This is a genomic window from Nonomuraea sp. NPDC049152, from assembly GCF_040648355.1.
GTDB lineage: Bacteria > Actinomycetota > Actinomycetes > Streptosporangiales > Streptosporangiaceae > Nonomuraea.
Genome location: NZ_JBEZDO010000018.1, coordinates 56660 through 112498, shown reverse-complemented (window position 1 = coordinate 112498; position 55839 = coordinate 56660). Strand labels below are relative to the sequence as shown.

50 protein-coding genes, 1 other RNA gene and 1 pseudogene (2 of these 52 only partly in view) are annotated in these 55839 nt (G+C 70.9%); 36 read left to right on the top strand and 16 right to left on the bottom strand.

Annotated elements, in window-relative coordinates; translation table 11 throughout:
- Window positions 1–1030: the 3' portion of a lipase gene (locus AB0B45_RS29685; RefSeq protein WP_358137072.1), read on the top strand. Its footprint begins 125 nt before the window's first position; 1030 of the gene's 1155 nt are visible here — the last part of the coding sequence; its start codon lies beyond the left edge, outside the window; its stop codon occupies window positions 1028–1030.
- 38 nt (window positions 1031–1068) lie between these two features.
- On the opposite strand, the gene AB0B45_RS29680 is transcribed toward AB0B45_RS29685, so the two are convergent.
- The 3 genes from AB0B45_RS29680 to AB0B45_RS29670 form a co-directional block, all read right to left on the bottom strand.
- On the bottom strand, window positions 1069–2250 hold the full coding sequence (locus AB0B45_RS29680; protein ID WP_358137070.1) for a hypothetical protein: 1182 nt from the start codon (window positions 2248–2250) through the stop codon (window positions 1069–1071).
- Complete coding sequence (locus AB0B45_RS29675; protein WP_358137067.1) at window positions 2243–2752, bottom strand: SigE family RNA polymerase sigma factor; 510 nt, start codon at window positions 2750–2752, stop codon at window positions 2243–2245. The genes AB0B45_RS29680 and AB0B45_RS29675 overlap by 8 nt, the downstream gene beginning before the upstream one ends.
- 94 nt (window positions 2753–2846) lie before the next feature.
- The gene (locus tag AB0B45_RS29670; RefSeq protein ID WP_358137065.1) at window positions 2847–4436 is read right to left on the bottom strand and encodes a penicillin-binding transpeptidase domain-containing protein; all 1590 of its coding nucleotides are present in this window, start codon (window positions 4434–4436) and stop codon (window positions 2847–2849) included.
- Window positions 4437–4522: 86 nt separating this feature from the next.
- Here AB0B45_RS29670 and AB0B45_RS29665 point away from each other — a divergent pair, with 86 nt between their 5' ends.
- Genes AB0B45_RS29665 through AB0B45_RS29655 form a run of 3 tightly spaced genes read left to right on the top strand, consistent with a single transcriptional unit; the run spans window position 4523 to window position 8292 of the window.
- Complete coding sequence (locus AB0B45_RS29665; RefSeq protein ID WP_358137062.1) at window positions 4523–5458, top strand: LysR substrate-binding domain-containing protein; 936 nt, start codon at window positions 4523–4525, stop codon at window positions 5456–5458.
- A complete protein-coding gene (locus AB0B45_RS29660) occupies window positions 5455–6297 on the top strand; it encodes a serine hydrolase (RefSeq protein WP_358137059.1) in 843 nt (280 codons plus the stop codon). Before AB0B45_RS29665 ends, AB0B45_RS29660 begins: the two co-directional genes overlap by 4 nt.
- 57 nt (window positions 6298–6354) lie before the next feature.
- Window positions 6355–8292 carry an acetoacetate--CoA ligase gene (locus AB0B45_RS29655; protein WP_358137057.1) on the top strand — a complete coding sequence of 646 codons (1938 nt, stop codon included), beginning with the start codon at window positions 6355–6357 and terminating at the stop codon, window positions 8290–8292.
- 16 nt (window positions 8293–8308) lie between these two features.
- On the opposite strand, the gene AB0B45_RS29650 is transcribed toward AB0B45_RS29655, so the two are convergent.
- A complete protein-coding gene (locus tag AB0B45_RS29650) occupies window positions 8309–8947 on the bottom strand; it encodes a GNAT family protein (protein WP_358137055.1) in 639 nt (212 codons plus the stop codon).
- Between the two features lie 200 nt (window positions 8948–9147).
- Window positions 9148–10545 (bottom strand): FAD-binding oxidoreductase, encoded by a 1398-nt coding sequence (locus AB0B45_RS29645; RefSeq protein ID WP_358137052.1) that lies wholly within the window; start codon window positions 10543–10545, stop codon window positions 9148–9150.
- Window positions 10546–10715: 170 nt separating this feature from the next.
- Here AB0B45_RS29645 and AB0B45_RS29640 point away from each other — a divergent pair.
- Both AB0B45_RS29640 and AB0B45_RS29635 read left to right on the top strand, forming a co-directional pair.
- Window positions 10716–10841: pseudogene (locus tag AB0B45_RS29640) on the top strand (helix-turn-helix domain-containing protein); the annotation flags it as partial.
- 89 nt (window positions 10842–10930) lie between these two features.
- The gene (locus AB0B45_RS29635) at window positions 10931–11056 is read left to right on the top strand and encodes a zinc ribbon domain-containing protein (RefSeq protein WP_358137297.1); all 126 of its coding nucleotides are present in this window, start codon (window positions 10931–10933) and stop codon (window positions 11054–11056) included.
- A 112-nt stretch (window positions 11057–11168) separates the two neighbouring features.
- Here the strand turns inward: AB0B45_RS29635 and AB0B45_RS29630 are convergent, their stop codons facing one another.
- From AB0B45_RS29630 to AB0B45_RS29615, 4 genes are all read right to left on the bottom strand, one after another.
- Entirely contained in the window at window positions 11169–12629 is a 1461-nt protein-coding gene (locus AB0B45_RS29630; RefSeq protein ID WP_358137049.1) for an NADH-ubiquinone oxidoreductase-F iron-sulfur binding region domain-containing protein, read from the bottom strand.
- Entirely contained in the window at window positions 12626–13312 is a 687-nt protein-coding gene (locus AB0B45_RS29625) for a hypothetical protein (protein ID WP_358137047.1), read from the bottom strand. Before AB0B45_RS29625 ends, AB0B45_RS29630 begins: the two co-directional genes overlap by 4 nt.
- A gap of 63 nt (window positions 13313–13375) precedes the next feature.
- The gene (locus AB0B45_RS29620; protein WP_358137044.1) at window positions 13376–14824 is read right to left on the bottom strand and encodes a DUF1996 domain-containing protein; all 1449 of its coding nucleotides are present in this window, start codon (window positions 14822–14824) and stop codon (window positions 13376–13378) included.
- Window positions 14821–15441, bottom strand: a complete 621-nt coding sequence (locus AB0B45_RS29615) for a DUF4142 domain-containing protein (protein ID WP_358137041.1) — start codon at window positions 15439–15441, stop codon at window positions 14821–14823. The genes AB0B45_RS29620 and AB0B45_RS29615 overlap by 4 nt, the downstream gene beginning before the upstream one ends.
- 139 nt (window positions 15442–15580) lie before the next feature.
- Here AB0B45_RS29615 and AB0B45_RS29610 point away from each other — a divergent pair, with 139 nt between their 5' ends.
- The 4 genes from AB0B45_RS29610 to AB0B45_RS29595 all read left to right on the top strand — a co-directional run bounded on the left by AB0B45_RS29610 (window position 15581) and on the right by AB0B45_RS29595 (window position 21779).
- The gene (locus tag AB0B45_RS29610; RefSeq protein ID WP_358137038.1) at window positions 15581–16102 is read left to right on the top strand and encodes a sigma-70 family RNA polymerase sigma factor; all 522 of its coding nucleotides are present in this window, start codon (window positions 15581–15583) and stop codon (window positions 16100–16102) included.
- Window positions 16102–16302 (top strand): zf-HC2 domain-containing protein, encoded by a 201-nt coding sequence (locus AB0B45_RS29605; RefSeq protein ID WP_358137035.1) that lies wholly within the window; start codon window positions 16102–16104, stop codon window positions 16300–16302. Before AB0B45_RS29610 ends, AB0B45_RS29605 begins: the two co-directional genes overlap by 1 nt.
- Window positions 16303–16392: 90 nt before the next feature.
- Entirely contained in the window at window positions 16393–16860 is a 468-nt protein-coding gene (locus AB0B45_RS29600) for a tryptophan 2,3-dioxygenase family protein (RefSeq protein ID WP_358137033.1), read from the top strand.
- Window positions 16861–16904: 44 nt separating this feature from the next.
- On the top strand, window positions 16905–21779 hold the full coding sequence (locus AB0B45_RS29595; RefSeq protein WP_358137031.1) for an NAD-glutamate dehydrogenase: 4875 nt from the start codon (window positions 16905–16907) through the stop codon (window positions 21777–21779).
- A gap of 105 nt (window positions 21780–21884) precedes the next feature.
- On the opposite strand, the gene AB0B45_RS29590 is transcribed toward AB0B45_RS29595, so the two are convergent.
- On the bottom strand, window positions 21885–22817 hold the full coding sequence (locus AB0B45_RS29590) for a YafY family protein (protein ID WP_358137028.1): 933 nt from the start codon (window positions 22815–22817) through the stop codon (window positions 21885–21887).
- Between the two features lie 80 nt (window positions 22818–22897).
- Between AB0B45_RS29590 and AB0B45_RS29585 the strand changes: the two genes are divergently transcribed.
- The 6 genes from AB0B45_RS29585 to AB0B45_RS29560 all read left to right on the top strand — a co-directional run bounded on the left by AB0B45_RS29585 (window position 22898) and on the right by AB0B45_RS29560 (window position 26542).
- Window positions 22898–23305, top strand: a complete 408-nt coding sequence (locus tag AB0B45_RS29585) for a VOC family protein (RefSeq protein WP_358137025.1) — start codon at window positions 22898–22900, stop codon at window positions 23303–23305.
- Window positions 23302–23844: a YdeI/OmpD-associated family protein gene (locus AB0B45_RS29580; RefSeq protein ID WP_358137022.1), complete on the top strand. Its 543-nt coding sequence runs from the start codon at window positions 23302–23304 to the stop codon at window positions 23842–23844. The genes AB0B45_RS29585 and AB0B45_RS29580 overlap by 4 nt, the downstream gene beginning before the upstream one ends.
- 114 nt (window positions 23845–23958) lie before the next feature.
- A complete protein-coding gene (locus tag AB0B45_RS29575; RefSeq protein ID WP_358137020.1) occupies window positions 23959–24609 on the top strand; it encodes a class I SAM-dependent methyltransferase in 651 nt (216 codons plus the stop codon).
- Between the two features lie 75 nt (window positions 24610–24684).
- Window positions 24685–25122, top strand: coding sequence for a ChbG/HpnK family deacetylase (locus tag AB0B45_RS29570; protein ID WP_358137017.1), 438 nt, complete (start codon window positions 24685–24687; stop codon window positions 25120–25122).
- A 74-nt stretch (window positions 25123–25196) separates the two neighbouring features.
- Entirely contained in the window at window positions 25197–25697 is a 501-nt protein-coding gene (locus tag AB0B45_RS29565; RefSeq protein ID WP_358137014.1) for a GNAT family N-acetyltransferase, read from the top strand.
- Between the two features lie 86 nt (window positions 25698–25783).
- Window positions 25784–26542, top strand: coding sequence for a methyltransferase domain-containing protein (locus tag AB0B45_RS29560; protein ID WP_358137011.1), 759 nt, complete (start codon window positions 25784–25786; stop codon window positions 26540–26542).
- A 96-nt stretch (window positions 26543–26638) separates the two neighbouring features.
- Here AB0B45_RS29560 and AB0B45_RS29555 read toward each other — a convergent pair whose 3' ends face one another.
- A complete protein-coding gene (locus AB0B45_RS29555; RefSeq protein ID WP_358137008.1) occupies window positions 26639–27631 on the bottom strand; it encodes a hypothetical protein in 993 nt (330 codons plus the stop codon).
- Between the two features lie 46 nt (window positions 27632–27677).
- On the opposite strand from AB0B45_RS29555, the gene prfB reads away from it, so the two are divergent.
- Window positions 27678–28790 carry a peptide chain release factor 2 gene (prfB, locus tag AB0B45_RS29550; protein WP_358137006.1) on the top strand — a complete coding sequence of 371 codons (1113 nt, stop codon included), beginning with the start codon at window positions 27678–27680 and terminating at the stop codon, window positions 28788–28790.
- Window positions 28791–28958: 168 nt separating this feature from the next.
- Here prfB and AB0B45_RS29545 read toward each other — a convergent pair whose 3' ends face one another.
- A complete protein-coding gene (locus AB0B45_RS29545; protein WP_358137005.1) occupies window positions 28959–29138 on the bottom strand; it encodes a hypothetical protein in 180 nt (59 codons plus the stop codon).
- A gap of 214 nt (window positions 29139–29352) precedes the next feature.
- On the opposite strand from AB0B45_RS29545, the gene ftsE reads away from it, so the two are divergent.
- The 8 genes from ftsE (at window position 29353) to AB0B45_RS29505 (ending at window position 35564) form a co-directional block, all read left to right on the top strand.
- Window positions 29353–30042, top strand: coding sequence for a cell division ATP-binding protein FtsE (gene ftsE, locus AB0B45_RS29540; RefSeq protein WP_358137003.1), 690 nt, complete (start codon window positions 29353–29355; stop codon window positions 30040–30042).
- A 19-nt stretch (window positions 30043–30061) separates the two neighbouring features.
- A complete protein-coding gene (ftsX, locus tag AB0B45_RS29535; protein ID WP_358137000.1) occupies window positions 30062–30973 on the top strand; it encodes a permease-like cell division protein FtsX in 912 nt (303 codons plus the stop codon).
- 22 nt (window positions 30974–30995) lie between these two features.
- Window positions 30996–31463, top strand: coding sequence for an SsrA-binding protein SmpB (gene smpB, locus AB0B45_RS29530; RefSeq protein WP_358136998.1), 468 nt, complete (start codon window positions 30996–30998; stop codon window positions 31461–31463).
- On the top strand, window positions 31460–33337 hold the full coding sequence (locus tag AB0B45_RS29525; RefSeq protein WP_358136995.1) for a penicillin-binding transpeptidase domain-containing protein: 1878 nt from the start codon (window positions 31460–31462) through the stop codon (window positions 33335–33337). The genes smpB and AB0B45_RS29525 overlap by 4 nt, the downstream gene beginning before the upstream one ends.
- Before the next feature lie 286 nt (window positions 33338–33623).
- Window positions 33624–34008, top strand: a transfer-messenger RNA (tmRNA) gene (gene ssrA, locus AB0B45_RS29520).
- Window positions 34009–34164: 156 nt separating this feature from the next.
- Window positions 34165–34746, top strand: a complete 582-nt coding sequence (locus tag AB0B45_RS29515) for an FtsX-like permease family protein (RefSeq protein ID WP_358137294.1) — start codon at window positions 34165–34167, stop codon at window positions 34744–34746.
- 9 nt (window positions 34747–34755) lie between these two features.
- Window positions 34756–34929: a hypothetical protein gene (locus tag AB0B45_RS29510; RefSeq protein WP_358136992.1), complete on the top strand. Its 174-nt coding sequence runs from the start codon at window positions 34756–34758 to the stop codon at window positions 34927–34929.
- Window positions 34930–35057: 128 nt separating this feature from the next.
- Window positions 35058–35564: a hypothetical protein gene (locus AB0B45_RS29505; RefSeq protein ID WP_358136990.1), complete on the top strand. Its 507-nt coding sequence runs from the start codon at window positions 35058–35060 to the stop codon at window positions 35562–35564.
- Here the strand turns inward: AB0B45_RS29505 and AB0B45_RS29500 are convergent.
- On the bottom strand, window positions 35483–36553 hold the full coding sequence (locus tag AB0B45_RS29500; RefSeq protein ID WP_358136989.1) for a hypothetical protein: 1071 nt from the start codon (window positions 36551–36553) through the stop codon (window positions 35483–35485). The two genes, AB0B45_RS29505 and AB0B45_RS29500, sit on opposite strands and share 82 nt — an antisense overlap.
- 111 nt (window positions 36554–36664) lie before the next feature.
- Here AB0B45_RS29500 and AB0B45_RS29495 point away from each other — a divergent pair, with 111 nt between their 5' ends.
- The 7 genes from AB0B45_RS29495 to AB0B45_RS29465 all read left to right on the top strand — a co-directional run bounded on the left by AB0B45_RS29495 (window position 36665) and on the right by AB0B45_RS29465 (window position 47191).
- A complete protein-coding gene (locus AB0B45_RS29495) occupies window positions 36665–37687 on the top strand; it encodes an ATP-binding protein (RefSeq protein ID WP_358136986.1) in 1023 nt (340 codons plus the stop codon).
- Between the two features lie 5 nt (window positions 37688–37692).
- Complete coding sequence (locus AB0B45_RS29490; protein WP_358136983.1) at window positions 37693–38328, top strand: response regulator transcription factor; 636 nt, start codon at window positions 37693–37695, stop codon at window positions 38326–38328.
- 139 nt (window positions 38329–38467) lie between these two features.
- Window positions 38468–41551: a BTAD domain-containing putative transcriptional regulator gene (locus AB0B45_RS29485; protein ID WP_358136981.1), complete on the top strand. Its 3084-nt coding sequence runs from the start codon at window positions 38468–38470 to the stop codon at window positions 41549–41551.
- A complete protein-coding gene (locus AB0B45_RS29480) occupies window positions 41548–43191 on the top strand; it encodes a serine/threonine-protein kinase (protein WP_358136978.1) in 1644 nt (547 codons plus the stop codon). The genes AB0B45_RS29485 and AB0B45_RS29480 overlap by 4 nt, the downstream gene beginning before the upstream one ends.
- On the top strand, window positions 43188–45983 hold the full coding sequence (locus tag AB0B45_RS29475) for a BTAD domain-containing putative transcriptional regulator (RefSeq protein ID WP_358136975.1): 2796 nt from the start codon (window positions 43188–43190) through the stop codon (window positions 45981–45983). Before AB0B45_RS29480 ends, AB0B45_RS29475 begins: the two co-directional genes overlap by 4 nt.
- A 79-nt stretch (window positions 45984–46062) precedes the next feature.
- Window positions 46063–46662 (top strand): hypothetical protein, encoded by a 600-nt coding sequence (locus AB0B45_RS29470; protein WP_358136972.1) that lies wholly within the window; start codon window positions 46063–46065, stop codon window positions 46660–46662.
- A complete protein-coding gene (locus AB0B45_RS29465; protein ID WP_358136970.1) occupies window positions 46646–47191 on the top strand; it encodes an OmpA family protein in 546 nt (181 codons plus the stop codon). The genes AB0B45_RS29470 and AB0B45_RS29465 overlap by 17 nt, the downstream gene beginning before the upstream one ends.
- Here the strand turns inward: AB0B45_RS29465 and AB0B45_RS29460 are convergent.
- Window positions 47181–48173, bottom strand: coding sequence for a trypsin-like peptidase domain-containing protein (locus AB0B45_RS29460; protein WP_358136967.1), 993 nt, complete (start codon window positions 48171–48173; stop codon window positions 47181–47183). The two genes, AB0B45_RS29465 and AB0B45_RS29460, sit on opposite strands and share 11 nt — an antisense overlap.
- A 101-nt stretch (window positions 48174–48274) precedes the next feature.
- Complete coding sequence (locus AB0B45_RS29455; protein ID WP_358136965.1) at window positions 48275–49690, bottom strand: AMP-binding protein; 1416 nt, start codon at window positions 49688–49690, stop codon at window positions 48275–48277.
- Between the two features lie 62 nt (window positions 49691–49752).
- On the opposite strand from AB0B45_RS29455, the gene AB0B45_RS29450 reads away from it, so the two are divergent.
- From AB0B45_RS29450 to AB0B45_RS29440, 3 genes are all read left to right on the top strand, one after another.
- Window positions 49753–50649, top strand: a complete 897-nt coding sequence (locus AB0B45_RS29450; protein WP_358136963.1) for a hypothetical protein — start codon at window positions 49753–49755, stop codon at window positions 50647–50649.
- Between the two features lie 44 nt (window positions 50650–50693).
- Window positions 50694–52856 (top strand): acyl-CoA dehydrogenase, encoded by a 2163-nt coding sequence (locus AB0B45_RS29445; protein WP_358136960.1) that lies wholly within the window; start codon window positions 50694–50696, stop codon window positions 52854–52856.
- A gap of 444 nt (window positions 52857–53300) precedes the next feature.
- A complete protein-coding gene (locus AB0B45_RS29440; RefSeq protein ID WP_358136958.1) occupies window positions 53301–54431 on the top strand; it encodes a nitronate monooxygenase family protein in 1131 nt (376 codons plus the stop codon).
- Between the two features lie 154 nt (window positions 54432–54585).
- Here the strand turns inward: AB0B45_RS29440 and AB0B45_RS29435 are convergent, their stop codons facing one another.
- On the bottom strand, window positions 54586–55395 hold the full coding sequence (locus AB0B45_RS29435; protein ID WP_358136956.1) for a crotonase/enoyl-CoA hydratase family protein: 810 nt from the start codon (window positions 55393–55395) through the stop codon (window positions 54586–54588).
- 369 nt (window positions 55396–55764) lie between these two features.
- Between AB0B45_RS29435 and AB0B45_RS29430 the strand changes: the two genes are divergently transcribed.
- Window positions 55765–55839 carry the beginning of an acyl-CoA synthetase gene (locus AB0B45_RS29430; RefSeq protein ID WP_358136953.1) on the top strand. The gene runs 1455 nt beyond the window's last position, so 75 of the gene's 1530 nt are visible here — the first part of the coding sequence; the start codon lies at window positions 55765–55767; its stop codon lies beyond the right edge, outside the window.

The window sequence follows — 55839 nt, the reverse complement described above, 5'->3', positions numbered from 1 at the left end:
CCTGGGCATGAGGGAGGTCCACCTGGTCGACCAGGCGCGGGACAGGGAGCTGATGGTGAGCGTGTGGTACCCGGCAGCGCCGGGTGACGAGCCGCTCGCGCCGTACATGACGCCCAACGCCGCCGGATACTTCGACCAGGGCGCGCCGGCCATGGGCCTGAAGCCGGGGCAGGTGGACTGGGCGGGGGTCAGCACGCACGCCCGCAAGGGCGCGCGGGCCAAGGGCCGGTGGCCGGTCGTGCTCTACTCGCCGGGCTGGGGCTCCCTGCGCACGCTGGGCACCTCGACCGTGGAGGACCTGGCCAGCAGGGGGTACGTGGTCGTGACGGTGGACCACACCCACGAGGCGCCCTTCGTGGAGTTCCCCGGCGGCAGGCTCGAGCCGGCCAAGCCCCGGCAGGGCGACGACTACCTGCGCACCGGGATGGAGACCAGGCTGGAGGACGTCAGGTTCGTCCTGGACCGCCTGCCCTCGCTGCAGGGGCTCGCCCAGGCGATGGACCTGTCCAGGGTGGGGATGTTCGGCCACTCCTTCGGCGGGGACACCGCGGCCGAGGCGATGAGGGCCGACGAACGCGTGGACGCGGGGGCCGACCTCGACGGGTGGCTCGCCTACGACGTCGACGGGCGCCGGCCGACCCCCGCGGGCGCGGAGGGAACCGGGCGGCCGTTCCTGCTGATGGGCTCGTCGGGCAGCACCCGCGACGGGCAGATCAGGAACCACCTGACCGCGCCGGCGTGGAAGTCGTTCTGGGAGCGGTCCTCGGGATGGAAGCGCGACCTGTCGATGCCGCGGGCCATGCACTACAGCTACACAGACGTGCAGACCTTCCTGCCGCAGCTCGACGAGCGGCTGGACGTCGTGGGTGAGGTGCGGGCCCAGCGCATCGGAACGGTGGACCCCGATCGCAGCATCGCGGCCCAGCGCGCCTACCTCGGTGCTTTCTTCGACCAGTCGCTCAAGCACCGGCCGCAGCGGCTGCTGCGCGGTGAGTCCCCCGCCCACCCCGACGTGGAGTTCGTCCGCTAGCGGCCGACCATGAAAGGGGGCGCCCGCGGCGCCCCCTTTCAGCGGACCTTGGCCAGACGGTACGCGTCGCCGTCCAGCCACACCAGCCAGTCGCCCGCCGCGTAGGTCTTGCCGGGGAGCTCGAACGACCGGCCGGTGCGCGGGTCGTGGACCACCGACCGCCAGCCAGGCGTCTCGCCGAGCGCCGTGTAGGCGACGAGCCGGTTGCCCGCGGTCAGAGACGCGTTCAGATGGGGGTAGGTGTTCTCGGCGCCGGGCTCGATCTTCTCCTTCATGGAGAAGTAGCGGCCGCCCCAGTCCATCTCCGCCGCGAAAGGAAGCGCGCGCCTGCCCTCGGTCACCTGCCAGGTGGCGCGGTCCGCCGTCCTGAGCACGCCGTTCACGACCCACGCGAAGGTGTCCCTGTTCACCGCGGCCAGCCACAGCTGCCACCGGTTCCCGCCGGTCCTGACGTTCACGCCCTCGGGCAGCGGGCGCCGGGCGACCGTCTTCCCCGAGTCCACGTCGACCTGGCGCAGGCCGTTCCCGTCGAAGGGGTCGACCACGAACAGGTCCGGATAGGAGAACGCGACCGCCTCGCCGCGGACCGGCAGCGTCGTTCCCTTGGTGCAGCCCTTGGCCTTCCACGGGCGCAACAACGGGTCGCTGCCGACGATCGTTCCTCCGCTGACCCACACGGGGGTGAAGTCCTTGATGCCCTTCGGGCTGATCGCCGTCGTGATCCCGCTCCGGTCCCTGCACATCAGCGGGCCAAAGAAGCCGCCACCCGCGAAGACGCGCACACCGGGCCCCGCGCCCAGCGCTCCTGAGGACGCCTGCTCCAGTGGGCGCAGCGGTCCGCCCTCAGGCCCGATCTCCCATGTGTCGCCCTTGCCGCCCACGCCGATCAGCGAGCCGTCCTCGCCCAACGCCAAGGGCAGGAACTCCTTTCCCTCCGGCGTCCGCGCGGGCACCGTGACCGAATGCGCCGGGTCGACCAGGTCCTCCAGCCCCACGACCGAGGCGGCGACCGTCTGGCCTTCGCCGCCGGCCTGCCGCACCGCCACCGGTACGGCGACGGCCAGCGCGACCGCGCACGCCCCCGCCGCGAGCGCGAGCACCCGCCGCCGCCTGCGCCTGACCGTGACGCCCCTGTGGACCCGATCGGCGAGGCCGGGAGGCGGAACCGTCTCGCCAGGGTCGCCCAGGACCTCCACGAGCCGCGATTCCATCTCATCCATGATCGACCTCCTGTGACTCGAGAGCGGCGCGCAGCCTGGCCAGCGCCCGCGACGCCTGGCTCTTGACGGTTCCCCTGCTGCAGCCGAGCAGCCTGGCGATCTCCTCCTCGCCGCGCTCCTCGACGTAGCGCAGGACGAGCACCGCGCGCATGCGCGGGGGTAGCTCGCTGATGTGCGATCTGAGGCTGGCTTCGGCGAGCAGGCGTTCCAGGCGGTGATCCTCCACGGCGGCCTCGGGCGGCGTGGCGACCACGACCTCCCGCTTGGGCCGCCGCCATCGGTTGGCCATGATGCGCACCATCGCCGTACGGACGTAGCCTTCGGGGTCGTCCTTGCGGACGACCTTGCGCCAGCGCACGCCTGTCCTGGTGAGCGCTTCCTGAACGAGGTCCTCGGCGTCGTGCCGGTCGCCGGTCAGGACCATGGCGTAGCGGTAGAGCGCGGGCAGCCGCATGGTCACGAATGACTCGAACGACGTCCAGCCGTTCTCCGTTTCCTCCACCCCTCCAAGGACACACGAGGCGGGGGGAAGGTTGCGTCCTTTCACGAGCACGGCTGCCGCACCGGTCGACGTCGCGCCGAACCGTCGGGGCGGATCAGCTGGATTCGTCGAGGTTGTCCAGGAATCGGGCGGCCACAGGCGCGGCGACGGCAGCTCCCGCCCCCGCGCCCTCGACGATCACCGCGAAGGCCAGGTCCCCGTGGTATCCCACGAACCACGAGTGCGAGGGCGGCTCCTTGCCCGAGCCGTACTCCGCCGTCCCCGTCTTGCCCGCCGACCCGGCGGGGAACCGTACCGCCTGGGCCGTACCCTCGCTGATCACCGCGGGCATCAGGTCACGCAGCGCGCTCACCACCTTGGGTTCCAGTTTGCGCGGCGCCGAGCCCCCGGCGGGGACCAGGTCCGCGGGGACGAGCCTGGGCGGGCGCCAGGTGCCGTTGGCGATGGCGGCGGCGACGGCGGCCATGCTGAGCGGGCTGGCCAGGACCCGTCCCTGGCCGATGGAGGCGGAGGCGAGGTCGGTGTCGTCCTTCGGGTCGGGGTACTCCGCCCGTACGGCGGGCACACCGGGCATGATCGGCGCGCCGAAACCGAAGCTCGCCGCCACCTCGCCGAGCCGCCCGCCGTTCAGCGACGACACCGCCATCGCGCCGAAGGTGGTGTTGCACGAGTGGGCGAAGGCGTCCCTGAACGACAGCGTGCCGTAGTCGTGGAAGCCCGCGTTGTGGAAGGGGAATCCGCCGATGCTCTGCTCGGGCGGGCACTTGACGGTCTTGTCGGGCGCGACGCCGCCGGCGACGAGGGCGGAGGCGGTGACGACCTTGAACGTGGACCCGGGCGGGTACTTGCCGAGCAGCGCCCTGTTGAATCCGCCCGGCTTGTTGACGGCGGCGAGGATCTCGCCCGTCGAGGGGCGCAGCGCCACGAGCGAGGCAGGCTTGGTGACGCCGTCGAGCGCGTCGGCGCCCGCGCGGTGGACGCGCAGGTCGATGGTGGTCCTCAGCGGCTTGCCCTCGGTGGCGCCCTTCTCCGCCACCGTGTCGACGAGCTTGCCGTCCTGGTAGAGGTTGAGCTTGGTGGACGAGCTGCCGGTGAGACGGTCCTTGTAGGTCTCCTTGAGCCCGTCGACCAGCTGCTGGATCGATCCGGGCGCGTCCGTGCCGTCGATGCGCGAGCCGTCGGCGGCGGTGATGGCGGCGGTCTCCGGCTTGGTGGTGACCAGCTTGAAGGCGGCCTGGTGGCCGAGCGACGGGTGGATGGCGGTGGTGGACCAGTCGAGCTTCCACCTGCCGTCCCATTCGCCGACGTGGAGCTTGCCCTTGTAGGTCCAGTCGACGGCGCCCTTGAGGGTGGCGGTGAACGGGACGACCCTGCCCTCCTCGTGCTCCCGTACGGGCTCGCCCGCCTCGAAGGCGGCGGAGGTGATCTTCAGGTCCTTGAAGAAGCGCTGGTAGGCGCCGGTGAAGTCGGCTGGGGGAGCGTTGACGAGCGCCCGCATGGCCGGGTAGTCCTGTCTGGACCAGGCGGAGAGGAAGGCCTCCGCCGTCTCCTCCGGAGAACCCGTGGCACGCGTCACCCAGATCACCCCTCCCCCGACGAGGAGCGGCGCCAGGATCCCCGCGGTGACCAGCGGCCACTTCCTCCTGCGCCTGCGCTCCACTCTGAGGTTCCCGAGTTCGTGCATGCTGGCGAGCAGACCAGACGCCTTATCGGCTGTCCAATACGGATATAGGACTTGCATTCATCTAGTTATGGATATATTTGCTGGTCGTGGACCTTGTGCGGCACCTCTACTACTTCACGGTCGTCGCCGAAGAATGTCACTTCGGCAACGCCGCGATCCGCCTCGGCATCGCCCAGCCCCCGCTCAGCCAGCGCATCAAACGGCTGGAGGAGGAGCTGGGCGCGCGGTTGTTCGACCGCTCGTCCCGCCAGGTGAGGCTCACCGAGGCGGGGCGGCTGCTGCTGCCCGAGGCGCGCGAGGTGATCGCCCGCGTCGACCGCCTCCGCGAGCTGGTACGGCACGGCGAGGCCCGTACGCTCAAGGCGGCCCTCCCTCCCGACCTGGGCGCGACGGCCATCGCCGCCCTCGTGGCGCGCTTCCGCGAGGAGAACCCTGGGCTCAGGCTGGCCCCGGCCGAGATGTGGACGGCCGACCAGGTGACCGCGCTAGCCGACGGCACGATCGACGTCGGCGTCGTCCGTCACCCCGTCACCGCTCCAGGGCTGAGCTTCGGCGAGGTGCTCGTGCAGGCGCCCGGCGTGCTGCTGGCCGAGGCCGACCCGCTCGCCGCCGCCTCCAGTGTCCATCTTCAGGACCTGGCCGACAGGGAGCTGCTGCTGTTCCCTCAGGACGGAGAGCCGGGGGCGCATGCCGAGACCCTGTCCGACTGCCGCAGGAACGGTTTCGTCCCCGTCGAGGTGCATCATGGGATCGGGCTCGGGCTGGTGCTCGCGGGCTCGGCCGTGGCGTTCGGCCCGAAGGAGGCCGAACAGCTGGCGCCGCAGGGTGTGGTCTGGCGGCCGCTGCTCGGCTCGCCGCTGACCTGGCGGGTCTCGACGGCGTGGCGGGCGCGGACGCCCGAGGTGGCGGCTTTCGCGGCGGCAGCCGTACGAACGCTGAAGGAGAGTGCCGGGATGACCGAGGAAGGCGTCGCGCCCGCGCGGCAGGTCAGGAGGCGTCCTGCGATGGGATTCCTGGCATGAACCTGGAGGGGGTCTTCAGGCGGGCGGGTGTGGCGGGGTGGCTGCACGCCGCCGACATCGACGGCGGCGCCGAGGTGTCCTACCGCGCGGACGAGCTGGTGCCGATCGCGTCGGTGTTCAAGGTGCCGGTGCTGGTGGAGCTGGCCCGGCAGGTGGACGCGGGCCTGCTCGACCCGCGCGAGCCCGTGACGGTCACCAGGCGCACGTTCGGCGACACGGGCGTGGGCGCCATGCTCGACGACGTCACGATGTCGCTGCGCGACCTGGCCTATCTGATGATCGCGGTGAGCGACAACACCTCGGCGGACGCGGTCACCGCCAGCATCGGGCTGGAGAGCGTCAACGCGATGCTCGACGGGTTCGGGCTCGGCGAGACGCGCGTCGTGGACGACTGCCAGGGGTTGCTCACGAAGATCAGAGAGGACTCAGGCGGCGATTGGCCGGTGGTCGACCCGGAGACGCTCGCCGGGCTGAGGGCGCTCGACCCGCTCTCCACCAACAGGAGCACGCCGCGGGAGATCACCCGTCTGCTCGGCATGATCTGGCGGGACGAGGCCGCCTCCGCCGAGCAGTGCGCGTGGATGCGGCGCCTGCTCGGGCTGCAGGTGTGGCCGCACCGGCTCTCCTCCGGCTTCCCGTACGACGACGTGGCGGTCAGCGGCAAGACGGGCACCCTGCCGACGCTGCGCGCCGAGGTCGGCGTGGTCGAGTACCCCGACGGCGGGCGCTACGCCGTCGCCGTCTTCACCCGATCCTTCAGCCCCGCGCTGAACCAGCCGCGCGCCGACGCGATCATCGGCACCGCCGCGCGTATGGCTGTGGACCACCTACGCGGGTAAGGGGATGTGTGGGCGGCGGTGATGACTTTCCGTTCACGCGGCGACAGGATGGGACACATGGTTGCTGAAGGTGCACTGCTGTGGGAGCCGACCCCGTCGGTGGTGGCGAACGCCAGGATCACTCGCTATCTCGAAGGCCTCGGGCGCGCCGACTACCAGGACGCATGGCAGTGGTCCGTCGAGAACCCCGAGGAGTTCTGGACGTCGATCTGGGGCTACTTCGGCGTGGTCGGTGAGCGTGGTGACGGGCCCGTCATGACTGGGACGATGCCGGGCGTCGAATGGTTCACCGGAAGTTCGCTGAATTATGCGGAGAACGCCCTCAGCCGCGAGACCGGCACCGCCGTGATCTTCCATTCGGAGGACGGCACCCGCCGCGTCATCACCATGGCGGAGCTGCGCGAGGAGGTGGCGAGGGTCAGGCAGGGCCTGGTCAAGCTGGGTGTCCGCAAGGGTGACAGGGTCGCGGGCTACCTGCCGAACATCCCCGAGGCGCTCATCGCCTTCCTGGCCACCGCCTCGCTCGGCGCGATCTGGTCAGCCGGATCTCCCGATTTCGGGGTGCCCAGCATCGTGGACCGTTTCACGCAGATCGAGCCCAAGGTGCTCATCGCCGTGGACGGCTACCGCTACGGCGGCAAGTCCTTCGACCGGTCGGCCGCCGTCGCCGACATCGCCGCCGCGCTGCCCTCGCTGCGCGCGACCGTGTGGATCCCCTACCTGGTGGCGGCCGAGGAGGGCCTGCCCCCTCAGCGGGCCGAGCCCACGCCCACGCACGCGGCCGCCCTCCCGCACGGCGAGGTCATCGGCTGGGAGGGGCTGCGCGCCGAGGAGGGGCCGCTGGAGTTCGAGCGCGTGCCGTTCGACCACCCGCTGTGGATCCTCTACTCCAGCGGCACGACGGGGCTGCCCAAGCCGATCGTCCACGGGCACGGCGGCGTGGTGCTCGAACACCTCAAGTCGCTCTCCTTCCACCAGGACCTGGGGGAGGGCGATGTGTTCTTCTGGTACACCACCACGGGCTGGATGATGTGGAACTACCTCATCGGCGGCCTGCTGGTGGGATCCACCGTGGTGCTGTACGACGGGGCGCCCACCGACCTGTGGGAGATCGCGGCGGCCGAGAACGTCACGTACTTCGGCACCGGCGCGCCGTACATCGTCTCGTGCATGAAGAACGACAAGCGGCCGGCGGACCTTCCGGCGCTGAAGGGCATCGGGTCGACGGGTTCGCCGCTGCCGCCCGAGGGGTTCGCGTGGCTCGCCGCGGTCCTGCCAGGCGTGCCGGTGGGCTCGTTCTCCGGCGGCACCGACGTGTGCACCGGGTTCGTCGGGGCCACGCCACTGCACCCGATCAGGGCGGGCGTCATTCCCTGCAGGTCGCTGGGCGCGCGGGTGGAGTCGTTCGACCCTTCGGGCAAGCCGGTCATCGGCGAGGTGGGCGAGCTGGTGCTGACACAGCCGATGCCGTCCATGCCGGTGATGTTCTGGAACGACCCGTCGGGGGAGCGGTACCGCGAGAGCTACTTCGACGTGTACCCGGGAGTGTGGCGGCACGGCGACTGGATCAAGATCGAGGAGGACGGCCGCTGCGTGATCTACGGGCGCTCCGACTCGACCCTGAACCGAGGCGGCGTGCGGATGGGGACGAGCGAGTTCTACCGGGTGGTCGAACGCTTCCCCGAGATCGCCGACAGCCTGGTGATCGACACGGGGCAGCTGGGGCAGGAGGGGCGGCTGCTGCTGTACGTGACGATGGCGTCGGGAGAGGTGACGCCCGAGCTGGAGTCCAGGCTGAAGGCGGCGCTGCGGGAGGAGCTGTCGCCGCGGCACGTCCCCAACGAGATCATCGCGGTGCCGGGGATCCCGCGGACGCTGTCGGGCAAGAAGCTGGAGGTGCCGGTGCGGAAGATCCTCCTGGGGACGCCGGTGGACCAGGCGGCCAACCGCGACGCGATGGCGAACCCGGAGGTCCTGGAGCACTTCAAGCCCTGACCGCCGGGTCCGGAGGTCAGGCGGGGGTGATGCCGAAGAGGGGGAGGCAGGGTTCGAGGCCGTGGATCGAGACGTCCGCGGCGGGCGTCCAGTCGTCACGGGACAGGCGGAACCTGCGCGTGACGGCCGGCTTCCCCTGACGGTTGTGGATCTCGATCCCGTCCTCCCGGTACCCGAGCTTGCGCGTCACCCCCAAAGACGCCGGGTTGTCCTCGAACGCCTCCGTCCTCGCGTACCGCGCCCCGAGCCCGTCGAAGGCGAAGTGCAGCGCCGCGCGCCGCATCTCGGTCCCGATGCCCTTCCCCTGGAAGCGCTGTCCGATCCACGACCCGGTCTGGACCTCACGGGTGATCGCGAAGTCCTTGCCCGTCACGCCCTGGATGCCGATCGCCTCGCCGTCGAGGAACACCGCGAACTCGCACGCCCACGACTCGGGCGTCCAGGCACTCCACGTGTGGAACTGGTACCGGATCGTGGCGCGGGCACGCTCGTCGGGCGACGCGTCCGTCCACGGGACGAAGAACGGCATGAAGCCCGCCTCGTGGACGCCCTCGGCCGCCCTGTCTCCGAGCGAGTCGAGCTCCGCGATGCTCGGCAGGCGCAGCTCCAGCCTGGGTGTACGGATGGACAGGTCGAAAAGCGGCACATGACGCATGCGCTCCATTATGGCCGTTCACCGGCGACGAAGATCTACATTTTTCGCGGGGCCGCCTCCCGCAGGGCCTGCTCGTACTGCCGCCGGGAGAAGACGAACGGCCCGAGCCGCTCGGACAACTCCCAGTCCCTGTGGTTGTTGCGGAAGCCCGACCACCGGACGAGCGTGTCGGTGAGCTCGACCCTCGCCCGCGGGAGGAGCTACACCCCCTGCGGGAACGCGAACAGCCGTCCTGGGTCGTAGGCCGCCTTCACCGCCGACAGCCTGGCCGCGTTCGCCCCGTAGTAGGACTGCCGCCACTGCGCGATGTCGGGGTCGATGTAGTTCGCGTACGCGTGCTCCCCGAGATGCGGCCCCATCGCCTGGCGGGTGCCGCGCAGCCACGCCCGGCCCGACCCGTCGGCGTAGTACTGCACGCTGAACAGCGCCTGCCGGTGCGGGAAGGCCGTCGCGTCGGGTCGTACCCTGCTGATCGCGCCGCCCATCGCGTCGATCAGCACCGAGTGCTCGCCGGGGCGCGCGACGCGGGCCACCAGCTCCTTGGCCGCCGCCGTGGACAGCTTCGCGTAGGCGAGGTGCGAGGAGGCGACGAAGGCCTCGCGCGGCATCTGGCGGCACTGCGCGACCGTCCTGCCCGAGCATCCGGCCATGATCATGGTCGCCGCCGTGTAGGAGCGTTCGACCACGTACCGGGACGACGGCGCCCCCGTGGCCCTGATCAGGCCGTCGAGCAGCGTCGCGCAGCCCGCTCTGCCGCCCAGGTAGAGCCCGCCCACCTGCACGTCGAGGCCGCTCGAGCTGCGGGTGAGGTGGAGGTTGGACCACATCGCGTCGGGGGCGGCCGGCGCCCACGACTGCCACGCCTTCACCACCGAGGCCGCCTTCGACCACGGCCAGTGCAGGAAGAACACCGTGACGTCCCTGGTCGGGTGGGTGCGGAAGGTGAAGGAGACGGCCACGCCGAAGTTGCCGCCCCCGCCGCCCCTGCACGCCCAGAACAGGTCGCTGTGGGTGTTCTCGTCGCAGGTCAGCACCCGGCCGTCGGCGGTCACGACGCGTACGGACTCCAGCGCGTCGCAGGTCAGGCCGTATTTCCTGGACACCACGCCGATCCCGCCGCCCAGCGTGAGCCCGGCGATGCCGACGGTCGGGCAGGTGCCGGCGGGGATGCTGACGCCCTTGGCGTGGAGCCGGTCGTAGACGTCGATCAGCTTGGCGCCCGCGCCGACGGTCGCCAGGCCCGAGCGGTAGGTGACGGTGTTCATCCGTGACACGTCGATGACCAGGCCCGGGCCCGTCGACCAGCCGGCGTAGGAGTGGCCGCCCGAGCGCGGGGTGAGGGGGACCCGCTCGCTGCGGGCGAAGCTCAGGCACTCGGCGACGTCCGACGGCGTGGCGCAGTAGGCGACAGCCCGCGGCCTGACCCTGTCGAAGGTGGGGTTGTAGAGGCGGCGGGCGGCGTCGTATCCGGCGTCGCCCGGCCGTACCAGCCGGCCGTCGAGGCCCCTGCCGAGCGCCGCCCAGTCGGGCGCGCCCACCGCCGGGGCGGTGCCCAGCGCCCCGAGGGCGGCGGTGAGGAGGAAGCTGCGACGATCCATCAGATCTTCCCGAGGGGACCGGCGGCTTCAGCCGTCGAGGGAAATGGGGGCGGGAGGGCCGCCAAGGCCCGAGCGTGCCCTGACCTGCCTGGTCCGCGCATCGCAGATTTCCTTCCGGGTTTTGTCGGTGCCTGGCGATAGCGAGGTGTTCTCGTTGCCGAGCGTGGGAGGTGGGTGTGCGCAGGTCGTTCAAGTTCCTGCTGCGTCCCACGAGCAAGCAGGCCGCCGCGCTCGCGCAATGCTTGGAGGACCACCGTGAGCTGTACAACGCCGCTCTTGAGCACCGCCGCACCGCCTACCGACGCGCAGGCGTCACGATCCGGTACGGCGACCAGTCCGGCGAGTTGAAGCACATCCGCGCCGACGACGCCGACGGGCAGGCCCGCTGGTCGTTCTCCTCCCCGAGTTCGCCTGTACGGCGTGCGGGCATACCGCACACGCCGACGTGAACGCGGCCGTCAACATCCTCAGGGCAGGGCTTGCCCTTCGCCGGGCTGCGGAAGCGGCTTAGCGAGAAGCCGCTCCCTTCGGGGAGCGGAGGAGTCACGTGATCTCCCTGAAGTCGTCCTGCTGAACCGAAGGGTGAGACGCACGAAAGGAGCGACTGGTTGGTTACATTCCGATCACTGGCCCGACGCCAGGCGGAGGGCGAGAGCGGGACACATCTCCACCGCCCTTCGGGCCTCCCTGCCCATCCAGCCGGGCACCTCGCGGAAGGACGGGTAGCCGTGGTCGTCCAGGTCCACGAACTCCGGCAGCAGGTGCGCGCACAGGCCATGACCCTGACAGCGGGTCCAGTCGACGTCGAGCCGGTAACGCGGCTCGTCCTCGTCCTCCTGCAGCGGCAGCGCGCCGCGGATGGGCCGCCCGCACGTACCGCGCTCCTCGTGCCGCTCCACGTCGAGAGCGAAGGCCTCCAGGGCCGACAGCACGAACCTCGCCGTCCCGTCGGGGTGGAAGCAGGCGCCTCTGCGTTCCACCGTGCGTACGGCCCGCCGCACGTCTTCGGCCGAGCCCGAGCCCTCGGTGAGCGCGCACAGCGTCCTGGCCACCTCGGGCAGCCCGAGACGGCAGGGACCGCACTGCCCCGACGACTGGGCGGACAGGTAGGCGGTGACCCTGGCCACCTCCCCCAGCGGGCAGGTCGTCGTGGGAACCGGCACCACGATCCCCGCGCCGAGCACGCCCCCGGCCAGCCGCATCCCCTCGCGGGAGACGACGGCGGCGGCTGCCGCCTCCGCGGTGAGCCACGCCCCGTGGTACCCGCCGACCAGCACCCCTTCACCCGGGTCGAGCCCGCACTCCTCCAGCACCGTGGCCAGCGGGACGCCCGTCATCACCTCGACGACCGCCTCGCCCCCCACGGTGAGCAGGACGGTGCCCGGTTCGCGCGGTGTGCCCACCTCGGCGTATCCGATCGGGCCCAGCTCGGCCAGGACGGCGAGCTGGGCGAACGTCTCCGCGTTGGACAGCAGCGTGGGCAGGCCGCCGACGCCCTCCTCCGTCGCCCTGCGTCTGCGCCCCGCGGGGACGGCGTCGAGCCCGTTCACCCCGCGGACGAGCGCGCCGCCCTCACCGCTGATGAACCGCTCGGGCAGGCCGACCACGCGCATCCGCCCGCCGTACCGCTCGGCGGCTCCTGACACGGTCGCCGCGCGGCGCTCCTCCAGGGCCGCGATCATGGACGCGTGCGCCACCTCCCCTTCCACGGTCGCGATGACCACCTCGCGCGCCCGCAGCGCCTCCGCGGCGAGGAGCGCGCCGTCCAGCACCAGGTGCGGGGCGCGGACCAGCAGCATCGAGTCCTTGGCGCTGGCGGGCTCGCCCTCGACCGCGTTGACCAGCACCACTCTCTCTCCAGGCGCCACCGCGCGGAGCTTGCGCGCGAAGGGGAACGCGGCCCCTCCGCGGCCACGCAGATCCACCTCCTCGGCCAGCGCGATCAGCGTGTCGAGCTCGCGCCGCGCGGGCTCGCCGTGCAGCGCCCTGTGCGCGGGCAGATCCAGCCGCCTGCAGTGGTCGAGACCGGCCGTGAGCCTGGCCGGCGCGAGCCTCAGCACGCGCGGCACCCTGTGCGGAATCATCCCGCCCTCCTTCTGCGCAGATCATCGAGACTGACCAGCTCGCCGACGACCACGGGCTCCTCCACGACCTCGGGTACGGCAGGCGGCCTGCGAAGCGTCGCGACCGCCCTGACCAGCAACGCGGACACGACCGCCGCGAGACAGACGACGTAGGACCAGGCCACCCACCCGGCGGGCGTACGGCCCGCGGTCAGCCCGTGCAGGATGGCGACGGGCCAGGCCAGGTAGGCGGCGCCGTGCAGTACCCGCCACAACCACGGGCGCGGCGTGTGCGCGAACCAGCCGCGCGTCACCCCCGTCGTCGTGGCCAGCGCGAACAGGGCCAGCGCGATCAGGCCGGTCAGCGAGGAGGCCTTCAGCGCGGCGTGGACGAGCAGGAAGGCCATCCCCGCCGCCGCCGCGACCCTGTGGGCGAGCTGGGCGCGGATCCTGTTGGGGGCCGAGAGGAAGACGCGCTCGGTGGTGATCAGGCCGAGCGCGATGGTGGCGGTCAGCGTGACAAGGGCGAACACGCCCACGTAGAACTCCAGGAAACCCAGGCCGCTGTCGAGCAACTGGACACCGCGCTCGGTGCGGGCCAGCGCGACGGCCGAAAGGATCAGCGCGGTCACCGACGCGGTGGCCCCCAGGCGCATCTGCCTGGTGTCCAGACCCGCGTGGCGCGGCTGCTTTCTGTGGAGCATCGATTCCCTCCCAGGGAGATGGGTGAGGTGTGCCGCCCGGGAAGTCGTCGACGAGTGAACCCGCTAGCAGCGCCTGCCGCGGTTGATGCAGTTCACGACGAAGGACATCAGCCGGTCGGGCATGACGTTGGCGAAGTCGGCATGGTCGGTGACCGGGTTGTGCAGCTGCTCGGGGAAGGCGTCAAGCGCGTAGGAAGGACCCTGGGGCACGCTGTAGGTGAGGATCATCCGCAGCTGCGGCACGGCCCTCGTGCCCTGCGGGCAGCCGCCGCCCTGACCAGGGAAGACCACGTGGGTCCTGTGGTTGGCGCTGTCGGTGTTCTGGCCGTCCCAGCAGCTGGGGAAGTCGAGCACTCTGACCACGAGGCTGCCGCGTGGGCACAGCGGGTACTTGGTGGTGACGCGGTTGGTGAACCCGGTGCACGTCCACGCGGCACGCGCGTTGGCGTCGCCGTTCGTGGCCGCCTTGGCGTCGCCGGTGATCAACCTGAGGAAGCGGGGCATGGCGCTGACCCTGCTCGCCGCGTTGCCGCGGAACTGCATGATCGCCTGGCGGGGGCGCAGCACCTGGCCGACGTTGCCGTCGGGGTCGCCGAGGTTGGCGTCGATCTTCCTGTCCCTGAGCACGGGCCAGAAGTAGGTCGATCTGTCGTCGAACCTGCAGGTGGTGCCCGCCGCCGCCAGCGACTGGTCGGTGGAGAAGCCGTCGGTGGACACATTGCCCACGTAGTCGTGCAGGTGGTGGGCGCCGTTGGAGACGCCGGGGGCGACGATGAAGTTGTCGGGGTTGTTGTGGCGGTTGCCGTTCGTGCCGCACTGGGAGACGAACGTGCCCCTCGAACCCGACCTGAGGTTGGACAGGAGGTTGCCGCCCGGCTGCACGTTGCGGATGTTGACGAAGTCGGCCGCGAACGGGCCGAGGTCGGCGCAGTCGTTCTCGCCCTGGGACTGCGTGGGGGAGGGGGTGGGGCGAGTCCGCCGGTCGTTCCGCGGCTGCTCGGACTCGGTGGGCTGAGCCTCGGGCTGGTCCGGATCCTGGGGGTCCTGCGGGTTCTGCTGGTTGCCCGGATTCCGGGGATCCTGCTGGTTCTGCCGGTCTCGCGGGTCCTGTTGGTTCTGTTGATCACGCGGATCCTGGGGATTCCGCTGGTCCTGCGGGTTCTGCCGGTCTTGCTGGTTGCCGGGGTCCTGTTGGTTCCGCTGGTTCTGTCCGGTACGGCGGTCGCCCTCCCCGGTACCGGTCGGCGACGGGGTGGGCTCGACCGGGCTGAGCGCGCCGCCCCCCTGCCCCTGGTCCTGACCCTGGCCCTGGTCCTGTCCTTGGCGCTGGTTCTGCCCCTGCTCGTTCTGGCCTTGCTGGTTCTGGCCCCGCTGGTTCTGTTCGGGGTGTCCGGCGGGGTCGCAGTGGTCGGCGAAGGCGGGGAGGGCGGGAATGACGGCCGCGGACACCATGCCACCGGCCACCAGGGCCAGCGACGACATGGCCGCGGCCAACCGTCTGGAAGCGATCACTGGTTCTCTCTCCTTGAATCGGCCGCCGCCATGGCGACGGGAGCGGGCGAAGGCGCGGGAGGCTCGGGCAGCGCGTCGTAGTCGACCAGCCCCGTGCTCTCCAGCAGCGTCATGTGCTTGAGCACGAACGCGTTGGCCGTCGTCGCGAACTTCCTGATCTCGTCGTTCCTGGTGCCGGCCCTGACCAGGGCGATCACGCTGAAGACCTTGCCGTGGGCGGCCCGCAGCAGGTTCGCGAAGTCCTTGTCGTAGGCGGCGCCGCTCTTGGTGGACAGCTGGGCCATCCAGCGCTGCTGGTCGGCCGACGCCTGGCTGGGCAGCACCACGCCGAGGCGTGCCGCGACCGCGATGACCTCCTTGTCGAGCTTCTGGTGGTCCTCGACCAGGTGCTTGCCGACGTCCTTGACCCGCTCGCTGAGCGCCCGTTGCTGGGCCTGCTGGCCGGTGGGGATCTCCCAGAGGCCCGCCTGCCGTACCTTGATCAGCAGATCCTGGTCGGAGGTGGTCGGCGCCAGCGGCGAGGTGAGGGCGACGGGTCCCGGCATGACCAGCACCACCGTGACCACGGCCGCCACGGCGAAGCCGCCCAGCAGGAGCAGCTCTCCAGCGGCGGGCATGCGGCGTAGAAGCCTGTGCATGGTCGGAGGTACGCGCTTCCGACGGGCAAGGTTCACGGCAAGTGTCGAGATAGTCAGAAATGACTGGAGTTATCGGAGTGACTACCGAGGCGATAACGAAGGTGTAAAGATGTGCCCCGTGCTAGGTCACCTCGACGACATGGAGCACCGAATACAGGCGCTCTATGAGCAGTTCGGCGGGCCTTTACTCCGCCACGTGCGCAAGACCACAGGAAACGATCTGCAGTGGGCCGAGGACGTCGTGCAGGAGACGATGGTCAGGGCCTGGCGGCATTCCGACCGACTGCAGTGGGAGCCTGGACTTGTCTGGGCGTGGCTGCTCACCGTGGCCCGCCGCATAGTGATCGACGGAAGACGCCGCAAGAGCGCCCGGCCGCACGAGGTCGAGCCGCCCGAGGCGGACACCGTCGCCGTTCCCGACGGCTGCGATCGGGCGCTGTCGGCGATCGTGGTCGCCGACGCGCTGCGAAGCCTGTCGCAAGAACACCGCGAAGTCATCGAGCAGACTTATCTAAGGGATCGTACGATTAGTGAAGCGGCGGAGATTCTGGGGATTCCGCCGGGCACGGTCAAGTCAAGGCTCTACTACGGGATCAGGGCTCTGCGGGGGCTGCTGCGGGACAAGGGGGTTGCCGGCTGATGCATCCTGAGGTGGCTGCCTACGTGCTGGGAGTCCTCGATGAGGCGGATCTGCAGGCGTTCGAGCGCCACCTCGACTCGTGTGAGCAGTGTCAGACCGAGCTGATGGAGCTGAGGGAAGTTCCCGATCTGCTCGACGATCTCAAGTTCCAGACCTCGGCGTCAGAGGATGATGACCCCCCCATACCGATGTCACGTTGACGTCTGTGGACTTTTCGGGTGATATCGGGTACGTCCGGTCAACGAGGACCGGGCTGTTGGGGGAGGTGCCCGGTGGTGGGGACAGGAGCCATGCCTCCTGACCGGAGTTTCGGCGAGGAGGGCGCACGCCTGTCCTGCGGCGGATGCCTCCGGCCATCCGTCCTGCTCGACCACCCCCGCCGTCTCCAGCGGACGCGCGACGCCGGCGAGAGCGAACTCGCCAGGCCGCGCAGCCGGCTGGACGAGCCCACGCTGTGGGATGCTTACCTCACCGCCCTCTCCCAGCGCGGCCGCGCCGTCTCCGACGAGGAGACCATGGCCTCGCTGCCGGTCGTGGCGAGGGACCGCACGTCGCATGACGACCTGTGGCAACTGGCCGAGGATCTGCCGACGCACGACGAGACGTGCGCGTTGTGGCGCATGCGTCACGTTCAGATGGCCGAACGGCAGATCGGCACCAAGTCGGGCACTGGCGGCTCGACTGGCGCGCCGTACCTCCGGGAACGCACGCGCTTGTACTACTTCCCCCTGTTGTGGGAACTAAGAGGCTGGTTGTGACCAGCATCCGATATGGCGACCCCTCACAAAGGAGTGAGAGCGAAATGCCGCTCGACGAGGCCAAGGATGAGCTGCTCCAGAACGCCGCGCAGATCTGCGCGGCAGGCGGCGACCACGGGAGCCCCGAGGAGGCTCTGGCCTACCTGCGCGTCTACTATCGGCACGTGGCGGCCGACGACCTGCTCGACCGCGATCCCGTCGATGTGTACGGCCCCGCGATGTCGCACCGGCAGCTTGCCGAGGTGCGGCCGCAGGGCAGGGCGGTGGTGAGGGCCTACACGCCCTCCGTCGAGGAGAACGGCTGGGACCCGGGCCACTCCGTCGTCGAGGTGGTGACCGACGACATGCCCTTCCTCGTCGACTCCGTCACCATGGAGCTGGACAGGCACGACATCGGCACCCACCTCGTCGTGCACCCGCAGTTGCGGGTCCGCAGGGACATGACGGGCCGCATCCTCACCCAGGGTCAGGAAGACGTCACGGGGATGATGCTGGTCGAGTCGTGGATGCACATCGAGATCGACAGGCAGGCCGACCCCGCGGTGCTCAGGTCGATCGAGGCCGACCTGCAGCGCGTGCTGTCCGACGTACGGCACGCGGTCGAGGACTTCCGCAAGATGCGGGCGCTGGCCGTACAGACGGCCGAGGACCTGTCGATGAACCCGCCGCCGCTGGAGCCCGCGGAGGTCGAGGACAGCCTTGACCTGCTGCGCTGGCTGGCCGACGGGCATTTCACCTTCCTCGGCTACAGGGAGTACCGCCTGGAGGAGTCCGAGGAGGGCGACGCGCTGCGCGCGGTGCCCGGAGCGGCCCTCGGCATCCTGCGCGCCGACAAGCCAGGCTCCGACAGCTTCTCCGCGCTGCCGCCCGAGGTGCGCGCCAAGGCCCGCGAGAAGCAGCTGCTGATCATCACGAAGGCCAACTCGCGCGCCACCGTGCACCGGCCCACCTACCTCGACTACGTCGGGGTCAAGATGTTCTCGCCCGAAGGCGAGGTGATCGGTGAGCGGCGCTTCCTCGGCCTGTTCACCCACGTGGCCTACAACGAGTCGATCTCCAGGATCCCCGTGCTGCGGCGCAAGCTCGCCGAGGTGCTCGAGCACGCGGGGCTCACCCCCGAGAGCCACGACGGCAAGGACCTGATCGAGATCCTCGAGACCTACCCGCGCGACGAGCTGTTCCAGACGCCGGTGGACGAGCTGGTGCCGATCGCGCTGGGCGTGCTGCGGCTGCGCGAGCGCAAGCAGGTCAAGCTGTTCCTGCGGCGCGACGACTACGGCCGCTACATCTCGTGCATGGTCTTCCTGCCGCGTGACCGCTACACCACCAAGGTCCGGCTGCGCATGCAGGAGATCCTTCTCAGGGCGCTGGGCGGCAAGTCGCTCGACTACAGCGCCATGATCGGCGAGTCGGCGCTGGCCAGGCTGCACGTCGTCGTCCGCGGCGAGCGTGGCAAGCCGTTGCCGCAGCTCGGGGTGGACCTCGAGGAGCTGGAGTCCAGGCTCGCCGCGATCACCAGGTCGTGGGAGGACGACCTGGCCGCGGCCATCGGCGAGATGACCACGGAGGAGGAGACGCCCCAGCTCGTCAGGCGATACCACTCGTCCTTCCCCGAGGGCTACAAGGCCGACTTCCCGCCCAAGATGGCCGTGGCGGATTTGCGCCGCCTGGAGGAACTGGTCGGCAAGCCGGACGAAGCGATCGGCATCAACCTCTACGAGCCGTACGACGCGGCCGAGGGCGAGCGGCGCCTGAAGATCTACAAGCTGGGCTCGCCGATCTCCCTGTCCCACGTTCTGCCGCTCATCCAGCGGCTCGGCGTGGAGGTGGTCGACGAGCGACCGTACGAGATCGACCGCGACAACACCCCGGCCACCAAGAACGCCTGGATCTACGACTTCGGGCTGCGCTACACCCCGTCGGCGGACGTCGACCGCAACGACTTCAAGCGGCTGTTCCAGGACGCGCTGCGCGCCCTGTGGACCGGCGTCGTGCAGGCGGACAACTTCAACGCCCTCGTCCTGGCAGGCGGTCTGACCTGGGAGCAGGTCGAGATCCTGCGGGCCTACGCCAAGTACCTGCGCCAGGCGGGCACCACCTTCAGCCAGCGCTACATGGAGCGCGTGCTGGTCGGCAACGTACGGCTGTCGCGGCTGCTGGTGCGGCTGTTCGAGGCCAGGCTCGACCCGAAGCGCTCCGACGACGTGCGCGCAGACCTCGCCGAGGCGCTGCACGAGGAGATCCTCGGCGCTCTCGACGAGGTCGCCTCGCTCGACGAGGACAGGATCCTGCGGGCCTACCTGGAGATGATCCAGGCGACGCTGCGGACCAACTACTACCAGGTGGGGCACGACGGGCAGCGCAAGCCGTACATCTCGCTGAAGGTCGACCCGCAGGCGATCAGCGTGCTGCCGCTGCCGCGCCCGCGCTACGAGATCTTCGTCTACTCGCCCAGAGTCGAGGGCGTCCACCTGCGCTTCGGCAAGGTCGCGCGCGGCGGCCTGCGCTGGTCCGACCGCATGGAGGACTTCCGGACCGAGATCCTCGGCCTGGTCAAGGCGCAGATGGTGAAGAACACCGTCATCGTGCCCACCGGGTCGAAGGGCGGCTTCGTCGTCAAGCGCCCGCCCACCTCGGGCAAGCGCGAAGAGATCATGGCCGAGGGCATCGCCTGCTACCGGATGTTCATCTCCGGCCTGCTCGACATCACCGACAACCTGGTCGACGGCAAGATCGTGCCACCGGCCGACGTCGTACGGCACGACGGCGACGACCCCTATCTCGTCGTCGCGGCCGACAAGGGCACGGCGACCTTCTCCGACATCGCCAACAGCGTCTCCGCCGAGTACGGCTTCTGGCTGGGCGACGCCTTCGCCTCCGGCGGCTCCATCGGCTACGACCACAAGGCCATGGGCATCACCGCCCGCGGCGCGTGGGAGTCGGTGAAGTACCACTTCCGCACCGCGGGCGTGGACATCCAGACCACCGACTTCACCGTGGCCGGCATCGGCGACATGTCGGGCGACGTGTTCGGCAACGGCATGCTGCTCTCCGAGCACATCCGCCTCGTCGCCGCCTTCGACCACCGCCACATCTTCATCGACCCCGACCCCGACGCCGCCACCTCCTTCGCCGAGCGGCAGCGCCTGTTCGACCTGCCGCGCAGCTCGTGGGCCGACTACTCCACCGAACTGATCTCGTCGGGCGGCGGCGTCTTCCCGCGCACCGCGAAGTCGATCCAGATCACGCCGCAGATGCGGGCGGCGCTCGACATCCCGTCCGACGTCTCCACCATGCCGCCGAACGACCTCATCAGCGCGATCCTGCGGGCCCGCGTCGACCTGCTGTGGAACGGCGGCATCGGCACCTACGTGAAGGCCTCTGCCGAGTCGAACGCCGACGTCGGCGACAAGGCCAACGACTCGCTGCGCGTCAACGCGGCCGAGCTGCGCTGCAAGGTGATCGGCGAGGGCGGCAACCTGGGCTTCACCCAGCTCGCCCGCATCGAGTTCGCCCTGAACGGCGGGCTGGTCAACACCGACTTCATCGACAACTCGGCAGGCGTCGACACCTCCGACCACGAGGTCAACATCAAGATCCTGCTCGACCAGGTCGTCCGCGACGGCGAGCTCACCGACAAGCAGCGCAACCAGGTCTTCACCTCGATGACCGAGGAGGTCGCGGGGCTGGTGCTGCGCGACAACTACGCGCAGAACGTCGTCCTGGCCGCGGCCCGCGCCCAGGCGCCCGAGATGCTCCACGTCCACGCCCGCTACCTGCGCCGCCTGGAGCGTGAGGGGCTGGTCAACAGGGAGCTGGAGTTCCTGCCGTCGGACAAGACCCTGGCCGAACGCCGCCAGGCGGGCCTCGGTCTGAGCGCGCCCGAGTTCTCCGTCCTGCTGGCCTACACCAAGCTGGTGGCCGACGCCGAGCTGCTCGGCACCGACCTGCCCGACGACCCCTACCTGGCCTCGTGGCTGGTGTCGTACTTCCCCTCCGCCCTGCGCGAGCGCTTCCGCACCTACATGGACGCCCACCCGCTGCGCCGCGAGATCATCACGACCTGTGTGGTGAACGAGCTGGTCAACTCGGCGGGCACGACGTTCATGTTCCGCTTCGGCGAGGAGACCGGCGCCTCCACCCAGGACATCGTCCGCGCCTACCTGGTCGCCAGGGAGGTCTTCGACCTGGCCAGCTTCCACCGCGGCGTCGAGGCGCTGGACAACAAGGTCGACTCCCGCACCCAGATCGCCATGCTCCTGGAGTCGCGCAAGCTCACCGAGCGGGGCACCCGCTGGCTGCTCGGCAACCGGCGCCCGCCGCTGGACCTGGAAGCCTCGGTGAACTTCTTCATCAAGGGCGTCAACGGCCTGCTCACCCACCTGCCCAAGCTCCTCACCGGGCCCGACCTGCTCGCCTACGAGGAGCGCCGCGACGGCTTCGTCGCCAGGGGCGTCCCGCTCGAGCTGGCCGAGAGGGCCGCGGCCATGGTGCCGGCCTACTCCACCTTCGACATGGTGGAGATCTCCTCGCTGACGGGACGGCCCGTCAACGAGGTCGCCGAGGTCTACTTCGACCTCGCCGACCGGCTCCAGTTCGCCCGCCTGCGCGAACGCGTCATCGCCCTGCCGCGGGACAACCGCTGGAACTCGATGGCCCGCTCGGCCCTGCGCGACGACCTGTACGTCGCGCACGCCTCCCTCACCCGCGACGTCCTGGCGCACAGCACGCCGGGGTCCTCGCCCGAGGAGCGGCTGGCCAGGTGGACGGAGGCGAACTCGGCGGCCGTCTCCCGGGCCAAGCAGACGTTGTCGGAGATCTGGGAGAGCGACAACTTCGACCTGGCCACGCTGTCGGTGGCGCTGCGGGCGATCCGCACCCTGGTGGCGACCAGCAGCCTCCCGCCGCACGAGTCCTGACGGCGTGAGCCTTCGGCGGGGGCCTTCCGGCCCCCGCATCGGCCGCCCTCCGGGCTCACCGGCGGGCGGCCGGCCGGTGGTGGCGCATGATCTCCAGGGGCGCGGTCACGCGTTGGCGTAACGGGTGGCCAGGGAGTGCAGGAGGTCGCGTAGTTCCGGCGGGTCCAGGACGGTGAAGGGCACGTCGAGGGTGCCCAGGAAAGCCGCCAGGTTGTGCAGGGATTCGCCGCCGGTCTCCAGCACCCCGTCGTCGTGCAGGACGCCCACGGTGGGCGGCAGGAGGTCGGTGAGCCGCGCCAAGGGGGCGTGCAGGCGGACGCGGGCCGGGTGTTTCCACGCCGTCGAGCCGACGCCGCGCATGACGTGGGTGGCGGCGTCGCTCGGGGGAGTGCGAGGGGTGAAGCGGGGGCCGTTCGGCGTGCGGGGGCGGATGCGGTCGGCGCGGAAGGTGCGCCAGTCGGCGCGGGCGGTGTCCCAGGCCAGCAGGTACCAGCGGCGGCCGGTGTAGACGAGGCGGTGGGGTTCCGCCGTGCGTGAGCCGGTCGTGCCGTCGTGCCCTTGGTAGTCGAAGCGCAGCTGCTCGTGGTCGCGGATGGCGGCGGCGATGAGCGTGAGCGTCTCGGCGTCGACCGTGGGGCCGCGGCCTGCGACCGACACGGTGGCGGCTCCCACGGCGTCGATGCGGCGCCGCAGCCGTGACGGGAGCATCTGCTGGAGCTTGGTGAGGGCGCGCAGCGAGGTCTCCTCGATGCCGGTCACCGTGCCTGCGGCCGCGGCGTGCAGGCTGACGGCCACGGCCACCGCCTCCTCGTCGTCCAGGATCAGCGGGGGCAGGGCCGCGCCCGCGCCGAGCCGGTAGCCGCCGGCCGTACCGGTGGTGGAGTGGATCTGGTAGCCGAGGATGCGCAGCCGCTCGATGTCGTTGCGCACGGTCCTGGTGGTCACCTCGAGCCGTTCGGCCAGCTCGCCGCCCGGCCAGTCGGGACGTGACTGCAGCAAGGACAACAGGCGCAGGAGCCGGACCGAAGTTTCCAACATTTCCTCAGTCTGCCAGCCGTTGAGGAAACGGAGCTTCCTCAACGGCTCCTATTGTTCGGAGAAGAGGAAAGGAGCAACACATGTTGCGAGGAATGGCCACTGTCAACTTCTGGGCCGACGACGTGGAGGCCGCCAAGAAGTGGTACGTCGAACTGCTGGGCGTCGAGCCGTACTTCGAGCGCCCGGGCGACGGCAAGCCGGCCGCCTACTACGAGTTCAGGATCGGCGACTACCAGGCAGAATTCGGTCTCATCGACCGGCGTTACGCCCCGCAGGACGCGCCCGTCGCCCCCGGGGGCGCGGTCATCCACTGGCACGTCGACGACGTGGAGGCCGTCCTGGACCGGCTGCTGTCCATGGGGGCCACGCCGTACATGCCGCTCACCAAGTACGGCGAAGGCTTCGTCACCGCTTCGGTGGTCGACCCGTTCGGCAACGTGCTGGGCATCATGTACAACCAGCACTACCTGGAGATCCTGGGCCGATGATGCACTTCGAGGACGCCGCCCAGTGGGAGTCGTGGCTGGCCGGGCACCACGAGACCGAGGGCGGCGTCTGGCTGAAGATCGCCAAGAAGGGGTCGGGGGCTCCCTTGCTCACGATCGGGCAGGCGCTGGAGGTCGCGCTGTGCTACGGCTGGATCGACAGCCAGCGCAAGTCCTGTGACGAGCACAGCTTCCTGCAACGGTACTCGCGCCGCCGCAAGGGCAGCCCGTGGTCGCGGGTCAACGTCGAGAGCGTGGAGGCCCTGACCGCCGCGGGGCGCATGCGGCCGCCCGGCCTGGCGCAGGTCGCCGCCGCCCAGGCGGACGGCCGCTGGGAGGCGGCCTACACCGCCCAGCGCAACGTCACCGTCCCACCCGACCTGGCCGAGGCGCTGGCCGCCCACCCCGAGGCCGCCGCCCGCTTCGAGGCGCTCGACAAGACCGGCCGCTACCTGGTGATCCTGTCGCTGCTGAAGGCCAGGACCCCCGCCGGGCGCGCGGCCCGCCTGCGGAAGGCCATCTCGGGCCCGCTGAGCCGGTGAAACCCGGTGACCGCCCTCATCCGAGGCGATCTCCGGCCCCGCCAAGCCGGTGAGACCTCACGGCCGCCCTCATCCGAGACGAGGCAGGACCCCGGGCTTCTACCATGGTCACCCATGACCGAGCCGGACTTCCTCGCCGCCACCCGCGCCGCCTACGACACCGCCGCCGTCCGTTACGCCGAGTTCGTCGGCGAGCGCTTCCATTCCAGCCCGCTCAACCACGCGATGATCTCCGTCTTCGCCGAGCTGGTACGGGCCGCGGGCGGCGGCCTGGTGGCGGACGTGGGGTGCGGCCCCGGCCACATCACCGCGCATCTGCGTTCCCTCGGCGTCACCGCCTTCGGCGTCGACCTGTCGCCGGAGATGATCGCGCTCGCCCGCGGCGCCCATCCGGGGCTCCGCTTCGAGGTGGGGCTGATGGGCGACCTCGAGGTGGAGGACGCCTCCCTGGCCGGAGTCCTCTCCAACTACTCGATCATCCACACCCCGCCGGAGCGGCTCCCTGAGATGCTCGCCGAGTTCCACCGCGTGCTCGCGCCCGGCGGCCATCTGCTGGTCTCCTTCCAGGGCTACGACCACCCCACCGGCCTGGCCGAGGCATTCGACCACAAGGTGTCGCTCGCCTACCGGTACTCGCCAGACCGCGTGGCCGAGCTGCTGCTCAAGGCCGGGCTCGACGAGGTGGCCAGGCTGATCTGCGCTCCCGGCGAGGACACCCAGCGGGGCTTCCCCCAGGCCTACCTCATCGCCCGCCGTACGGCCTAGCGCCACGAAGGCGAGCACGGGTGCTCAGGGAAAAACCCAGTGATCTTGTGGGGCCAGGCTGTTCATACTGCCGGAATGAAGGAACCAGTCCTGTCCAGTGAGCTGCTCGGGTTTCCCGCCGAGGCCAGGCTTCTCATCGTCAACAACGACGACTTCGGGATGTACCACGCGATCAACGCCGCGGTCGTCGACTCGATCGAGCGGGGGATCGCCCGTTCGTGCAGCCTGATGGTGCCGTGTCCGTGGGCGACGCACGCCATGCACCTGCTCCGCCTGCGTCCCTGGCTCTCCTTCGGCGTTCACCTCACGCTGGTCTGCGAGTCGCCCCTCTACCGGTGGGGACCGCTGACCGCGAAGGAGCAGGTGCCCTCGCTGCTCGACGAGGCGGGCGCGCTGTTCGCGCCCGCCCGGATTCCCGAGCTGCTCGCGCAGGCCCGGCTGGACGAGGTCGAGCTGGAGTTCAGGGCGCAGATCGACGCCGTGGTCGGCAGCGGGCTGAGGCCGACCCCGTGATCGGCGGCCCTCCGGAGGGAGCCGGCGGGAGCGCGCCTCGGGTGCGCGTCCTGCGCAGCGCTAGCCTGGCCGTCGTGAACCACATTCTGACGACCGGGCGACTGGTCCTGCGCCCCGCGACCCCGCAGGACCACGCAGGGCTGCTCGCCCACTGGACGGCGCAGGACGTGCGGAGGTTCCTGTTCGACGGGGCGATCCTGTCCCCCGAGGAGATCACCGAGGTCATCGAGGACAGCGCGCTGAGCTTCGCCACCGCCGGGCACGGCCTCTGGCTGATCAGGGAGAACGACAGTGCCGACCTGGTCGGCACGGCAGGGCTCAGGCCGCTGGAGGACCTCGGCCTCGAGATCTTCTACAGCCTGGCACCGGCCGCGTGGGGCAAGGGCTACGCCACCGAGGCCGCCCGCGCCGTGGTCGAGCACGCGCTCGGCCCGCTCGGACTGCCCGAGGTGCTGGCCGAGGTCGACGAGGGCAACGCCGCGTCGGTCGCGGTCGTCGAACGGCTCGGCATGACCGCGTTCGAGTCGGTGCCCGGCCTGCTCGGCCCGATGACGCGCTACCGCAGGAAGCGCTGAGCCCCACGGCGACTCAGGCCGGCGGGCAGAAATAATGGTTTGCGGGTGTTCGTAACGGTGTGCTGGGATGACGCGCTGTGACAGCCATGCGCGATCTCGTCCGCCCCGACGACTACCCCCGTTCGTCTCGCTACGACCCCGAGTGGCTCGTCGGCCTGGACATGGGCCCCAACCCGCTGTGGTTGCTGGAGGACTTGTCGCGCGACCTCGATCTCAAGCCCGGCATGCGGGTCCTGGACCTCGGATCCGGCATGGGTGCCACCTCGGTGTTCCTCGCTCGCGAGTTCGGCGTGGACGTCGTGGCCGCCGACCTGTGGATTGCGCCCGAGAAGGCCGAGGCCGTCTTCGCCGAGGCGGGCGTCGCGGACCAGGTGCGGGCGGTCAGCGCCGAAGCGCACACCCTCCCGTTCGAGCGCGAGTCCTTCGACGCGATCGTCAGCATCGACGCCTACGAGTACTTCGGCACCGCCGACAGCTATCTGGCCTACATCACGCGCTTCCTCAAGCCGGGCGGGCAGCTGGGGATCGCCACCCCGGGCATGACCCGCGAGGTCCGCGACCTCGGCGCCATCCCCCCGCACATCAAGGACCTGGTCGGGTGGGAGGCGATCGCCTGGCACACCGCCGAATGGTGGCGCTTCCAGTGGGACATCACCGAACTGGTCACCGTGACCTCGGCGCGGCTGCAGGCCGGTGGCTGGCACGACTGGCTGCTGTGGGCGCGCGCCTGCCTCGAGCACGGCGCCACCGACAGGGACGTCGTCGAGCGGACCATCGCCATACTCGAGGCCGACCAGGGCGAGTACCTGTCCTTCGCCCTGGTGACGGCGGTCGCGTCCCGCTGAGGCGGGTGACGGCGGGCCAAGTTCCGCTGAGGTGACGGCGGCTGGATCCCGCTGAGGGCCGGTGCCGCGTGGGGGAGTCTCAGGGAAGACCGTGGGTCAGGTGCCGCTGGCTTTCGTGATCGCGCCGTCGTAGCCGATCACAGTGGCCGCGGCGGCCGCCGGCAGCGCGGCGATGTACTGCTGCGTCTCGTAGATCTTCATGGTCTGGCTGTAGGCGTCGCGCGCCAGCGCCCACCGCCCCGTCGGCGGGATGGGCAGGAACGGGTTGACGAACACGACGTTGGTCATCGACGTCGTCCTCAGCAGGGAGTACTGGACGAGCGCGCCACCGTCCACGGTCCGCAGCGCGTAGACCGGATAGTCGGCCGGCGTGAAGATCGAGTCGTAGCGGAACCCGTCGGTCCTGGCCGCCGTCCTGTTGACGGCGATCGTCGCGGCCGTCTCGGTCGTGTAGGCGCCCGGGGCGACGAGGTTGGCCCCCATGGCCGCGGGCCCGCGCTCGGCGATGGTGGCGTGGAGCGGGGCGACGTAGCGTGGGCTGATCTGGACGCTCTTGTCGTCGAGGCCCACCGTCTCCGCGTAGCCCGCCGCGTCGCGCTTCACCTCAGGCAGCTTCTGCCCAGGAAGCAGAAGGGAGAGCGAGCTCAGCCGCCAGTCGGTGCCCTTGACGAAGGTGAGGACGGCGGTGCGGCCGTCGCGGGGGACGACCGCGGTGAACCACAGCAACTCCTCGGCACGCAGTCTCGGCACGAGGAAGGACGGGGTGCCCCAGGCGTAGCGGGCCGGGCGGTCGTGGGTGGAGGCGTACTCGGCGTTGGCCAGGTCGAGGCGGCCGTCGCGGGTGATGGCCCTGACCAGGCGCCTGGAACCGGCGGCGCGCAGCAGGTCGTCGGTGAGGATGTACTCGGAGAAGGCGTTGGCCGCCTCGCTCAGCGACACGCCGGGAGCGGTGGTTGGGGTGGGGGTGGGGGTGGCCGACATGGTGGCCGCACCAGTGGGTCGCGGCGCACCCGAAGCAGAGCAGGCCGTCACCGCGGCCAGCACGCCGGCGGCGAGAGCCGCCCATCCCCGCCGCCCGTATGCACGCACCTCGCTATGTTATGGGGTGCGCACAGGTCGCGTACCCTTGGTAGACGTGGCAGACATCGATCCGGCAGAAGAGATCAACGCGCTCGCGGGCACCCTGCGCAGCATTCAGGACGTTCTCGACCTCGACTCCATGCGCAAGCAGATCGAGGAGCTGGAGGCGCAGGTCGCCGCACCCGATCTGTGGAACGACCCTGAGCAGGCCCAGAAGGTCACCAGCAAGCTGTCCCACCTGCAGGGCGAGCTCAACCGTGTCGAGGCGCTCGGCCGCAGGATCGACGACCTGACCGTCCTGTTCGAGCTGGCCGCCGAGGAGGACGACGCCGACACCAAGGCGGAGGCCGACAAGGAACTGGCCGCGCTGCGCTCCGACGTCGGCGCGATGGAGGTCCGCACGCTGCTGTCGGGCGAGTACGACGCGCGTGAGGCGCTCGTGACCATCAACTCCCAGGCGGGCGGCGTCGACGCGGCGGACTGGGCGGAGATGCTGCTGCGCATGTACCTGCGCTGGGCCGAGCGCAAGGGCTACTCCACGGAGGTCTACGACACCTCCTACGCCGAAGAGGCGGGCATCAAGTCGGCGACGTTCACCATCAAGTCGCCCTACGCCTACGGCACGCTGCGCGGCGAGCACGGCACCCATCGGCTGGTGCGCATCAGCCCCTTCGACAACCAGGGCCGCCGCCAGACCTCGTTCGCCGGCGTCGACGTCGTGCCCGTCGTGGAGCAGACCGACCACATCGACATCAACGAGGACGACCTGCGCGTCGACGTCTACCGCTCCAGCGGTCCCGGCGGCCAGGGCGTCAACACCACCGACTCGGCGGTGCGCATCACCCACATCCCGACGGGGATCGTGGTCTCCTGCCAGAACGAGCGCTCCCAGCTGCAGAACCGCGCCTCGGCGATGAACGTCCTGCAGGCCAAGCTGCTGGAGCGCAAGCGGCAGGAGGAGGCGGAGAAGATGTCGGAGCTGCGCGGCGCTTCGACGACCTCGTGGGGCACCCAGATCCGCAACTACGTGCTGCACCCGTACCAGATCGTGAAGGACCTGCGCACGGGCCACGAGGCGGGCAACCCCACGGCGGTGCTCGACGGCGACCTCGACGACTTCATCGAGAGCGAGATCCGCTGGATGCGCCGCCAGGAGACCGCCGAGTAGTCCTCTCCCTGTACGGCACGCACGGGAAGGCGCCTGCGTGGTCACCGGCGGGCGTCCGTCCAAGGACGCTCCTCGGCGGCGCCGCCTCCCGCCGTCACGGCGCCCGTCATGCCCCGGGTTCTCCACGCATGCCGAAAGACGCGAAGGCCGGCCTGCCGCAGGGAAGGGTCAGCCGACCAGGTGCTGGAGCGCGAGCGCGAGGAACAGCAGCGTCAGCAGTGCGATGAGGATCAGCATCGGGGAGATCCCGTGCTGGTGCATCCGTTCACGGTTGGCGCGGCACAGGGCGCAGCGACCCTCGATGACCGGGTGAGCGCACTGGGCGCAGACGAGGTGTTCGCAACTCATGTCACCATCCACTCTAGACGGTTCTCAGGTAACAGAATCGTTTTGTTTCCGTTATGGACGTTCCATGCCAGTCTTCCCCCTAGACTGTCCTGCAGCCAAGCGGAACGTCGATCATCAGTAAAGATGGGCGTCCCCGCTGGCGGGCGGTGGGAAGTGGGCATGTGCCACCCTCATTTCCGTCCCGACCCCTAGACTGGCACGTCGTGATGCGCTCGTGATCCATTTCGATAATGTCACCAAGGTCTACGCGAACCAGAACAGGCCCGCTCTCGACCACGTGTCTGTAGACGTGGACAAGGGCGAGTTCGTGTTCCTCGTCGGTCCCTCGGGATCCGGGAAGTCCACCTTCCTGCGGCTGGTCCTCAAGGAGGAGAAGCCCAACTCCGGCGCGATCCATGTCGCCGGGAAGGATCTCGCGAGGCTGTCCAACTTCAAGGTGCCGCATCTGCGCCGCCGTATCGGCTGCGTCTTCCAGGACTTCCGGTTGCTCCCGAACAAGAACGTCTACGAGAACGTGGCGTTCGCGCTCGAGGTCATCGGTAAGCCGAGGCGATTCATCCGCAAGGTGGTGCCCGAGGTCATCGAGCTGGTCGGTCTTGAGGGCAAGGCGCACCGCATGCCCGACGAACTGTCCGGCGGCGAGCAGCAGCGAGTCGCGATGGCTCGCGCGTTCGTCAACAGGCCTATGATCCTGCTGGCCGACGAGCCGACGGGAAACATCGACCCCGCCACGAGCATCGGCATCATGAAGGTGCTCGACCGGATCAACAGGACCGGCACCACTGTCGTCATGGCCACGCACGACGCCGCCATCGTCGACTCCATGCGCAAGCGGGTCGTGGAGCTGGAGGACGGCAAGATCGTCCGCGACCAGTCGCGTGGCGTCTACGGCCAGGCGTACTGACAGGAGTTATAGGCAGAACATGCGGGCGAACTTCATCCTCTCCGAGGTCTGGATCGGCCTCCGTCGCAACCTGACCATGACGATCGCGGTGATCGTCACCGTGGCTGTCGCCATGGCCCTGCTGGGCGTCGGGTTGATGATCAACGCCCAGGTCGGCCTGATGAAGACCTTCTGGTACGACAAGGTCGAGATCTCGGTCTACCTGTGCAAGACCGACTCTCCCTTCCAGAATTGCAAGACGTCGCCGGGGGGCGTCAAGGAGGCCGAGCGCACGCGGCTGCACGCACAGCTGTCGGCGTTGCCCAATGTCGAGACCGTCACCTACGAGAACCAGCAGCAGGCCTACGAGCACTTCAAGAGCTCGCAGTCGGCCAGCTCGATCCTGGCCCAGGTCGTCGACGTCAAGGACATGCCTGAGTCGCTCCGAGTGAAGTTGAAGGACCCCAACGTCTACCAGCCCGTGATCGCCGCCGCCAAGGCGATGAAGGGCGTCTCCACGGTCATCGACCAACGGGACCAACTGGAGGGCTTCTTCGGGACGCTGGAGAAACTCCGCTTGGCCGCTCTGGCGGTGGCGGGGATCCTCGTGCTCGCGGCGATCCTGCTGATCGGCAACACCGTCAGGCTCTCGGCGTTCAACCGGCGCAGGGAGACGGGCATCATGCGGCTGGTCGGCGCGTCCAACATCTACATCCAGCTGCCGTTCGTGATGGAAGGCATGATCTCGGGCCTGGTCGGCGGTGTGGTGGCGGCCGTCATGCTGATCGTGGCGAAGGTCTTCCTGTTCGAGGGGACGACCGTGGCGTTCGCCGCCAACAGCCAGCTCGGATGGAACGACGTGGCTTGGGTCATCACGATCACGATGATCATCGGCGTGGTGATCTGTGTCATGGCGTCCTTTGTGACGCTTCGCCGTTACCTGAGGGTCTGACGAACCCGGGTAAGGTCGAAGCATGCCACGTGAGACCGGGCGGAAGCTCGTCGCCCAGAACAAGCGGGCCCGCCACGACTACAACGTCGAGGACACTTTCGAGGCGGGTCTGGTGCTGCAGGGCACCGAGGTCAAGTCGCTGCGCGCGGGGAAGGCCTCGCTCATCGACGGCTACGCCTCCATCGACGACGGCGAGGCGTGGCTGCTCAACGTCCACATCCCCGAGTACTCCCAGGGGACGTGGACCAACCACGCCGCCCGCCGCAAGCGCAAGCTGCTGCTCAACCGCAAGGAGATCGACAAGCTCGCCGCCAAGGTCAAGGAGGGCGGGCTGACGATCGTGCCGCTGTCGCTCTACTTCAAGGACGGCAGGGCCAAGATCGAGATCGGGCTCGCGCGCGGGAAGAAGGACTGGGACAAGCGCCAGTCCTTGAAGGAACAGCAGGACAAGCGGGAGATGGCCCGGGCTGTCCGCCAGCGCAACCGATGAGACCTCACGTTCGCAGAGTCCTGGCGGCGGCCGTCACGATGACGGTCGCCTGCACGACGCTGACCGGGTGCTTCGAGGAGCCCTCCGCGCACGAGGCCGTGCGGGACTTCCTCGTGGGCTGGCAGTCGGGCGACTACGCCTTGGCGGCGGGCCGTACCGACGGTGATCCCCAAGCGGTCGCCAAGGCGCTGGAGGACGCCCGCGTCCACCTGGACGCGGCCTCCTTCCGATTCAAGATCAAGAGCCTGGTGGAGAACGGCGGCGAGTCGACGGCCGACTTCACGGCCGAGGTCGATCTCGGCGAGAACAACTCGCTGTGGGAGTACACGAGCAGGCTGCCGCTGCACCTGGTCGGCGGCGTGTGGAAGGTGCGCTGGTCGCCCAGCGTCATCCACCCGCAGTTGCACGAGGGGCAGCGCTTCGCGGTGGAGGCCAAGCCGGAGCCGCGCCGTTCGGTGCTCGACCGCACCGGCGAGCCGCTGCAGAAGGACGCCACGCTCTACGTGGCAGGGGTGACCCCCGTGACGCTCGGCGACAACGCCGAGAAGGCGGTCGAGCAGCTCGCCAAGCTCACCGGCTTCGCCCAGGACCGGCTGCTGAGCCGCGTCAGGTCGGCGCCGCCCAGCACGTTCGTGCCGCTGGTCACCTTCGGCCGGCTGAAGTTCGGCCAGCTCAAGTCCAAGCTGGAGGCCATCCCCGGCGTCACCATCCAGGAGCAGAAGCAGCCCGTCGCGCCCGCGGCGCCTGAGCAGATCGTGGGCACCGTGAGCGCGCTGACCGCCGAGACCGAGCAGAAGCTGGGCGGTCCGCAGCGCGCCGGCGACTCCGTGGGCCTGACCGGGCTGCAGAAGGCCTACCAGGACTCCCTGACGGGTTCCACGCAGACCTCGGTGGTCACGCTCGACCTCAAGACCGGTGAGCAGGTCGCCGAGCTGAAGAAGTGGCCGGGGCGGGCGAACGTGCCCGTGGAGACCACGATCGACAGCACGATCCAGGAGGCCGCCGAGGCGGCGCTCGCGGGCACCAGGTCGGCGACCATGGTGGCGGTCAAGGCATCCACGGGGGAGGTGCTCGCGGTGAGCGCCTCCCACGACCTCAACGAGGAGAAGAACGCGCTGGCGGGCAAGTACCCGGCGGGCACCGCCTTCTCGATCATCGCGGCCGAGGCGTTGCTACGGAAGGGCGTCAAGCCGAGCCAGCGGCTGTCCTGCCCGGCCGAGCGGTCGGTCGGCGGGGCCAGGTTCGAGCAGGCGGGGCTGACGGCCACCACCACGCAGAGCTTCCAGTCGAGCTTCGCCAAGAGCTGTGTCACCGCGCTCGCCTCGCTCGCTCGCAGGGTGACGGCTGAGGACCTGACCAAGGCCGCGGCCGACTTCGGCCTCGGCAAGCCGTGGAAGCTGCCGCTGAGGTCGTTCAGCGGGAAGATCGCCAAGCTCGACTCCGACGCGGACAAGGCGAAGGCCATCGCGGGGCAGAACGTCGAGGTGAGCCCGCTGGCGATGGCGCTGGTGGCCGGGGCCGTCGCCAAGGGAACCTGGCGGCCGCCGCTGCTGGTCGTCAAGCCGGCCACACCCGACCCCACCGCCGCGGTGCTGCCCGCCACGCCGCCCCCCGCCGTGACGATCGACCCCAAGGCGCTGCCGGTCCTGCAGGCGATGATGCGCGCGGGCGTCACGTCGGGTACCGCGGCCGCGGCGGCGGCCACGGGAGGCGAGCAGGTCTCGGGCATCACCGCGCCGGTGACCGGCAAGGACGAGAAGCAGGCGTGGTTCGTGGGATGGCAGGGCGACGTGGCCGTGGCCGTCTTCGCCGAGGACGCAGATCCCGCCGGCTACGCGGGCCGGTTCTTCTCCGCCCTTCGCAACCCTGCGTGAAAATATCATCACGCTGAGCAACCATTGGCGGGCGCGGCTGCGTCTTCCAGAGTGACCAGACCCGATCGGGGGGTTGCGGATCTGGTCATCACGATGAGACAGGACTTCATCTCGGGGGAAGTCCTGCCGTCCGGACCGGCGAGACCCTGCCGGTCGCCCCCGGGGGCGTTCCGCATCGGTGCGCGCCTCCGGGGGTCGGCACCCGGGAATTGGGTTGGCGTTCCCGGTGTTGTCACCTGTATCGTCGTGTTGCTCGGCCGTTCGCGGTCGTGTTGACAACTGCACAGGGGGTGATCGGTTTCGACTTTGACCTTGCAAGTCAGGTGAAGCGGGCCGAGGACTGCGGACATAACCTCGTTAATCCTGTGACCGCAAACAACAAGTGCCAACTCTAAGCGCACTGAGGTCGGCCAGGGTTCCCTGGCTCTCGCTGCCTAAGTAGCGAAACCTCTGTCAGCCCGAGCATGCCTTCGGCCCGGGATCTGGCATCGTTAGAAGGCTCAACCGCTCAACCCGGCCACGGGGGAGAGCGGGAAATCAAACAGTGGCTGAGCCTGTCGGCGACGCGCCTGCGTGAGCGCCGGGGCTGAGAAAACGTTAAGCAGGCTGCGCCCGGAGAAGCCCTGTCTTGGGGTTAAAGGACGCGGGTTCGATTCCCGCCACCTCCACGAGACCAGACCGCCTCTTACCTGCGGACACACCGCCGGTAAGGGGCGGTTTTCGTGTTTTCGGGGCGTCATCGGGGCGCTCACCCGACCGCCGGATCCTAGTCACTTGTCCGGTACCGGAGGCCACCTGGCGTCCCTAGCGTTCTGCCTGTGAAACTCATGGAAGCCCTGGACTCCGCGGTCGAGCTGACGGCGGTCACGAAGCATTACGCGCACGGCGTCACCGCGCTCGACAACGTGACCATCGGGTTCGGCCGGGGCACGTTCACCGCCGTGATGGGGCCGTCCGGATCGGGCAAGTCCACGTTGCTGCAGTGCGCGGCCGGCGCCGGCACGATCGTCGGCATCGCCGCCGGATTCGCCCTGTTCATCGCCGTCTTCGTGGTGTCGTCGACGTTCGCGTTCGCGGTGGCGCAGCGGCGGCGCGAGTTCGCGCTGTTGCGGACCGTCGGCGCGACCCGCCGCCAGGTGCGGCGGATGGTGTACGGAGAGGCCGGGTTCGTCGCCGTGGTCGCCTCCGCGCTGGGCGCGTCGGCCGGGCCGTCCGCCGCGGGGCCGACTCTGGACTGGCTCGCCGGCCTGGGGATGGCGCCTTCCTGGCTGGTGCCGAGCACGCAGACCTGGCCGGTCGTCACGGCCTTCGCCACGGGCGTGGTGGTGGCTCTGGCAGGTGTGGCCGTCGCGGCCAGGCGGGCAGGCCGGGTGCACCCGGCGGAGGCGATGCGCGAGGCCGCGATCTAGTCAGGGGCGATGACCTGGGGCCGCCTGCTCATCGGCGTGGGGCTGTTCGGCGCCGCGCTGGTCAGCATGGTGGTGACCGCCGCGAGCGATCCGCAGGGCGCCGCCAACAACAAGTCGTTCATGCCGATCGTGATGCTGCTCGTGGCGGCCGTCGGGCTGCTCGCCCCGGCCATCGGGAGGTGACACCACATCACCCGAAAAGAGTACGGGCCGGTGAAAGCCTGTGCGGCGATGCCCTCGGAGGAGGGATGGGGCGTTGCCTTCGTGGAGCAGATTGGATAGTGTGACTATCCAACAGCTAGGAGATGGCCATGATCGTCCTCATCGCTCTCGTCGTGAGCACCCTCGTCTTCCGCCTCCTGGGCGCGCTGGGCGTGCGCCGCTTCGACACCTGGGCGGTGGCCGCCGCGCACGGCATGGCCGTCATGCTCGTGCTGGCCGCCAGCGCCCACTTCGTCCCTGAAAGCGTCACTGTCATGCCCAACCACGGCGACATGGTGGCCATCGTGCCGCCGTTCGTGCCGTTCCCCAGCCTGATGGTCTACCTGACCGGCGTGTTCGAGCTGCTCGGCGCGCTGGGGCTGGTGATCTGCCCGACCAGGTGGGCCGCGGGGCTCGCTCTCGCGCTGCTCTTCGTGCTGCTGCTGCCGGCCAACATCTACGCCGCCCTCGCCGACGTCCCCTTCGGCGGCGAGGCCGCGACGCCGCTCTGGCAGCGGATCCCCGAGCAGGTCGTCTACATCGCCATCGTGCTCTGGGCCGCGGCCACGGCGCCCCGCCCGCAGTGGGCGCAGCGGCCCCTCCTGCGCAGGCCGTAGGCGAGAGCGGCGGCGGCGAGGGCCACGCCCCAGACCGGCCAGAAGCACTCGGGCAGCCACGCGCCCCACTCCGACAGCTCGAAGGCACCCGTGACCGCGCGCCTGATGTAGGTCAGGCCGGCCTCGGTGATGATGGCCGCGACCAGGGTGGCGGGGATGATGGCCAGGAGCGGCGGCACGCGCCTGCCGCGCAGGCCGAGCATCCAGCGGGGGAAGACCTCACCCCAGCGCTGCACCAGCCCGAGGGTGAGCACTCCGCCGAGGGCACCGAAGGTCGCCAGGTAGGCGCCGGCCAGCCAGATACCGGGCGCGTCCCTGTTCCCCTCCTCCAAGAACCCCTCGCTGACGCCGAACGGGATGCCGAGCGCCCACGCCCACCTGGTCGCGCAGTAGAACAGCGGGGTGGCGACCGCGATGGCGACGGCCGTGCGACCCCACCGGGCGGCCGCGGCGGGGGTCGTCCAGCCCACACCGGCTTCGGTCCGCCCGCACGCCGCGCACCCGTCGCGGCGGCGACGCTGGGCGGACACGGCCGCCGCGGCGAGCAGGGCGCCGCCGAGGGCGCAGAGCAGCTGGTTGAGCACCGGCCACTGCCAGACGTCGCCGAGACCGACCTCGCCCCATGGGCCGTCGAGGAAGGCCGTCACGCTCAGCAGCGGCGTGTAGGCGACACCCATCATGAGGCGGGAGTCGGGCAGCACCAGCACGAGGAACCCGGCCAGCGGCCACGCCACCAGCAGCGGGAGTCTGCCACGGCTACGCAGCAGCGCCATCGAGGTGGCCGCGCAGACGAGGGCGAAGGCGGCGATCCACCAGCCGCCGGGGTCAGGGGAGAGCCAGGCCAGGAGGGAGCCCTGACCGTCGGGGTCGGGGTCGCTCGCTCCCCAGGGGAAACCGGGCGCGCCCAGCGCCCATGACGCGCCGAGCGCCACGTAGCCGACGAACAAGGCGGTCGCCGCGTGCCCCGCCTTCGAGATGATCGCTGTCATGCCTCCAGCCTCGAGCCCGCACCCGAGCGCGGGCCATGTGCCGTTCGGCAGGTTGTGAGCGCTTCGAGGGGTATGCCGGGTGCCGTTTGGCATGTCCGTATCGTGGCTGCCGTGGAGTTCTCGGTGGTGCCGCTGGTCGCGGCGGTGGCGGCGCTGGCGTGGGTGGTCCTCGGCGGCGCCCGCAGGCGGGCCCGCCTGCCTGTCGTCACCGGCGTCGCCGCGGGACTCTCCCTGGCGGTCACCTGCTCGTACCTGATCAGCGGCCCGCGCAGGGGCGAGGACCTGCTGGGGCTGGCAGAGAGCCTCGCGCTGATCGCGCTGGTCGGCCTGACCGCCCGATGGTCCCCGGTACGGCAGGCCGTGCCGTCCGGCGTGGTGGCGGGGATCGCCGCCTCGGCGTGGCTGCTGCGCTACATGGTCCCCGCCTCCCCGCTGGAGGCGCTGGGCATGTGTGCGTTCTGGGGCCTCGGCGTGTGCGGCGTCGCGGGCGTGGGGCTCTACCTTCGCTCGCTCGACACCCTGCGGGTGCGGGCGGTCGAGGACGAGCGGGCCAGGCAGCGGCTGCGCCTGGCCAGGGACCTGCACGACTTCGTCGCCCACGACGTCAGCGAGATGGTGGCGCAGGCACAGGCGGGGCAGGTGGTCGGCGTCGTCGAGCCGGCCCAGGCGCTGGCGGCGCTCCAGCGGGTCGAGCAGGCGGGGCTGCGGGCGATGGCGACGCTGGACCGCACCGTGCTGGAGCTGCACGACAGCCCTGGCCTCGCCGGGCTCGCCGACCTGGCCGCCAGGTTCACCTCGGCGGGGCCCGCCCGCGTGGAGGTGACCGTCGAGGACGTCGAGGTGCCGGAGGAGGTGGCAGGGCTGGGCTACCGGATCGTCGTCGAGGCCCTGACCAACGTGCGCCGCCACGCTCCCGAGGCCACCACGGTGGACGTCGCCGTCCGCGCCGAGGACGGGACGCTCGTGGTGAGCGTGGCCAACGACGGAGCCGGTGGCGCGGAACGGGGCGAGGGGCGCGGCGGGTTCGGGCTGCCCGCGCTGAGGGAGCAGGCGGAGGCGATGGGCGGGACATTGCGGGCCGCCGCCGTACCGGGAGGGTGGTCGCTGGTGGCGCGGCTCCCTCTGCGACGATGAACGGCGTGACCACCCGGATCCTCATCGCCGACGACCAGGAGGGCATCCGCGGCGCGTTCCGGCTCATCCTCGACGCCCAGCCCGACATGACCGTGGTCGCCGAGGCGGCCGACGGCGTCACGGCCGTCGAGACCGCGCTCGCGATCCGCCCCGACGTGGTGCTCGCCGACATCAGGATGCCCCGCGCCGACGGCATCGAGGTCACGCGTGCGCTGGCAGAGACCGGCATCCACGTCGTGGTCGTGACGACGTTCGGCGAGGAGGATTACGTCCGGGCGGCGCTGCGCCACGGAGCCTCGGGGTTCGTGCTCAAGCGCTCGGGGCCCACGCTGCTCGTCGAGGCCGTACGGGCGGCGATGAGCGGGGACGTGCTCATCAGCCCCCAGCTCACGGTCGGCCTGCTGCGCGGTTCGGGCGAGCCAGGCGTCCCGGCGGGGGACCCCGGGCTCACCGACAGGGAGGACGACGTCGCCCGCCTGGTCGCCCAGGCCAAGACCAACGCCGAGATCGCCGAGGAGCTCTTCCTGTCGGCCGGCACGGTCAAGAACCACATCGCCAGCATCCAGCGCAAGCTCGGCGTGAGGAACAGGGTCGGCATCGCGGCATGGGCCTGGAGCACCGGCCGGGCACAGACGCCGTGATTCGATAGCATCGACGGGCTATGGCCGCGATCGTGACCAATTGGGCGGGAAACCTCGCCTTCCACGCCTCTGACGTGCACCGCCCGGCCTCGATCGAGGCGCTGCGGGCCCTGGTGGCGCGTTTGCGTAGGGTCATGTGATGCGGTTCGGCATCCTGGGCCCCGTCGAGGCGCGGCGAGCCGACGGCGGCGCGATCACCGTCGGCGGCACCCGCCTGCGCGCCCTCCTGGCGCTGCTCGTCGTCGACGCCGGCCGGATCGTCCCCACCGAGCGGCTCATCGAGGGCCTGTACGGGGAGCAGGCCGTGACCGGCGAGACCAACGCGCTGCAGTCGCAGATCTCCCGCCTGCGCAGGAACCTGGACACCCCGATCGAGTTCCACCCCGCCGGATACCGCCTGGCCGTCGACGTCGAGGAGGTCGACGCCCACCGCTTCGAGCGCCTGCTCCGCGAAGGACGTGCCACCGAGCCGGCCGCCCAGCGGTCCGCGCTGCTCGCGGAGGCGTTGCGGCTGTGGAGGGGGCCCGCGCTCTCCGACGTGCGCGACGCGCCGTTCGCTCCGGCGCAGGCGGCGCGGCTGGAGGAGCTGAGGGTCGACGTCACGGAGGACCGTGTCGAGGCCGACCTCGAGCTGGGCAGGCACAGGGAGCTGGTGGCCGAGCTGCAGGAGCTGGTGGAGGCGCACCCGGTTAGGGAGCGCCTGCGCGGCCAGCTCATCAGGGCCATGTACGCCAGCGGCCGGCAGGCCGAGGCGCTGGCCGCCTTCGAGGACGCCCGCAGGACGCTGGCGGACGAGCTGGGCGTCGATCCCTCGCCCGAGCTGCGGGAGATCCACCTGGCGGCGCTGCGCGGCGAGCTCTACGCCCCTGCGGCGGGCCGGCCGTCGCCCACCGCGGTCCCCGACGAGCGGGACGCGCGATCCGCCCTGCCCGCCGCCCTGCCCGCGCAGCTCACCAGCTTCGTCGGCAGGGAGGACGACCTGGCAGGGGTCGGCGTCCTGCTGGAGCGGGCCAGGCTCGTCACGCTGACGGGACCGGGCGGCGCGGGCAAGACCAGGCTCGCCATCGAGGCCGCGGCCACGGTGTGTGGCGAGGTGGGCTTCATCGAGCTCGGCGCGCTGGCCGAGGGCGGCGACGTGGCGCAGGCCGTGCTCACCAGGCTGGGCCTGCGCGTCGGCCAGGACCAGCCCGACCCCGCCGACCGCCTGGTCAGCGCGCTGGCGGGGCGGCCGATGCTGCTCGTCCTCGACAACTGCGAGCACGTCGTCGAGGCGGCGGCCGGGCTCGCCTACCGCCTGCTCAGCGCCTGCCCCGACCTGCGCGTCCTGGCCACCAGCAGGGAGGCGCTCGGCATCACAGGCGAGCGCATCTGGCAGGTGCCACCGCTGCCGGGCACGCTCGCCGTCCACCTGTTCGAGGACAGGGCCGCCGCCGTACGCCCCTGGTTCGCGGTGGACGAGGGCAACCTCGCCGACGTCCAGCGGATCTGCGCGGCGCTCGACGGCCTGCCACTGGCGATCGAGCTGGCCGCCGCCCGCCTGCGCTCGCTGTCGGTGGCCGAGGTCGCGGCCAGGCTGGACGGCGGGCTCGGGCTGCTATCGCGCGGCAGCCGTACGGCCGAGCCACGGCACCGCACGCTGCGCGCGGTGGTCGAGTGGAGCTGGGGCCTGCTGGACGAGGAGGAGCAGGAGGTCGCCAGGCGGCTGACGGTGTTCGCGGACGGCGCCAGGCTGGAGGCGGCCGAGCGGGTCTGCGGCACGCGCGACGCGGTCGAGCTGCTCACCGGGCTGGCCGACAAGTCGCTGGTCGAGGTGGTCGGCGACCGCTACAGGATGCTGCAGACCATCCGCGCGTTCTGCGCCGAGCGGCTGGACGAGTCGGGCGAGGTGGCCGCCTACCGCAGGGCCCACGCCGAGTACTTCCTCGGCGTGCTGCGCGAGGCGGCCCCGCACCTGCTGCGCGCCGACCAACTGGAGTGGGCGGCCATGCTCGACCCCGAGCACGACAACCTGCTGGCGGCGCTGGGCTGGGCCACCCGGCACGACCCTGCCATGGCGTTGCGGATCTTCGCGGACCTGTCGACGTACTGGTGGCTGCGGGGGCGGCGAGGCGTCGGCGTGCGGCCCGCCCGCGCGCTGCTGGCCGCAGTCGGCCCCCGGCCGCCCGAGGGGCTCGAGCCCGAGTACGTGATCTGCGTGGCCAGCGCGGCCTCGGGCGGCGAGCACCTGGAGGTGGCGCAGAAACTGATGCGCGCGATGGATCTGGTCGCCGAACGCCCCCAGCTGTCGTTCTTCTGGGGCAGCTTCGCCGGCCCCTCCGCCGAGGACGGGTTCCTCGAGGTGATGATGGATCGCGTCCAGGCCAGCGGCGACGCGTGGGTCAGGGGCCTGCACCACGTCGGCAAGGGGTTCCTCTGCCACCTGATGGAAAGCGACGTGGAGGGCACCGAGCGGGAGTTCTCGCTCGCGCTCGACTACTTCCGTTCGCTCGGCGAGCGGCTCGGCAGCGCGATGGCGCTGTCGGAGCTGGTCAAGGTGGCCGCGTGGCGCGGCGAGCGGGAACGGTTCACCGAGCTGATCGAGGAGGCGCTGCGCCTGGTCGGCGAGCTCGGCGCGCAGGAGGACATCGCCGACCTGCTGTGCCAGCGTGGCGAGGGAGAGCTGCTGCTCGGCGACCTCGACGGCGCCGAGGCGGACTACCTGCGCGCGGTGGACCTGGCCCGCAGGGTCGGCGCGCTGGAGGGCACCACCAGGGCGAGCTGCGGCCTCGCCGAGGTGGCCAGGCTGCGCGGCGACCTGGACGGGGCGCGCCGCCGCTACGAGGAGGTACGGGCCAGGGAGACGAGCGGGTCCTTCGGCGAGTCGTTGACGGACGTGCACATCGGCGTGGCGCTCGGCCGGATCGCGGCGGCCTCTGGTGACGTCGACCTCGCCGCGGCCAGGCACGAGGAGGCCTTCGTCGCGGCGCTGCGGGTGCAGAGCATGCCGGTGCTGGCGCTCGCGGTCGAGGGGCTCGCGGGCGTCGCGGGCCTGCGCGGCGACCACGAGAGGGCCGCGACGCTGCTCGGCGTGGGGTCGGGGCTGCGCGGGATGTCGCTGGCGGGCGACCCCGACGTCGCGCACGTGCGCGACCGGGCTCGCGCCGCGCTGGGCGAGCAGGCCTTCGCCGAGGCGTACGCCAGGGGCGCGGCGCTGTCGCGTGAGGACGTGGCGGGGCTGCTGTGACAGCTCGGGTGATCGGCGGATACACGCTGCTGCGGGAGCTCGGCCGCGGCGGGATGGGCGAGGTGCATCTGGCGTCCACGCCCACGGGAGGGCTGGCGGCGGTCAAGGTCATCCATCCGGCTCTGGCGCGTGACTCCGCCTTCAGGCGGCGCTTCTCCCGCGAGGTGTCGGCCGCCAGGAGCGTGGCCAGGTTCTGCACCGCGCCCGTGCTCGACGCCGGCCTGGACGGGGAGGTGGCCTATCTGGTCACCGAGTACGTCAAGGGGCCCGACCTGTCGCATGCCGTACGGGAGCAGGGGCCGTTGACCGGCGGGAACCTGGAGGCGCTGGCGGTGGGGATCGCCACCGCGCTGTCGGCCATCCACGGCGCAGGGGTGATCCACCGCGACCTCAAGCCGTCGAACGTCCTGCTGTCGCCGCTCGGGCCACGCGTGATCGACTTCGGCATCGCACAGCTCGTGGGCGCGGACAGCCTGGCCAGCCAGGCGATCGTGGGAACGCCGGCGTTCATGGCTCCCGAGCAGGTGAGAGGCGAGCAGGCCGGGCCGTCGGCCGACGTGTTCGCGTGGGGCGGGGTGATCGCGTTCGCGGGCACCGGGCGGTTGCCCTTCGGCGGTGGGGCGCCCGCCGAGGTGCTGTACAGGATCGTCAACGAGGGTCCCCACCTGCAGGGGTTGGACGAGCGGATGCGCGGGGTCGTCGAGTGGGCGATGGCCAAGGACCCGGCCAAGCGGCCGACGGCCGGGCAACTGCTGGCCGAGCTCGTGGGCGGCCAGCCGAGCCCGGCGACGGCCACTATGGTCGTCGAACGCACCTGGACGGGCCCCGTCGCCGCCGCACCGGCCGCCCCTCACCGCACCCCCGAGACGGTCGCGCCAACATGGGCCGCGCCTCAGCGGGCCACCGGGACGGCCGCGCCGACGTGGGCGGCGTCCCAGCGGGACCCTGATGCGGCACGGGCCGGGGAGCCTGTCCCCGGGGCCACGACGGCGGACGGGCGGGGGCGGCGGCGGTGGCCGTGGGTGGCGGGGGCGGCGGCCCTCGTGGTCGCGGCCACGGTGGCGGGCCTGATGACGCTGAGGCCGGGGACGCAGGCCTGGCCGTACCAGGCCGACTTCGCCGACGGCTGGGAGACGGGCCGCACCGACGGCGGCACCGTCGAGCGGTCGGGCGACGGCTACCTGCTCACCGCCAACCCCGGCTGGCGGCTGTGGCGCGCGGCGCCGCCGCCCACGGAGCCCGACACCGGCGCGGTGATCAGCGCGAAGGGCAGGCGGATCACGGGTAGCGGCGAGTTCGGCGTGTGGTGCCGAGGGGCCGACGCCGCCCAGCGGTACGAGTTCGCCGTGACCAGCGCGGGCCAGGCCACGATCACCAAGCGCCAGGCGGGCAAGGGCACGCTGCTCGACGGCGGCGCGGCGCCCAAGAAGTCCGGAGACCGCCGCATCGTCGCCGAATGCAGGAGCGAAGGGCCGAAGGCGGTCCTGCGGATGTGGCTCGACGAGGAACTCGTCGGCGAGGCCTCCGACACGAACCACCCCCTCGGCCCAGGACCGAGCGGGGTCTTCGCCGCCCCCGACGGCGACCAGCGGGTCAGCGTCAGGTTCGGCTCGTTCGACGTGCGGGCCTCACGGGGATGAGCGCGCGGTTCCGCCTGCTCGGGCCGCTGGTCGTGCGCGACGGGGAACGGGAGGTGACCCCGGGCCCCGCCAAGCACCGGGTGCTGCTGGCCGCGCTGCTGCTGCACGCGGGACACACCGTCACCGTCGACCGGCTGGTCGCCGCGGTGTGGGGCGACGAGCCGCCGGCTTCGGCGGAGGCGGTGCTCAGGGTGTACGTGAGCGCGCTGCGCAAGGTCGTCGACGGCATCAGGACCGTTCCCGGCGGCTACCTGCTGGCGGCGGAGCCCGACGAGGTCGACGCGCTCCGCTTCGAGCGCATGGTGGCGGCCGCGCGCAGGGTCAGGGACGCGGGGGGCGCCCAGGAGGCGGCCGAGCTGTTGCGGGAGGCGCTGGGGCTGTGGCGGGGGCCCGCGCTCGACGGGATCGAGGGCGAGCTGCGGCGGGCGCGTGCCGTACCGCTGGAAGAGCTGAGGCTGGCGGCGCTGGAGGAGCGGGTCGCGCTCGACCTGGCGCTCGGCAGGGGCGGCGAGGTGATCGGTGAGCTGCGCGCGCTGGTGGCGGCCCACCCGCTGAGGGAGCGGGCGTGGGCGCAGCTGATGCTCGCCCTCCATCAGGCAGGCCGCAGGTCGGAGGCGCTGGAGGCCTACCAGGCCGCGCGCGGCACGCTCGTGGACGAGCTCGGCCTCGAACCGGGCCCCGAGCTGCGCGAGGCGCACGACAGGGTGCTCGCGGAGGACGAGAGGGTGAGTGTCCCCAACGAGACGCCGCCGGACATCGCCGATTTCACCGGCAGGACCGCGGTGCTCGACTGGATCGCCGCGGCGGTCCCCGCGCAGGGGGCGGCGCCCGTCCACCTCGTCCTGTACGGCCCGGCGGGCTCGGGCAAGACCGCGCTCGCCGTCCACGCGGCCGGCGGGCTCGGCCTGCCCGACGGCACGCTGTACGCCTCCCTGCGCTACAGGACGCCTGGCGCCGTCCTCGAAGATCTCGTGCGCTCGCTCGGCTGTCCCGACGGCGCGGTCCCCGCGACGCTCGACGAGCGGGTGCGCCTCTACCGCAGCCTGGTGGCGGGCAGGCGGGTGCTCGTCGTGCTCGACGACGCCACCAGCGAGGCGCAGGTCAGGGCGCTGCTGCCGACGGGAGCGGGGTGTATGACGCTGGTGACCAGCAGGTCGCCGCTGTTCGGCCTGGAGGCGGCCCGCGCCTACCCGCTCGACGTGCTGGAGCCCGGCGAGGCGGTGGCGATGCTGGAGGGAATCGTCGGGGCCGACCGCGTCGCCGCCGAGCCCGAGCAGGCGCGGCGCATCGCGCGGCTGTGCGGGGGGCTGCCGCTGGCGCTGCGGATCGCGGGGTCGAGGCTGGCTCGGCGCAGGGGATGGACGCTGGAGTACCTCGCCGACCTGCTGGGCGACGAGCGGGGCAGGCTCGACGAGCTGAGCGCGGGCGATCTCGCCGTCCGGTCGAGCCTGGCGCTCGGCTACCGGGCGCTGGCCGACGACGAGCGCGCCCTGCTGCGCCGCCTCGGCGCTCTGACCTCCCCCGACTTCGCCCCGTGGATCGCCACCGCGCTGCTCTCCCACGGCGGCGGGACGCGGGAGGGAAGGCGGGTTCTGGAGGCGCTGACGGAGGCGGGGCTGCTGCAGGAGCGCGGACTCGACCGGTACGGCTGGCACGACCTGACCCGCCTGTACGCCGCCGAGCGCCTGGCCGAGGAGGAGGGCGCGGCCTCGGCCGTTCTGGCAGGGGTCGCGGGAGAGATCCTCGATCGCGCCCGCAGAGCAAGGGAGCTGATGCTGCCCGCCGAGCCGGGGTCGGGCCTGACCGTGGCACGCACCGCCGAGAGGGACCTGGCGACCACCCGGCTGGCCGAGTCGGCCCGCTGGCTGGCGGCCGAGCGCACGTTCATGGTCGCGGCGGTCACCGACCTGCACAGGGCCCGCATGGACGAGGCGGCGTGGCGTCTCGCCTTCTACCTGACCCCGCTGTTCGAGCTGGGCGCCTACCACGACGACTGGCGGGCGACCGCGCTGCTCGGCCTGGAGTCGGCGCGCAGGGCAGGGCATCGGCACGGTCAGGCGTTGCTGCTGCGCTCGCTCGCCGACCTCGACAGGGCCGAAGGCAGGCTGGAGGAGGCAGCGGACGCGCTGCGCGCCGCGCTGCCCCTCACCGAGCAGGGTGAGGTGGCGCGCACGACGCTCAGGCTCGGCCTGGTGTATCGCGCCCAGGGCCGCCTCGACGAGGCGGAGCGCTGCTTCGCCGAGTGCCTGGCCGCCTTCGGCGCCGACCCGCGCGGCATGGCCGACGCGCTGCGGGCGCTGGGCGAGCTGCGGGGGAGCGAGGAGCTGCTGCGCCGCGGGCTGGAGGGCTACAGGGAGCTGGGCGATCCGCGCGGCGAGGCCGCCGTCCTCCTCGACCTGGCGGCGCTCGACCTCGGCCTGCGCAGGACGAAGGAGGCGAGGGAGGCGGCCGAGCGGGCGCTCGGCCTGAGCAGGAGGCTCGGCGACCGGCTGCCCGAAGCCGCGGCGGTGCTGGCGCTGGCGAACGTGGCCAGGGCCGAGGGCCGCCCTGACGTGGCCGGTACGGCGGCGCGGGACGCGCTGGCCGTGTTCGAGACGCACGGCGACAGGCGTGGAAGGGCCAGGGCGCTGCTGACGATCGCCGCTACCAGTCTCGACCTCGATGAGGTGGATGGGGCAGTTGATGCGATTGCATCCGCTATGGGAGAGTTTGACGCTCTCGGTGACAGGCGTGGCCTCGCCGAGGCACAGGAGCTCGCGATGGAAGCGCGTCGCCGCCGTGGCCTGCGATAACAGCCGGCTATACGGATCCTGAACGTCGCTTTCCTAGTGTCAGGCTCATCGATCCCCCGACCGCAAGAGGTAGAGCAGGATGCTAAGGAAACTGGCGCCGGCCGCGATGCTGGCGATGACGTTGACCGGCTGCGGGATGCTGCCCAACCAGCTCGCCTCGGGCGGCGGCGAGGAGAAGCAGCCCGTGGCCACGAAGGCCACCCAGGAACCGGCCGCCGAGCAGTCGGCGACCGAGCCCCCCGCCGCCGCGCAGACCGAGGAACTCAAGGCGATCGCCAGCCGCAAGGTCAAGCACGACGAGAGCGAGCTGCGCATCGACATCACCAGCCTCAAGCGGCAGGGCAAGATCGCCACACTGACCTGGACCGTCTCCAATCTCGCCCCCTCCGACGCCGCAGGCGACGACTGGTACGTGGGCGCCAACCTCGGCAACGACACCCTGGACTGGACCGTGGCGGGCGTCACGCTGATCGACCCCGTCAACGGCAAGCGCTACAGGGTGGCGCGCAAGGGGACGGGCGAGAACGCCGACTGCGTGTGCAGCAGGGTGAACCAGCGCATCAAGGGCGGCGGATCACTGGAGATGTACGCCGTCTACGGCGCGCCTCCCGCCGACGTCACCAAGCTCACCGTCGAATTCCCCGACCTGGGAGTCTTCACCGATGTTCCGGTTTCCTGAACTGGCCGTCGCCGCAGTGCTCTCGGGGTCGGTGCTGGCCGATCCCGCCGTCCCGCCCGGCGCCACCTTCCAGGTGGAGGACCTCGTCTTCCCCGTCGAGGACCTCGTCCCCGAGATCGAGTCGATGGACGGCTCGGAGAGCGAGTCCAGGCTCGGCGGGGAGGTGACGGTGGCGCTCACCAGCGACGTGCTGTTCGCGCTGGACAAGTGGGTGCTGACGCCGAAGGCCAGGCAGCGGCTGGCGGGGGTGGCGGGCAAGATCAAGGCGGAGTCGGCGGGTGGCGTGGTGAAGATCCAGGGGCACACCGACGACCAGGGGGCGGACGCCTACAACCAGGTGCTGTCGTTGAAGCGGGCGCGTGCCGTACAGCAGGCTCTGGAACGGCTGGCGGCGGGGGCGGTGACGTTCGAGGCGGCGGGCTTCGGCGAGACCAGGCCCAAGCTGCCCAACCTGGTGGACGGCAGGGCGAGCGAGTTCAACAGGGCGAAGAACCGCCGCGTCGAGATCGTCTTCTCCGTCAAGCAGTGAGCTGGCTGAGCGTCACGGTGACCGTGTCGACGCGTCCGCTCGGCTTGAGCACCTCGACCTTGGCCTGACCTCCAGGCTTCAGCTTCGCGAGGACCTCCGAGAGGGCGGACATCGTCGGAGTGTCTGTGCCGTTCACCGTGACGATCATGTCGCCCTCCCCGATCCCCGCCCGAGTCGCCCCTCCGTCGCGGGTGACCCTGACCACGCCGACGCCGACGGCGGCGCCGTTGGCGCCGATCACCGTACGGCCGACGATGCCGAGCGCGGCCTTGCGCGTGTTGGTGACCCTGCCGTCCTTCACGATCTGCGCGGCGATGTCGGTGGCGGTGTTGCTGGGGATGGCGAACCCGATGCCGGGCGCGGGCCCGCTGCCCAGCTCGGGGTCGCTGGCCGTCAGCGTCGGGATGCCGACCACCTGCCCCGACAGGTCGACCAGCGCGCCGCCGCTGTTGCCCGGGTTGATCGCGGCCGAGGTCTGGATGGCGTTGGCGATCGTCGCGACCGGCGAGCCGCCGTCGGTCTGCGGCTCGCTGACGGTACGGCCGAGCGCCGACACGATGCCGTTGGTGACGCTGCCCGAATAGCCCAGCGGGGTGCCCATGGCCAGCACGATCTGGCCGACCCGTAGCTTCGAGGAGTCGGCGAACTTGGCGGGGGTGAGCCCCCTGGGGTCGTCCACCTTGATCACCGCGAGGTCGCCGGCGGGGAAGGACGCGACCACCTTCGCCTTGCGCGCGGCGCCCCCGGTCGCCAGCGTGACCTCCATCTTGGTCGCCTCGCCCACCACGTGGGCGTTGGTCACGATGTGTCCCGCTGTGTCGTAGACGATGCCCGAGCCGATGCCGACGGCCGTGGAAATCTGCACGATCGACGGCAGCACATCCTTGATGACCGTCTCGTAGGCGACCTCCAGCTCGTGCGCGGACCCGGCCGTGGCGCCTGTCGTGGCGCTGCCGGAAGGCGGTGGCGACGTCGTGGGCATGGGCGTCGACCGCGAGATGGAGCCCGTGCAACCGGAGATGAGCAAAGCTGTGGCTACGATGCCCCCGACGATCATCCTCATGCGCGGTTATGTTCCCCGGATCAACCGGAAAGATACGTGTCCCTGACATCACGCCTGCTCAGCTTGCCCGTGGGTGTGCGCGGAAGCCGCGCGCGATATTCGATCACCCGTGGGTGCTTGAGCCGCGCCAGGCGGGGTTCGCAGTGCCGCAGCAGCGCGGCGGAGAGCTCGTCGCCCGGCGTCACGCCCTCGGCGGGCTGGACCAGCGCCACGATCCGGTGTCCCCACTCCTCGTCGGGCACGCCGATCACGGCCACGTCGGCGACCGCCGGATGTTCGAGCAGCGCCGCCTCGATCTCGGCGGGGTAGATGTTGACTCCGCCCGAGATGATCAGGTCGGTCCTGCGGTCCAGCAGGAACAGGTAGCCGTCCTCGTCGAGGTAGCCGATGTCGCCGGGGGTGTAGTCACGCCCGCGCATCGCGGCGGCGGTCTTGCCGGGATCGCCGTGGTACTCGAACCTGTTGATGCCGCCGATGTAGACCAGCCCCGGCTCGCCCGGGGCGGCCTCGCGGCCGTCCTCGTCGACGATCGTGAACGCCATCCCCTCCAGCGCCCTGCCGACCGTGCCCGGCTTGGCCAGCCATTCCCGCGAGGAGACCATCGTCGCGACGGCGGCCTCGGTCGAGCCGTAGTACTCCCACAGCACGGGGCCCAGCCAGTCGATCATCGCCTGCTTGGTCGCGGGCGGGCACGGCGCGGCCCCGTGGTAGAGGTGGGTGAGCGACGACAGGTCGTACTCTTCCCGATCGGGTACGGCCAGCAGCCGGTGGAACATCGTCGGCACCATGAACGCGTTCGTCACCCGATGGCGCTCGATCAGCTCCAGCGTCCGCACGGCCTCGAACCTCTCGGGGGCGACGATCGCGTGGCCCAGGTTCAGCGCCATCATCGCCTGGCCGTACGGGGCGGAGTGGTAGAGCTGCGAGCACACCAGGTGGACCCCGCCGAACGGCAGCCCGAAGTGCTTCCAGCTCTTGCGCATGAGGATGGGGTAGAGGTCCTCGGGCGTGAGGTCGAGCAGGCGCCGCCGTACCCCCTTGGGCCTGCCGGTGGTGCCCGAGGTGTAGAGCATCATCGAGCCCGCGCGCCGGTGCGGCGGCGCGCCGGCGGGCCGGCCGCTCACCTCCAGAGGGGAGTCGACGACGACCTTCGCCCCGCTGTCGGCGACGATGTAGTCGATCTCCTCCTCGGTGAAGTGCCAGTTCACCGGGACGTGGTAGGCGCCGAGCTGGTAGGTGGCGAGCATCATGGCCAGCGCCTCGTGGCCGTTGCGCAACACCGTGACCACGGCGTCGCCCGGCCCGATCCCGCGCTCGGTCAGGCCGTGGGAGAGCCGGTTGGCGTGGGCGAGCAACTCCCCGTAGGTGCGGCCGTCCTCCCCGAGCACGGCAGGGCGGTCGGGCTCGGCGGCGGCGATCTCGTAGAAGCCCCTCATGTGGTGACCCTACAGAATTACATTCTGTCCAAGGAAGACGGCCGATCACGTAGCCTCGGGACATGGCGCACAATCAGGGACAGGAGCCGTATCAACCCTCCTATGACGCGCCCACCACCCCTTTCCAGCGAGTGGAGCTCTCGCCCGCCGACCAGACCGTCAACGTGCCGATGCCGCCGACGGCAGGGGCGTTCAGGACGCCGCCGGCCCCGCCGCGCAGGGGGTTCGTCGGGCGGCTCGTGGCCGGCGTCGGCGACATACCGATCAAGGTCGTCTACCTGCTCGCCGCGGTGATCGCCACCGTGCTCGCGGTGGTCGCGATCTTCGCGCTGTTCTCCGGCGACGAGCCGACCGCGACCGAGCAGCAGCGGGCACAGGCCTCAGGGCCCGGCGCCGCGTCAGGTGTGGCGGAGGACGGCGGGGTGCTGACGCCGGTGCCGGCGAGCCTGGCCTTCCCCGCCATGTCGGGCAAGGCCAGCAAGGTGATCGGCACGGTCGTCGACAAGCGGACCGGCATCAGCTATCCCAGGCTCGGAAAGCCGTGGACGGCGAAGTCCTTCGCACCGTTCGCGATCGCCCAGCGCGTGGGCAAGGTGGCGGTCCCGCACACGATGGTGGCCTCGGCGCCGCTTCCCGTGACCGCGGACAGGCCCAAGACGAGCGCCGACTACAGGGAGCTCGCCGTCAGGGCGGCCCGCTGGTCGCTGCGCACCCAGCACCCCGAGGGTGGCGCGCTCACCTGGACGGCCTCGCAGAAGCCGGCCGAGGGCAAGGGCTGGATCGTCGGCTTCCGGGTCGACTACACCCTCGACGGCGAACGGCGTTCGTCGCAGGCGCTGGCCGCGGTGGTCGAGGCGGGCAAGACGAAGCCCGCCATGCTGCTGGCCACGATCCCCGACAGCGGCAAGAGCCACTGGCGCGACCTCAACACTCTCGTGAAGGGTCTACGTTCGGCATAGAAGCATCCTCTAGAATATGGTTCTGGGAACCATAGGAGGCTGACATGGCGATCGGTTTGAGCGAGGAGCACGAGGCGCTCCGCGAGTCGGTGGCGGGCTGGGCGGAGCGCAACGTGCCCGCCGAGGTCGTGCGGTCCCAGGAGGGCGGGCGCCCGCCGTTCTGGCAGGGCCTCGGCGAGCAGGGGCTGCTCGGCCTGCACCTGCCCGAGGAGTTCGGCGGATCCGGATACGGCCTGCTGGAGGCGGCCGTGGCCGTCGAGGCGCTGGCCGAGCGCATGACGCCGGGCCCGTTCGTGCCGACCGTGCTGGCCGGCGCGGTCATCGCCGCCTCCGAGTCCGAGAAAGCGTGCGCCGAGCTGCTTCCCGGGCTCGCCGACGGCTCGCTGACCGGCGCGGTCGCCCTGTCGGCCTCCCTCACCGGGGGCGACGGCGACTCCATGGTCGTCTCGGGTACGGCGACGCAGGTGCTCGGCGGCGCGATGGCCGACGTGCTCGTGCTGCCCGTCGGCGGCGTGTGGGTGGCGGTCGACGCCGCGCAGGTCGAGATCGAGCAGGTCAGGTCGCTCGACATCACCAGGGCCGTGGCCAAGGTGACGCTGGACGCGGTGACCGTACCGGCCGACCGGGTGCTGGGCGCGGTCGACGTCAAGAACCTCGCGGCCATCATCCTGGGCGCCGAGGCGACGGGGCTCGCGGCCTGGTGCGTGCGGGCGGCGGCCGACTACGCCAAGGTACGCGTGCAGTTCGGGCGGCCGATCGGGCAGTTCCAGGGCATCAAGCACAAGCTGTCGCGCATGCTCGTCGCGCTGGAGCAGGCGCGGGCCACCGTGTGGGACGCGACCAGGGCCACCGGCGACGAGCTCGACTACGCGGCGGCCATCGCGGGCGTGATGGCGCCCGACGCGGCCGTGCAGTGCGCCAAGGACGCCATCCAGACCTTCGGCGGCATCGGCTACACCTTCGAGCACGACGCCCACCTCTACTACCGGCGCGCGCTCACGCTCAGGGCGCTGCTCGGCTCCTCCTCGACGTGGGCCGCCACGGTCGCCTCACTCGCCCTGTCGGGAGTGCAGCGTCCGATGGAGATCGCGCTGCCCGACTCGGCGGCGTCGCTGCGCGCCTCGATCGCCGCGGAGATCGCCGAGATCGCCACCCTTGAGGGGGTCGAGCAGCGCAGGGCGCTGGCCGCCGCGGGGTTCGTCATGCCGCACCTGCCCAAGCCGTGGGGGCGCGACGCCGACCCGCTGGAGCAGGTGCTCATCCAGCAGGAGCTCAAGGCTGCCAAGGTCAAGCTCCCCAACATGATCATCGGTGCGTGGGTGGTGCCGTCCGTCGTCGCGTACGGCACGCAGGAGCAGCAGGAACGCTTCCTGCCCAAGACGCTCAGCGGCGAGACGATCTGGTGCCAGCTGTTCTCCGAGCCCGGAGCGGGCTCCGACCTGGCGTCGCTGCAGATGAAGGCGACCCAGGTGGAGGGCGGCTGGACCCTCACAGGGCAGAAGATCTGGACCTCCGTCGCGCACGTCGCCGAGTGGGGCATCTGCATCGCCCGCAACTCCTCGGCGGGGTCCAAGCACGAGGGCATCACCTACTTCCTCGTCGACATGAAATCGCCTGGGGTCACGGTCAGGCCGCTGACCGAGATGACCGGCGAGAACCTGTTCAACGAGGTGTTCCTCGACGAGGTCTTCGTGCCGGACTCGCTGGTCGTCGGCCAGGTGGGCGACGGTTGGAAGGTCGCGCGGAACACGCTGTCCAACGAGCGGGTGTCGCTGTCCTCGGGGTCGGGCGGCACGGGCGCGTCCGTGCCCGACCTGCTGGGGCTCATCTCCAGGCTCGGCAGGCCGCTGACGGCGGTGGAGGAGCAGGCGGTCGCGGCCGTCGTGTGCGAGGGACACTCGATCAACGCCCTCTCGCTCAGGGTGACGCTGAAGCAGCTGGCGGGCTCCGAGCCCGGAGCGGACGCCTCGGTGCGGAAACTGCTGTCGACCTCGCACGCCCAGCACGTGTCGGAGACGGCGGTGGAGCTGCTCGGCGAGGCTGCCACGGTGGCGGCGGACATGACGCTGGGGGACGCGGGCTACTGGAACAGGGCGGTACTGGCGACCCGCGCGATGACGATCTACGGCGGGACGACGGAGGTGCAGCTCAACATCATCGGCGAGCGCATGCTCGGCCTCCCCCGCGACCCCGAACCCGGCAAGTAGCCGACGTTCCTGGACCGGCTGCCCACCCCGCTTCCTCACGGGGTGGGCAGCAGACCCTCCACCACCCCGACACGGCGGACCCCGCCCTCTCCGATGGACTGCACCGGGTGAGGGAGACCTGACACGGTCTCCGTCCCGGGTGTGAGTCCCCCAAAGACCCCAGCCCCGGGACGGCTGACATGGCGCCCTGGGTGCGGGGCTCCCCGTGAGGCCCCGGCTCCATGATGGCCGGAATGGTCTCGCCCTGCGGTGTGTGGTTCCTCCCCCGAGAGACCCCAGCTCGGTGATGGCGGCAGGGTCTGGTTTCCCGGGTGTGAATTCCCCAAGAAACCCCAGCCACGGGACAAGGGGAAGAGAGACGCCGGATGCGAAGGGTCCGACCGAGCAAAGGTTCTAGAGTAGAACGCGTTGCAGTTTTCCCGGTCCCGATCGTATCGTCGGCCCATGCGGACACGAGTCACCGACCTGTTCGGGATCGAGTTACCGATTTTCGCCTTCAGCCACTGCCGGGATGTCGTCGCCGCGGTCAGCCGCGCAGGCGGGATGGGCGTACTGGGCGCCCTCTACTTCACCCCGGAAGAGCTCGAGATGGAGCTCAAGTGGATCGACGACCACGTCGACGGCAAGCCGTACGGCGTCGACGTGGTCATGCCCGCCTCCTACGAGGGCGCCGACTTCCCACCAGAGGAACTGGTCTCCCGCCTGCAGGGCATGATCCCCGACGGGCACAGGAGCTTCGTCGAGAACCTGCTCGCCGAGCACGGCGTCCCCCCGCTGTCGGACGACGCCGACCCGGGCAGGGTCCTGCTCGGCTGGACGGACGCCACCGCCAGGCCGCAGGTGGAGGTGGCGCTGCGGCATCCGATCGCGCTGCTGGCCAACGCGCTCGGCCCGCCACCCGCCGACGTCGTCGAACTGGCGCACTCGCACGGGGTCAAGGTGGCCGCGCTGGCGTCCACCCCCCGCCACGCCGTCAAGCAGGCCGAGGTCGGCGTGGACGTGGTCGTCGCGCAGGGCACCGAGGCGGGCGGGCACACCGGCGAGATCTCCACGATGGTGCTGATCCCGCAGGTCGTGGACGCGCTTCGGGGCGCGGGGCCCGACGGCTCCGACGTGCCTGTCCTGGCGGCGGGCGGCATCGGCGGCGGCAGGCAGATGGCAGCCGGAATGGCGCTGGGCGCGGAAGGCGTCTGGACGGGGTCGATCTGGCTGACCGTCGAGGAGGCCGACACCCCCGAACTGGCCAAGCGCCGGATCCTGTCCGCGACCTCCAGGGACACGGTCCGCTCGCGCAGCTGGACGGGTAAGCCCGCGAGGCTGCTCAAGAACGAGTGGACCGACGCGTGGGAGGCGGAGAACTCTCCTGGCACGCTGTCGATGCCTCTGCAGTTCATGCTGGTGTCGGACGCGTTGCGCCGCATCGGCCGGTCCGACGCGGCCGAGCTCGCGACCTTCCCCGCTGGGCAGATCATCGGGACGATGAACCAGGTGAAGAGCGCGCGCGACGTGGTGTTCGAGATGGTGGAGGAGTACATCGAGGCCACGGAACGCCTCGGCCACATCACCGAATCCTGACCTGCCGCGCGGGAGCGCTTCCCCACGGGGCGGCGCTCCCGCTTCTCCTGGACCCCGTTTGGGTCGGAACGGCAGCCGCCCGGCACCGGGACCTCCTCCTCCGAAACGGCATGCGCGTGGTACCGGGACCACTTCCTCCGGGGGGGCGAGTGGGTCAGCGGCCCTGGAAGGTGGCGGGGCGCTTCTCCTTGAAGGCTCTTGCGCCCTCCTTCGCGTCCTCCGAGCCGATCACCGGCCAGCCGTACTCGTCGGAGACCTTCAGCGCCTCGGGCTCCGGCAGTCCGAGCGTGTCCCGGTAGGTGCGCAGGATCGCCTGTACGGCAAGCGGCCCCGAAGCCGCGATGTCGTCGGCGATCTCGCGCGCCACCGCCAGGGCCTGGCCGTCCGGGACGACCCTGTTGACCAACCCCATCGACAGCGCCTCCGCCGCGGTGACCGAGCGCCCGGTGAGGAGCAGGTCCATGGCGTGGCAGTAGGGGATCTGGCGGGGCAGCCTGATGGCGCTGCCGCCCATGGGGAACAGCGCCCGCTTGGCCTCGAACAATCCAAGTGTGGTCGACTCGGCGACCACGCGAAGGTCCGTGCCGACGAGCAGTTCGGTGCCGCCCGCGACCGCGTAGCCCTCGGCCGCGCAGACGATCGGCTTGGTCGGCAGGTCCTCGCGCAGCAGCCCCTTCCAGTGGAAGTTCGTGATGGCGGCGGCCCTGGCCTGAACCTCGGGGTCGGTGGACGGCCGGCCCATGGCCTTGAGGTCGGCGCCCGCGCAGAAGGTGCCGCTCGCGCCGGTCAGGATGGCCACGCGGACCTCCGGTTCGGACGAGACGTAGGCCCAGGCGGAGGCCAGGCCGATGAGCATGTCGGAGGACAGGGCGTTCTTGGCCTCGGGGCGGTCCATGGTGACGATCACGACGTGTCCGTCGCGTTCGACGCGGCAGTGGGGGGTGCTGATCGGCAGGACGTCCATGGCTGACCTCCACGTTATGAACCAAGCGCTTGGTAGTGCTGATCCTCTCAGGGAAGCCGCCTCTACGGAAGGGCGGAAGGCGGGAGACGGACGCCATCAGGGTTCGGTGCACGCGGGCGTGGGGGCGCCGGGCGGTTATCCCGCGATGGTCGGGCCGTCGGAGAGCATCTGGGTCGGGTGGCTCCGGAGGCGCGGATCTGGACGCTGTGGTTCTTGCGTCGTGCCGGGATGTTGTCGATCGTGGTGGGGGCGAACCTGTGCGGCAGGACCCAAGGGTTCGATCAAGCGCTTGCTAGGCCGCTTCGCTCCGGGTTAGTCTGCCGTCACAAACGAGAACAGGTTCTCATTTGCCGTGTTGAGGGAGTTCCCATGGGCACGCTCGGTTTCTGGAGGCTGGCGCAGGCGGATCCCGAGTGGATCGCCGCGGTCGATCCCGACGGCACC

Excerpts from the sequence above, each read along its gene's own strand:
- AB0B45_RS29680 (WP_358137070.1), bottom strand. The coding sequence starts at position 2,250 with ATGGATGAGATGGAATCGCGGCTCGTGGAGGTCCTGGGCGACCCTGGC.
- AB0B45_RS29670 (WP_358137065.1), bottom strand. The coding sequence starts at position 4,436 with ATGCACGAACTCGGGAACCTCAGAGTGGAGCGCAGGCGCAGGAGGAAG.
- AB0B45_RS29660 (WP_358137059.1), top strand. The coding sequence starts at position 5,455 with ATGAACCTGGAGGGGGTCTTCAGGCGGGCGGGTGTGGCGGGGTGGCTG.
- AB0B45_RS29655 (WP_358137057.1), top strand. The coding sequence starts at position 6,355 with ATGGTTGCTGAAGGTGCACTGCTGTGGGAGCCGACCCCGTCGGTGGTG.
- AB0B45_RS29650 (WP_358137055.1), bottom strand. The coding sequence starts at position 8,947 with ATGCGTCATGTGCCGCTTTTCGACCTGTCCATCCGTACACCCAGGCTG.
- AB0B45_RS29645 (WP_358137052.1), bottom strand. The coding sequence starts at position 10,545 with ATGGATCGTCGCAGCTTCCTCCTCACCGCCGCCCTCGGGGCGCTGGGC.
- AB0B45_RS29630 (WP_358137049.1), bottom strand. The coding sequence starts at position 12,629 with ATGATTCCGCACAGGGTGCCGCGCGTGCTGAGGCTCGCGCCGGCCAGG.
- AB0B45_RS29625 (WP_358137047.1), bottom strand. The coding sequence starts at position 13,312 with ATGCTCCACAGAAAGCAGCCGCGCCACGCGGGTCTGGACACCAGGCAG.
- AB0B45_RS29615 (WP_358137041.1), bottom strand. The coding sequence starts at position 15,441 with ATGCCCGCCGCTGGAGAGCTGCTCCTGCTGGGCGGCTTCGCCGTGGCG.
- AB0B45_RS29605 (WP_358137035.1), top strand. The coding sequence starts at position 16,102 with ATGCATCCTGAGGTGGCTGCCTACGTGCTGGGAGTCCTCGATGAGGCG.
- AB0B45_RS29600 (WP_358137033.1), top strand. The coding sequence starts at position 16,393 with ATGCCTCCTGACCGGAGTTTCGGCGAGGAGGGCGCACGCCTGTCCTGC.
- AB0B45_RS29595 (WP_358137031.1), top strand. The coding sequence starts at position 16,905 with ATGCCGCTCGACGAGGCCAAGGATGAGCTGCTCCAGAACGCCGCGCAG.
- AB0B45_RS29590 (WP_358137028.1), bottom strand. The coding sequence starts at position 22,817 with ATGTTGGAAACTTCGGTCCGGCTCCTGCGCCTGTTGTCCTTGCTGCAG.
- AB0B45_RS29585 (WP_358137025.1), top strand. The coding sequence starts at position 22,898 with ATGTTGCGAGGAATGGCCACTGTCAACTTCTGGGCCGACGACGTGGAG.
- AB0B45_RS29580 (WP_358137022.1), top strand. The coding sequence starts at position 23,302 with ATGATGCACTTCGAGGACGCCGCCCAGTGGGAGTCGTGGCTGGCCGGG.
- AB0B45_RS29575 (WP_358137020.1), top strand. The coding sequence starts at position 23,959 with ATGACCGAGCCGGACTTCCTCGCCGCCACCCGCGCCGCCTACGACACC.
- AB0B45_RS29570 (WP_358137017.1), top strand. The coding sequence starts at position 24,685 with ATGAAGGAACCAGTCCTGTCCAGTGAGCTGCTCGGGTTTCCCGCCGAG.
- AB0B45_RS29560 (WP_358137011.1), top strand. The coding sequence starts at position 25,784 with ATGCGCGATCTCGTCCGCCCCGACGACTACCCCCGTTCGTCTCGCTAC.
- AB0B45_RS29545 (WP_358137005.1), bottom strand. The coding sequence starts at position 29,138 with ATGAGTTGCGAACACCTCGTCTGCGCCCAGTGCGCTCACCCGGTCATC.
- ftsX (WP_358137000.1), top strand. The coding sequence starts at position 30,062 with ATGCGGGCGAACTTCATCCTCTCCGAGGTCTGGATCGGCCTCCGTCGC.
- smpB (WP_358136998.1), top strand. The coding sequence starts at position 30,996 with ATGCCACGTGAGACCGGGCGGAAGCTCGTCGCCCAGAACAAGCGGGCC.
- AB0B45_RS29525 (WP_358136995.1), top strand. The coding sequence starts at position 31,460 with ATGAGACCTCACGTTCGCAGAGTCCTGGCGGCGGCCGTCACGATGACG.
- AB0B45_RS29515 (WP_358137294.1), top strand. The coding sequence starts at position 34,165 with ATGGAAGCCCTGGACTCCGCGGTCGAGCTGACGGCGGTCACGAAGCAT.
- AB0B45_RS29510 (WP_358136992.1), top strand. The coding sequence starts at position 34,756 with ATGACCTGGGGCCGCCTGCTCATCGGCGTGGGGCTGTTCGGCGCCGCG.
- AB0B45_RS29505 (WP_358136990.1), top strand. The coding sequence starts at position 35,058 with ATGATCGTCCTCATCGCTCTCGTCGTGAGCACCCTCGTCTTCCGCCTC.
- AB0B45_RS29500 (WP_358136989.1), bottom strand. The coding sequence starts at position 36,553 with ATGACAGCGATCATCTCGAAGGCGGGGCACGCGGCGACCGCCTTGTTC.
- AB0B45_RS29485 (WP_358136981.1), top strand. The coding sequence starts at position 38,468 with ATGCGGTTCGGCATCCTGGGCCCCGTCGAGGCGCGGCGAGCCGACGGC.
- AB0B45_RS29475 (WP_358136975.1), top strand. The coding sequence starts at position 43,188 with ATGAGCGCGCGGTTCCGCCTGCTCGGGCCGCTGGTCGTGCGCGACGGG.
- AB0B45_RS29470 (WP_358136972.1), top strand. The coding sequence starts at position 46,063 with ATGCTAAGGAAACTGGCGCCGGCCGCGATGCTGGCGATGACGTTGACC.
- AB0B45_RS29465 (WP_358136970.1), top strand. The coding sequence starts at position 46,646 with ATGTTCCGGTTTCCTGAACTGGCCGTCGCCGCAGTGCTCTCGGGGTCG.
- AB0B45_RS29460 (WP_358136967.1), bottom strand. The coding sequence starts at position 48,173 with ATGCCCACGACGTCGCCACCGCCTTCCGGCAGCGCCACGACAGGCGCC.
- AB0B45_RS29455 (WP_358136965.1), bottom strand. The coding sequence starts at position 49,690 with ATGAGGGGCTTCTACGAGATCGCCGCCGCCGAGCCCGACCGCCCTGCC.
- AB0B45_RS29450 (WP_358136963.1), top strand. The coding sequence starts at position 49,753 with ATGGCGCACAATCAGGGACAGGAGCCGTATCAACCCTCCTATGACGCG.
- AB0B45_RS29445 (WP_358136960.1), top strand. The coding sequence starts at position 50,694 with ATGGCGATCGGTTTGAGCGAGGAGCACGAGGCGCTCCGCGAGTCGGTG.
- AB0B45_RS29440 (WP_358136958.1), top strand. The coding sequence starts at position 53,301 with ATGCGGACACGAGTCACCGACCTGTTCGGGATCGAGTTACCGATTTTC.
- AB0B45_RS29435 (WP_358136956.1), bottom strand. The coding sequence starts at position 55,395 with ATGGACGTCCTGCCGATCAGCACCCCCCACTGCCGCGTCGAACGCGAC.